This window comes from Nocardiopsis alba DSM 43377, assembly GCF_000341225.1.
GTDB classification, from domain to species: Bacteria; Actinomycetota; Actinomycetes; order Streptosporangiales; family Streptosporangiaceae; genus Nocardiopsis; species Nocardiopsis alba.
Map to the genome: position 1 here is coordinate 396,803 of NZ_ANAC01000012.1, position 56,266 is coordinate 453,068.

60 protein-coding genes and 2 pseudogenes (1 of these 62 only partly in view) are annotated in these 56,266 nt (G+C 69.5%); 33 read left to right on the forward strand and 29 right to left on the reverse strand.

Annotated elements, in window-relative coordinates:
• From helR to D451_RS28640, 4 genes are all read left to right on the forward strand, one after another.
• A protein-coding gene (gene helR / locus D451_RS0114225) for an RNA polymerase recycling motor ATPase HelR (protein WP_017534933.1) crosses the window boundary here: on the forward strand, positions 1-154 show its 3' portion. The gene continues 1,997 nt to the left of window position 1, outside the view; the window shows 154 of its 2,151 coding nt (coding positions 1,998-2,151); its start codon lies off the left edge, out of view; it ends in the stop codon at positions 152-154.
• Between the two features lie 75 nt (positions 155-229).
• On the forward strand, positions 230-1,168 hold the full coding sequence (locus tag D451_RS28825; RefSeq protein ID WP_017534934.1) for a helix-turn-helix domain-containing protein: 939 nt from the start codon (positions 230-232) through the stop codon (positions 1,166-1,168).
• A gap of 74 nt (positions 1,169-1,242) precedes the next feature.
• Positions 1,243-1,905 carry a dioxygenase family protein gene (locus tag D451_RS0114235; protein ID WP_017534935.1) on the forward strand — a complete coding sequence of 221 codons (663 nt, stop codon included), beginning with the start codon at positions 1,243-1,245 and terminating at the stop codon, positions 1,903-1,905.
• Between the two features lie 239 nt (positions 1,906-2,144).
• Positions 2,145-2,444: a hypothetical protein gene (locus tag D451_RS28640; protein ID WP_017534936.1), complete on the forward strand. Its 300-nt coding sequence runs from the start codon at positions 2,145-2,147 to the stop codon at positions 2,442-2,444.
• A 67-nt stretch (positions 2,445-2,511) separates the two neighbouring features.
• On the opposite strand, the gene D451_RS26555 is transcribed toward D451_RS28640, so the two are convergent.
• The 3 genes and pseudogenes from D451_RS26555 to D451_RS28645 form a co-directional block, all read right to left on the reverse strand.
• Positions 2,512-3,150 carry a DUF6596 domain-containing protein gene (locus tag D451_RS26555; RefSeq protein WP_017534937.1) on the reverse strand — a complete coding sequence of 213 codons (639 nt, stop codon included), beginning with the start codon at positions 3,148-3,150 and terminating at the stop codon, positions 2,512-2,514.
• Positions 3,151-3,624: 474 nt separating this feature from the next.
• Positions 3,625-4,479, reverse strand: a complete 855-nt coding sequence (vph, locus tag D451_RS0114255) for a viomycin phosphotransferase (RefSeq protein ID WP_017534939.1) — start codon at positions 4,477-4,479, stop codon at positions 3,625-3,627.
• Positions 4,480-4,762: 283 nt separating this feature from the next.
• Positions 4,763-5,013, reverse strand: a pseudogene (locus D451_RS28645) (IS1380 family transposase); the annotation flags it as partial.
• 215 nt (positions 5,014-5,228) lie between these two features.
• On the opposite strand from D451_RS28645, the gene D451_RS0114260 reads away from it, so the two are divergent.
• From D451_RS0114260 to D451_RS28955, 5 genes and pseudogenes are all read left to right on the forward strand, one after another.
• Positions 5,229-6,230: an alpha/beta hydrolase gene (locus D451_RS0114260; protein ID WP_017534940.1), complete on the forward strand. Its 1,002-nt coding sequence runs from the start codon at positions 5,229-5,231 to the stop codon at positions 6,228-6,230.
• 381 nt (positions 6,231-6,611) lie between these two features.
• A complete protein-coding gene (locus tag D451_RS28440; protein ID WP_017534941.1) occupies positions 6,612-6,821 on the forward strand; it encodes an alpha/beta fold hydrolase in 210 nt (69 codons plus the stop codon).
• Between the two features lie 63 nt (positions 6,822-6,884).
• Entirely contained in the window at positions 6,885-7,016 is a 132-nt protein-coding gene (locus D451_RS28445; protein ID WP_017534942.1) for a hypothetical protein, read from the forward strand.
• A 53-nt stretch (positions 7,017-7,069) separates the two neighbouring features.
• Positions 7,070-7,699, forward strand: coding sequence for a hypothetical protein (locus D451_RS28450; RefSeq protein ID WP_206539081.1), 630 nt, complete (start codon positions 7,070-7,072; stop codon positions 7,697-7,699).
• Between the two features lie 329 nt (positions 7,700-8,028).
• A pseudogene (locus D451_RS28955) lies at positions 8,029-8,288 on the forward strand (hypothetical protein); the annotation flags it as partial.
• A 75-nt stretch (positions 8,289-8,363) separates the two neighbouring features.
• On the opposite strand, the gene D451_RS0114285 reads toward D451_RS28955, so the two are convergent.
• Both D451_RS0114285 and D451_RS0114290 read right to left on the reverse strand, forming a co-directional pair.
• Entirely contained in the window at positions 8,364-9,029 is a 666-nt protein-coding gene (locus tag D451_RS0114285; protein WP_036568165.1) for a response regulator, read from the reverse strand.
• Positions 9,026-10,258, reverse strand: coding sequence for a sensor histidine kinase (locus D451_RS0114290; protein ID WP_241463332.1), 1,233 nt, complete (start codon positions 10,256-10,258; stop codon positions 9,026-9,028). The genes D451_RS0114285 and D451_RS0114290 overlap by 4 nt, the downstream gene beginning before the upstream one ends.
• 111 nt (positions 10,259-10,369) lie before the next feature.
• Between D451_RS0114290 and D451_RS0114295 the strand changes: the two genes are divergently transcribed.
• Both D451_RS0114295 and D451_RS0114300 read left to right on the forward strand, forming a co-directional pair.
• A complete protein-coding gene (locus tag D451_RS0114295; RefSeq protein ID WP_017534947.1) occupies positions 10,370-11,536 on the forward strand; it encodes a DUF418 domain-containing protein in 1,167 nt (388 codons plus the stop codon).
• 296 nt (positions 11,537-11,832) lie between these two features.
• A complete protein-coding gene (locus D451_RS0114300; protein ID WP_017534948.1) occupies positions 11,833-12,024 on the forward strand; it encodes a hypothetical protein in 192 nt (63 codons plus the stop codon).
• Positions 12,025-12,913: 889 nt separating this feature from the next.
• On the opposite strand, the gene D451_RS0114310 is transcribed toward D451_RS0114300, so the two are convergent.
• Entirely contained in the window at positions 12,914-13,600 is a 687-nt protein-coding gene (locus D451_RS0114310; protein WP_017534950.1) for a hypothetical protein, read from the reverse strand.
• 121 nt (positions 13,601-13,721) lie between these two features.
• The gene (locus D451_RS28830) at positions 13,722-14,009 is read right to left on the reverse strand and encodes a helix-turn-helix domain-containing protein (protein WP_017534951.1); all 288 of its coding nucleotides are present in this window, start codon (positions 14,007-14,009) and stop codon (positions 13,722-13,724) included.
• A gap of 84 nt (positions 14,010-14,093) precedes the next feature.
• Between D451_RS28830 and D451_RS0114320 the strand changes: the two genes are divergently transcribed.
• Positions 14,094-14,642, forward strand: coding sequence for a nitroreductase/quinone reductase family protein (locus D451_RS0114320; RefSeq protein ID WP_017534952.1), 549 nt, complete (start codon positions 14,094-14,096; stop codon positions 14,640-14,642).
• Positions 14,643-14,712: 70 nt separating this feature from the next.
• On the opposite strand, the gene D451_RS0114325 is transcribed toward D451_RS0114320, so the two are convergent.
• Together D451_RS0114325 and D451_RS0114330 are read right to left on the reverse strand one after the other, a co-directional pair.
• Positions 14,713-15,198: a MarR family winged helix-turn-helix transcriptional regulator gene (locus tag D451_RS0114325; protein WP_017534953.1), complete on the reverse strand. Its 486-nt coding sequence runs from the start codon at positions 15,196-15,198 to the stop codon at positions 14,713-14,715.
• Positions 15,199-15,321: 123 nt separating this feature from the next.
• Positions 15,322-16,413 carry a winged helix DNA-binding domain-containing protein gene (locus D451_RS0114330; RefSeq protein ID WP_017534954.1) on the reverse strand — a complete coding sequence of 364 codons (1,092 nt, stop codon included), beginning with the start codon at positions 16,411-16,413 and terminating at the stop codon, positions 15,322-15,324.
• A gap of 143 nt (positions 16,414-16,556) precedes the next feature.
• Here D451_RS0114330 and D451_RS0114335 point away from each other — a divergent pair, with 143 nt between their 5' ends.
• The gene (locus D451_RS0114335) at positions 16,557-17,468 is read left to right on the forward strand and encodes a phosphotransferase family protein (protein WP_017534955.1); all 912 of its coding nucleotides are present in this window, start codon (positions 16,557-16,559) and stop codon (positions 17,466-17,468) included.
• 44 nt (positions 17,469-17,512) lie between these two features.
• On the opposite strand, the gene D451_RS0114340 is transcribed toward D451_RS0114335, so the two are convergent.
• Entirely contained in the window at positions 17,513-18,484 is a 972-nt protein-coding gene (locus tag D451_RS0114340; protein ID WP_051067470.1) for a phosphotransferase family protein, read from the reverse strand.
• Between the two features lie 170 nt (positions 18,485-18,654).
• Between D451_RS0114340 and D451_RS0114345 the strand changes: the two genes are divergently transcribed.
• Entirely contained in the window at positions 18,655-19,938 is a 1,284-nt protein-coding gene (locus tag D451_RS0114345) for a purple acid phosphatase family protein (protein ID WP_017534957.1), read from the forward strand.
• A gap of 48 nt (positions 19,939-19,986) precedes the next feature.
• Here D451_RS0114345 and D451_RS0114350 read toward each other — a convergent pair whose 3' ends face one another.
• Entirely contained in the window at positions 19,987-21,399 is a 1,413-nt protein-coding gene (locus D451_RS0114350) for an FUSC family protein (protein WP_394296797.1), read from the reverse strand.
• A 215-nt stretch (positions 21,400-21,614) separates the two neighbouring features.
• On the opposite strand from D451_RS0114350, the gene D451_RS0114355 reads away from it, so the two are divergent.
• Together D451_RS0114355 and D451_RS0114360 are read left to right on the forward strand one after the other, a co-directional pair.
• On the forward strand, positions 21,615-22,130 hold the full coding sequence (locus tag D451_RS0114355; protein ID WP_014912994.1) for a MarR family winged helix-turn-helix transcriptional regulator: 516 nt from the start codon (positions 21,615-21,617) through the stop codon (positions 22,128-22,130).
• Entirely contained in the window at positions 22,127-23,152 is a 1,026-nt protein-coding gene (locus tag D451_RS0114360) for an aminotransferase class V-fold PLP-dependent enzyme (protein WP_017534959.1), read from the forward strand. The genes D451_RS0114355 and D451_RS0114360 overlap by 4 nt, the downstream gene beginning before the upstream one ends.
• 102 nt (positions 23,153-23,254) lie before the next feature.
• Here D451_RS0114360 and D451_RS0114365 read toward each other — a convergent pair whose 3' ends face one another.
• Both D451_RS0114365 and D451_RS0114370 read right to left on the reverse strand, forming a co-directional pair.
• Positions 23,255-23,707: a pyridoxamine 5'-phosphate oxidase family protein gene (locus D451_RS0114365; RefSeq protein WP_193789612.1), complete on the reverse strand. Its 453-nt coding sequence runs from the start codon at positions 23,705-23,707 to the stop codon at positions 23,255-23,257.
• Positions 23,708-24,094: 387 nt separating this feature from the next.
• A complete protein-coding gene (locus tag D451_RS0114370; RefSeq protein WP_017534961.1) occupies positions 24,095-24,421 on the reverse strand; it encodes a thioredoxin family protein in 327 nt (108 codons plus the stop codon).
• Between the two features lie 541 nt (positions 24,422-24,962).
• Between D451_RS0114370 and D451_RS0114375 the strand changes: the two genes are divergently transcribed.
• Both D451_RS0114375 and D451_RS0114380 read left to right on the forward strand, forming a co-directional pair.
• The gene (locus D451_RS0114375) at positions 24,963-25,913 is read left to right on the forward strand and encodes an alpha/beta fold hydrolase (RefSeq protein ID WP_017534962.1); all 951 of its coding nucleotides are present in this window, start codon (positions 24,963-24,965) and stop codon (positions 25,911-25,913) included.
• Between the two features lie 120 nt (positions 25,914-26,033).
• Positions 26,034-27,017 carry an adenosine deaminase gene (locus D451_RS0114380; RefSeq protein ID WP_017534963.1) on the forward strand — a complete coding sequence of 328 codons (984 nt, stop codon included), beginning with the start codon at positions 26,034-26,036 and terminating at the stop codon, positions 27,015-27,017.
• A 76-nt stretch (positions 27,018-27,093) separates the two neighbouring features.
• Here D451_RS0114380 and D451_RS0114385 read toward each other — a convergent pair whose 3' ends face one another.
• On the reverse strand, positions 27,094-28,059 hold the full coding sequence (locus D451_RS0114385; RefSeq protein WP_017534964.1) for a DUF2332 domain-containing protein: 966 nt from the start codon (positions 28,057-28,059) through the stop codon (positions 27,094-27,096).
• A 157-nt stretch (positions 28,060-28,216) separates the two neighbouring features.
• Here D451_RS0114385 and D451_RS0114390 point away from each other — a divergent pair, with 157 nt between their 5' ends.
• Both D451_RS0114390 and soxR read left to right on the forward strand, forming a co-directional pair.
• Entirely contained in the window at positions 28,217-28,849 is a 633-nt protein-coding gene (locus tag D451_RS0114390; RefSeq protein WP_017534965.1) for an ATP-binding cassette domain-containing protein, read from the forward strand.
• Positions 28,850-28,853: 4 nt separating this feature from the next.
• On the forward strand, positions 28,854-29,321 hold the full coding sequence (gene soxR / locus D451_RS0114395; protein ID WP_014912762.1) for a redox-sensitive transcriptional activator SoxR: 468 nt from the start codon (positions 28,854-28,856) through the stop codon (positions 29,319-29,321).
• 67 nt (positions 29,322-29,388) lie between these two features.
• Here soxR and rnhA read toward each other — a convergent pair whose 3' ends face one another.
• From rnhA to D451_RS0114410, 3 genes are all read right to left on the reverse strand, one after another.
• Positions 29,389-29,862 carry a ribonuclease HI gene (gene rnhA, locus D451_RS0114400; RefSeq protein WP_017534966.1) on the reverse strand — a complete coding sequence of 158 codons (474 nt, stop codon included), beginning with the start codon at positions 29,860-29,862 and terminating at the stop codon, positions 29,389-29,391.
• A 226-nt stretch (positions 29,863-30,088) separates the two neighbouring features.
• Positions 30,089-30,751 (reverse strand): peptide deformylase, encoded by a 663-nt coding sequence (gene def / locus D451_RS0114405; RefSeq protein WP_017534967.1) that lies wholly within the window; start codon positions 30,749-30,751, stop codon positions 30,089-30,091.
• An 89-nt stretch (positions 30,752-30,840) separates the two neighbouring features.
• Entirely contained in the window at positions 30,841-31,284 is a 444-nt protein-coding gene (locus D451_RS0114410; protein WP_026125071.1) for an SMI1/KNR4 family protein, read from the reverse strand.
• 281 nt (positions 31,285-31,565) lie between these two features.
• Between D451_RS0114410 and D451_RS0114415 the strand changes: the two genes are divergently transcribed.
• Positions 31,566-32,834: a sensor histidine kinase gene (locus D451_RS0114415; protein ID WP_017534968.1), complete on the forward strand. Its 1,269-nt coding sequence runs from the start codon at positions 31,566-31,568 to the stop codon at positions 32,832-32,834.
• Positions 32,783-33,430, forward strand: a complete 648-nt coding sequence (locus tag D451_RS0114420; protein ID WP_017534969.1) for a LuxR C-terminal-related transcriptional regulator — start codon at positions 32,783-32,785, stop codon at positions 33,428-33,430. Before D451_RS0114415 ends, D451_RS0114420 begins: the two co-directional genes overlap by 52 nt.
• Positions 33,431-33,517: 87 nt before the next feature.
• Here D451_RS0114420 and D451_RS0114425 read toward each other — a convergent pair whose 3' ends face one another.
• From D451_RS0114425 to D451_RS0114445, 5 genes are all read right to left on the reverse strand, one after another.
• The gene (locus tag D451_RS0114425; RefSeq protein WP_017534970.1) at positions 33,518-35,533 is read right to left on the reverse strand and encodes an AMP-binding protein; all 2,016 of its coding nucleotides are present in this window, start codon (positions 35,531-35,533) and stop codon (positions 33,518-33,520) included.
• Positions 35,534-35,673: 140 nt separating this feature from the next.
• On the reverse strand, positions 35,674-36,930 hold the full coding sequence (locus D451_RS0114430) for a multidrug effflux MFS transporter (RefSeq protein ID WP_017534971.1): 1,257 nt from the start codon (positions 36,928-36,930) through the stop codon (positions 35,674-35,676).
• Positions 36,931-37,077: 147 nt separating this feature from the next.
• Positions 37,078-37,512, reverse strand: coding sequence for a DUF3037 domain-containing protein (locus tag D451_RS0114435; protein WP_026125072.1), 435 nt, complete (start codon positions 37,510-37,512; stop codon positions 37,078-37,080).
• Positions 37,509-38,276 (reverse strand): HipA family kinase, encoded by a 768-nt coding sequence (locus tag D451_RS0114440; protein WP_017534973.1) that lies wholly within the window; start codon positions 38,274-38,276, stop codon positions 37,509-37,511. The genes D451_RS0114435 and D451_RS0114440 overlap by 4 nt, the downstream gene beginning before the upstream one ends.
• Positions 38,277-38,721: 445 nt before the next feature.
• Entirely contained in the window at positions 38,722-39,432 is a 711-nt protein-coding gene (locus D451_RS0114445) for a hypothetical protein (protein WP_026125073.1), read from the reverse strand.
• Between the two features lie 151 nt (positions 39,433-39,583).
• On the opposite strand from D451_RS0114445, the gene D451_RS0114450 reads away from it, so the two are divergent.
• From D451_RS0114450 to D451_RS0114470, 5 genes are all read left to right on the forward strand, one after another.
• Positions 39,584-40,648, forward strand: a complete 1,065-nt coding sequence (locus D451_RS0114450; protein WP_014908995.1) for an AAA family ATPase — start codon at positions 39,584-39,586, stop codon at positions 40,646-40,648.
• A 7-nt stretch (positions 40,649-40,655) separates the two neighbouring features.
• Positions 40,656-41,624 (forward strand): DUF58 domain-containing protein, encoded by a 969-nt coding sequence (locus tag D451_RS0114455; protein WP_017534974.1) that lies wholly within the window; start codon positions 40,656-40,658, stop codon positions 41,622-41,624.
• 70 nt (positions 41,625-41,694) lie between these two features.
• Positions 41,695-42,642 (forward strand): VWA domain-containing protein, encoded by a 948-nt coding sequence (locus D451_RS0114460; RefSeq protein WP_017534975.1) that lies wholly within the window; start codon positions 41,695-41,697, stop codon positions 42,640-42,642.
• Between the two features lie 128 nt (positions 42,643-42,770).
• Positions 42,771-43,496: an HAD family hydrolase gene (locus D451_RS0114465; RefSeq protein WP_017534976.1), complete on the forward strand. Its 726-nt coding sequence runs from the start codon at positions 42,771-42,773 to the stop codon at positions 43,494-43,496.
• 14 nt (positions 43,497-43,510) lie between these two features.
• A complete protein-coding gene (locus tag D451_RS0114470; protein WP_014911362.1) occupies positions 43,511-44,266 on the forward strand; it encodes an NUDIX hydrolase in 756 nt (251 codons plus the stop codon).
• Between the two features lie 43 nt (positions 44,267-44,309).
• On the opposite strand, the gene D451_RS0114475 is transcribed toward D451_RS0114470, so the two are convergent.
• Together D451_RS0114475 and D451_RS27365 are read right to left on the reverse strand one after the other, a co-directional pair.
• Positions 44,310-45,572, reverse strand: coding sequence for an APC family permease (locus D451_RS0114475; protein WP_017534978.1), 1,263 nt, complete (start codon positions 45,570-45,572; stop codon positions 44,310-44,312).
• 224 nt (positions 45,573-45,796) lie between these two features.
• A complete protein-coding gene (locus D451_RS27365) occupies positions 45,797-46,288 on the reverse strand; it encodes a dsRBD fold-containing protein (protein WP_081616083.1) in 492 nt (163 codons plus the stop codon).
• Between the two features lie 139 nt (positions 46,289-46,427).
• Between D451_RS27365 and D451_RS0114485 the strand changes: the two genes are divergently transcribed.
• From D451_RS0114485 to D451_RS0114500, 4 genes are all read left to right on the forward strand, one after another.
• Positions 46,428-47,096 carry a class I SAM-dependent methyltransferase gene (locus D451_RS0114485; RefSeq protein WP_017534980.1) on the forward strand — a complete coding sequence of 223 codons (669 nt, stop codon included), beginning with the start codon at positions 46,428-46,430 and terminating at the stop codon, positions 47,094-47,096.
• A 106-nt stretch (positions 47,097-47,202) separates the two neighbouring features.
• Positions 47,203-47,763, forward strand: a complete 561-nt coding sequence (locus D451_RS0114490; RefSeq protein ID WP_187294495.1) for a TrmH family RNA methyltransferase — start codon at positions 47,203-47,205, stop codon at positions 47,761-47,763.
• A gap of 238 nt (positions 47,764-48,001) precedes the next feature.
• Positions 48,002-49,381 carry a hemolysin family protein gene (locus tag D451_RS0114495; RefSeq protein WP_014913572.1) on the forward strand — a complete coding sequence of 460 codons (1,380 nt, stop codon included), beginning with the start codon at positions 48,002-48,004 and terminating at the stop codon, positions 49,379-49,381.
• Positions 49,378-50,388, forward strand: coding sequence for a hemolysin family protein (locus D451_RS0114500; RefSeq protein WP_014909362.1), 1,011 nt, complete (start codon positions 49,378-49,380; stop codon positions 50,386-50,388). Before D451_RS0114495 ends, D451_RS0114500 begins: the two co-directional genes overlap by 4 nt.
• A gap of 73 nt (positions 50,389-50,461) precedes the next feature.
• Here D451_RS0114500 and D451_RS0114505 read toward each other — a convergent pair whose 3' ends face one another.
• Together D451_RS0114505 and D451_RS0114510 are read right to left on the reverse strand one after the other, a co-directional pair.
• A complete protein-coding gene (locus tag D451_RS0114505) occupies positions 50,462-51,100 on the reverse strand; it encodes a class I SAM-dependent methyltransferase (RefSeq protein WP_014909311.1) in 639 nt (212 codons plus the stop codon).
• Positions 51,101-51,171: 71 nt separating this feature from the next.
• Entirely contained in the window at positions 51,172-52,134 is a 963-nt protein-coding gene (locus tag D451_RS0114510) for an NAD(P)/FAD-dependent oxidoreductase (protein WP_017534981.1), read from the reverse strand.
• A 78-nt stretch (positions 52,135-52,212) separates the two neighbouring features.
• Here D451_RS0114510 and D451_RS0114515 point away from each other — a divergent pair, with 78 nt between their 5' ends.
• Positions 52,213-52,824: a helix-turn-helix domain-containing protein gene (locus D451_RS0114515; RefSeq protein ID WP_017534982.1), complete on the forward strand. Its 612-nt coding sequence runs from the start codon at positions 52,213-52,215 to the stop codon at positions 52,822-52,824.
• On the opposite strand, the gene D451_RS0114520 is transcribed toward D451_RS0114515, so the two are convergent.
• Complete coding sequence (locus tag D451_RS0114520; RefSeq protein ID WP_036568110.1) at positions 52,813-54,222, reverse strand: aminotransferase-like domain-containing protein; 1,410 nt, start codon at positions 54,220-54,222, stop codon at positions 52,813-52,815. The two genes, D451_RS0114515 and D451_RS0114520, sit on opposite strands and share 12 nt — an antisense overlap.
• Here D451_RS0114520 and D451_RS0114525 point away from each other — a divergent pair.
• Positions 54,221-55,144, forward strand: a complete 924-nt coding sequence (locus D451_RS0114525) for a DMT family transporter (RefSeq protein WP_081616079.1) — start codon at positions 54,221-54,223, stop codon at positions 55,142-55,144. The two genes, D451_RS0114520 and D451_RS0114525, sit on opposite strands and share 2 nt — an antisense overlap.
• Before the next feature lie 61 nt (positions 55,145-55,205).
• Here D451_RS0114525 and D451_RS0114530 read toward each other — a convergent pair whose 3' ends face one another.
• Positions 55,206-55,631, reverse strand: a complete 426-nt coding sequence (locus D451_RS0114530; RefSeq protein ID WP_014910250.1) for an organic hydroperoxide resistance protein — start codon at positions 55,629-55,631, stop codon at positions 55,206-55,208.
• Positions 55,632-55,641: 10 nt separating this feature from the next.
• Complete coding sequence (locus D451_RS0114535; RefSeq protein ID WP_014910754.1) at positions 55,642-56,139, reverse strand: MarR family winged helix-turn-helix transcriptional regulator; 498 nt, start codon at positions 56,137-56,139, stop codon at positions 55,642-55,644.
• Positions 56,140-56,266 lie beyond the last annotated feature (127 nt).

The following is a 56,266-nucleotide window of genomic DNA, read 5'->3' on the forward strand; positions in this document are numbered from 1 at the left end:
CTCCCTCCCACCCCACCTGGTCAAAGGACTCGAATTCGACCTGGTCGTCCTCATCGACCCGCACCGCTTCGGCGACGACGTCCAAGGCGCCGTCGACCGCTACGTCGCCATGACCCGCGCCACCCGACGCCTGGTCATACTCACCACACCCTGACCCCGCACCACCCCGGCCCCTACTCCGCCCCACCCCGGCGGAGTAGGGCACCACCCCCCGGGTAGGAGAGCGCCCATGCGCACCGCCTCCCCCCTCGAACTGCACCGGCTGGACGTCCCCGCCCCACAGACCCTCCCCTTCTCCATCGGCACCTTCGACACCATCGGCCCCCTCTCCCGCGCCCCCTTCCCCCACCGCCACACCTTCCACGAGATCGTCTACGTCACCGCCGGCACCGGCGAACACGTCATCGACCTGCACAGCCGCCCCATCGACCCGCCCAACCTGGGCATCCTCACCGCCGGCCAGGTCCACCACTGGGACCGCGCCCACGGAGTCGACGGCCGCGTCCTCCTCCTGGAGGACTCCTTCCTCCTGGACCGCCCCGGCGACCGCGACCTCCTACGCCGACTGGCCGAAGAACGCCCCTGGCAGACCCCCACCCCCGACACCGCCGCCCAGATCGGCGACATCCTCGACGAGATGCAGCGCGAATTCCACGCCCGCCGCACCGGCATGGCCTCCATCCTGCGCGCCTACCTGCACATCCTGCTCACCCGCGCCGCCCGCTCCTTCGACCGCGAACCCGCCCCCGCCCCACCCGCCACCGACACCCCCGGCGCCCGCTTCCTACGCCTACTGGACGACCCCGCCACCGCCACCGGCATGACCGTCGCCCAAGCCGCCGCCGAACTCGGCCTCACCCCCGGCCACCTGGCCGAATCCGTACGCAAGAGCACCGGACGCACCCCCGGAGAACTCCTACGCGCCGCCCGCACCCTGGAGGCCAAACGCCTCCTGACCGGCACCGACCTGACCGTCGCCGCCATCGCCCGCGCCGTGGGCTTCAACGACCCCGCCTACTTCTGCCGCTTCTTTCGACGCGAGACCGGCACCAGCCCCGGCGCGTTCCGCCACCACACCCACACCACACCCGCCGAGTCGAAGGAACCCCCCGGAAAACACCACGCCCACCGAGATCCGTCCATCGCCCACCCCACGAACGGAACGTAATCTCGGCCTCACCCACAGGGAGTAACGGCCGGATCCCGCCTCCCCCACTTCTCATCCCGCTACGAGGAGCCCCCATGGCCGAGCGCGACGACCGACCCGACGGCACCGAACACGGGCCCACCCGCAAAAGCCTGCTCAAGGCCGCCTTCGTCGCGGCCCCCGCCGCGGCACTGCTCTCCGGCGCCGGCGCCGCCACCCCCGCCCTGGCCAGAGAACAGGTCCAAGGCGGCCGCTCCCTGGAACCCACCCCCCAGTGCGACGACGGCGACGACCCCACGCCCCCGCAGATGGAAGGCCCCTACTTCAAACCCAACTCCCCGCAACGTACCGACCTGGTCGTGCCCGGCCACCCCGGCACCGCGCTGGTGGTCTCCGGCTACGTCTTCTCCCGCGACTGCCGCCCCGTCTCCGGAGCCCTCGTCGACTTCTGGCAGGCCGACGACGCCGGCAACTACGACAACGTCGGTTACAACTACCGCGGACACCAGTTCACCGGCACCGACGGCGCCTTCCACCTCGACACCATCATCCCGGGCCTCTACCCCGGCCGCACCCGCCACCTGCACGTCAAGGTGCAGGCCCCCAACCGGCCGCTGCTCACCACCCAGCTCTACTTCCCGGGCGAACCCCGCAACGGCACCGACATGCTCTACGACCCCCGCCTGCTCATGAACGTCACCAACGAAGGCGCCGGCCGACGGGCCGAATTCGACTTCGTCCTGAACTTCACCGCCTGACCACCTCGACCTCCCCCGAAAAACGCGGGGCCGGGCTCCCTGTCGGAGGCGCCCGGCCCCGCGCCCTTTCGAAAGCCCCTCTCCCAGGGACATCCACGCCCACCTCGAGAAACCAAGGATTCCCTCCGAAGCCGGACACCGGGTGAAGGATGGACGCCGCAGAGACCACCACCGCCACCCGACCACGGCTCCGGCGGCGGCCACCCGCGCACGATCCACAGGCTCACTCGAGGAGAGCGATGACGGTGAACACCAGGACCAGGGCGATCACGGCGCTCGCGTTGACCGGCGCCCTGCTCGGCGGCGGAGCGTTGACGGCCGCCCCGGCTTCGGCCGCCCCCATTCCCCCCGGATGCACGATCCGGGCCACCTCCACGGCCGGGCACACCAAATGCCTCGATAAGGCCCACCGGGCCGCGGTCAAGTGCACCGGAGACAACTGGCACTTCGGTGACCGGGTCGACCCCGGTTTCACCTCCATCGCGAGCTGCGCCTCCGGAGACGTCGCCTTGGACCACTCCATCGACCTGCACGAGTGACCACCCCACCCGAACACGACCTCGGCCCCGCGCTCCACACGAACGCGGGGCCGCCCCCCTTTCCGCCTCACCGCAGACGATCGGCACGCTCCAACAGATAGCGCCCCTCCTCGATCGCCTCCACATCCCACAACGACCGATCCTGCTCCTCCAACGGCACCAGAACACCATCGGCCCCGGTACGAGCCGCGCGCCGCGACCACAACAGCAGCATCATCGCGAGCAGACCGGCGGCCTCGGCCTCCTCGGGCAGAGCCACCCGCAACATCCGCGCCGACCGGATCGCCTCCGCCACCAGATCCACACGCGAGAGCTCCTCACCCGCCGAAGCGGTGCAACCCTCGTTGAAGACCAGATAGAGGACCCGCATGACCGCGACCGCGCGAGCGGCACGATCCCGATCCCCCACCGGGAGCGTGAACCGGGCACCGGCCTCGGCCAACCGCCGCTCGGCCCGCAACAGATCGACCATCCTGCGATAACCGACCCTGATCGACCAACTCCGCGGATCCTCGGGAACCCCATCGACCGTCCAACTCCGGTAGCCCGCCGAAAGAGCCTCCTGGACCGCGTCCTCGGCCGGATCGAAACGGCCCAGAGCACGCACCAACGCACCCAGCACATGCGGGGCATGGAGACGCAACGACTCCTCGACCGCCCCGGGCCCCTCGACACGCTCCCGGGCGTGAGGAGAACGTTCGTTCACGCCGCGAAGTCCGCACCCATGATCCGCGAGGCGATCTCGACCGCGCGCTCATGGCCCGCGCCTGAGTCCGGGGTGAAGGCGGGGGTGGTGCTCGGGCGCCACCCCCGCCCCATGGCCCCTTTCCGCCCCCGGAGGCCGGAGAGGGGCCGTCTCCACTCCACGCAATATCGTTTTGTTTGTAACGTTACTCAAGAAACGTTATTAGGTTTCCGCGACGAAACGGAACCCGGAAACCACCGGAATCCTGACTACCGATAAGTCAACCTTCTAGGAAGTCAGGCGCTCAGAGGGGTCGACCCGCGCATCCACACCCACACAGGGACCGCCAACGTTATTCAGGGCGCCTCGACGACCTCGCGAAACGCGACGGATACAGCCACCGCTGTACAGACCTCGGGGTGGACGAAAAGACCTCGAAGGGCCCTTCCGTCACCCTCGCCGGCGAGGACCCGCCCTCACCCCTCACCCCCGCCCCTACCGATAGCCGGCCAGACCGTCGGCCAACTCCCCCTCGTCACCGTCATGCCACGCATAGAGAGCCTGCTGAAGAGCGAAGGTGGCGCGGATCGCCGAGATACGCTCGACCACCCCACCCCCGGACAGGCCACTCAACGCGAGCACCCGCCCCAACAGCCCCTCTCCATAACTCGCGCCGATAGCCGCCAGATCCTCGGCCGGATCCCCCAGAGCGACCTCGTCCCAATCGACGACACCGCTCAAACGCGGCACACCCCGCACCCACTCCCACAGGACGTTCTCAGCCCCCAGATCACCGTGGACCACGGCGGTGGTGAGATAGGGCAGGACGTCGAGCGCGCCGAGCTCACGCTCGGCACGTTCTCGACCGGTGGGCGACATCAGTGGGAACAGCTCGGCGCGCACCCGCGCGGCGAACTCCCGCCACCGGTCGGCGGACACCTCCGGCAACACGGCGCGCCCGGCGCCCGCCGCCGCGAGCCCGCTCAGCAGAGCCGCGTACTGCTCGGCCACCGCCTCCAGCACCTCGGGGCGGGTGAGCGTCTCCCCCACCAGCGGAGCTCCGGGGATACGGCTCATCACCAGATAGGACGGCTCGCCCGGACTCGTCCCGGACCCGACCAGGAGCACACGGGGAACCCCGAAGTCGAGATCGATCCCGGCCAGGGCACGCAGCGCCACCGCCGTGGCGGGCAGCCGATCGGCGGCCGCGGCCGTGCGGGCCAGACGCACCACCCGATCCGAGCCGACCACCACATGGTGGAACTGTCCCTCCTGCACGACCAGGTCCCTGACACGATCCCCGGGCAGAAGCCGACCCAGCAGATCACGGTGCGTCTCGACGATCCCCATGAGGAGGTACCTCTTTCTCGAATGTGGCCGGCCCGCCCCCTCTAAGAGCGGGAGCTCAGGTCCGACAGCACATCCTGGACCAGATCGGCGCGTAGAAGAGACCGACCATCACGTCGACGGGCACATCCGAGCGCAACCGCCCCACGGCGAAGGCCGGCGTTTGCGCCCCTCGGCGAAACCGGAGAGCAGCGACTCCCGAGCGAACTCGTGCCCAGGTCCGTCTGCCGCCGCGAGTGAGGCGAGCGGCGGTGTGCCACCGTCGATAGCGCGGTCACTTGGGCTCGGCCCGGCCCCGCAGCACGGCGAGATACGAGATGGTGTCGCCACCATGTCCGTGATCACCCGGCCCGGGTCGTGGCCGCCGGTGCGCTGTCGTCCTCCGGCCGGCGCTTCACCGAAGGCACCGGTCAGCACGGTCGCCTCCGCCGGATCGGCCGGCAGCCGAGCCCCGGCATGCGAGACGACACCTCGCCCGTCGGACGTTACGGACAGCCTCGAACGAGACGTTGTCGAGCTCACGTGAAACCGCTCCAGGCTGTGGCGCTTTGTCCCCGACAAATCGGATCATCACAGCTCAGAGCGTACTTCTGCGTACCGCTATCAAGGTCCGGACCTACTCGGTGAGACTGGTCGAGATCGAGCAGGCCCACGCCTGACCCACGCCGCCGATCCACCCGGCCCTGCCACGCGATCGACAAGGTGTTGAAATCCGGATGGTGCGAAAGGAGCGGCAGCGCTAGCGTGCGCGTATGAATCTCGAACCTGGAAAGACCGTTCCCGCCGTTCCCGTTCCTCTCGATGCCGAACTTCGGATCGCTTATGACGCCTACCTGGCGGAGGAACCGGACCCGGCGCCGATGAGCCTCGAGAAGCTGTCGGTGATCCGCGCGGAGATCGACGCCGAAGTGGCGGCGCTCGAGGACCTCGGCCATGGCGGGCGCTTCACCGTCTTCCAGCCTTCGGTGCCCGGCCTGGACGGCGCCCCCGAGATCCCGCTGTTGGTGTGCACACCCTCCGGCGCGCCCGCATCACGGCCGGCGCTCTACTTCATACACGGCGGCGGCTTCTACTGCGGCGATCACCGCACCGAGCTCGACCAGATACTCGAGACGGCCGAGCGGCTCGGGGCCACGCTGATCTCGGTCGGCTACCGGCTCGCGCCCGAGCACCCCTACCCCGCCCAGATCAACGACGCTCACGCCGGTCTATTGTGGGTCGCCGACCACGCGGACGAACTCGGCATCGACTCGGAGCGCATCGTCGTCACGGGCTTCAGCGCCGGCGGCACCCTCAGCGCCGCGCTGGCTTTGACCGTGCGCGACAAGGGCGGCCCCCACCTGCTCGGCCAGCTGCTGATCGCCCCGCTGCTCGACGACCGCAACGACAGCGCCTCGGCCCTGCAGATGGACGACGTCGAACTCTTCGACCGCAGCCGCAACAGGTTCGCCTGGAGCTCGCTGCTCGGCGACATCCAGGGCGGACCTGACGTGCCGCAGTACGCTGCGCCCGCCCGCGCCACCGACCTGGCCGATCTGCCGCCCACGTTCCTCGACGTCGGCTCCGCCGAATGCCTGCGCGATGAGATCCTCGCCTACGCCGACCGGATCTGGCAGGCCGGTGGCGAAGCCGAGCTGCACGTGTGGCCCGGCGGAATCCACGGCTTCGACCGGAAAGCCCCCGAGGCGCGGATCAGCAAGGCCGCTGTCGCTGCACGCCACAACTGGCTGGAGCACCTTTTCGCCACCCACTGACGGTCTCCTCCGGCGGTAGCCGGTCCCGGGATGGACAACGTGCCGGCCAGGCGTCTCTAGCAACGAGGTCGAGGAACCTCGCGACGGAACTCAGGCGGATAGCCGCGTGACACGGAGCCCTCCAAGGTTGTGGACCGACGAGTGTCCGGCGTCCCGGCTCCGTCGAACCCCGAGGGCATTGGACAGCCTCCAACGAGACGTCGTGGAGGTCACGTGGCAAGTGCTCCCAGCTGTGATGCCTTGATCTTCGGCAAGTCGGATCATCACAGCCCAGGGAGCACTTCTGCGTTCCGACATCGAGATCCGGACCTGCCCGGTGAACGCGTCAGGCCGGTAGTTCCACGGAAGGCACCCGTAGCCGCGGACGACATGCTGTGAGGCATGCGAAACGTGAACATCTGGAGTGAAGAGTTCGGCGCCCAGACGGACACACCGATCCTGTTGATCATGGGCTCGATGTCGCAGGGCATCCTGTGGCCGGACGAGTTCGTCGGCCGCCTGGCCGCCGGAGGCCGCCGGGTGATCCGGTACGACCACCGTGACACCGGCAGGTCGGACACCGTCGACTTCGCGACCGATCCGTACACCTGAGCCGACCTCAAGAACGACGTCTACCGCGTACGGGCGGCCCACGGCCTGGACAGCGCCCACCTGGTGGGCCACTCGGCGGGCGGGCTGCTCAGCCGGCTCATCGCCGTGGAGGCCCCGGAGCGGGTGCGCTCGCTGACCGTCATCACCTCCTCGCCGCTCGGTCGCGGCGAGGGCCGGGGCTCCTGTGGGCCCTGACGGTCCGGCCGCAACCCAGAGGCAGCCTGCCGGAGCGGGAGTTCGTGGAATCCTTGCGCGCACTGATGGCCGCCCCGCCCACTCAGGACCGCCCCACGCTGATCAACAGCATGATCGCCGAGCAACGCGTGCTGCACGGAACCGGGCCGCCCTTCGACGAGGACGCGGCGCGCCGACCACAGGAACACGCCCACAGCCGGGCCCGCGATCGCACCTACCCGGGACAGCGAGCGGGCGATCCGACGGGCGGACAGATGACGATCTTCCCAGTGGTCCTGCTGGTCGCGCTCCTGCCCGGCGTATTCGGCGGTTCGTGGTGGGGGAGCGCCCTCACCGCCGTCCTCCTGGGCGTGACACCCGCGCTCACCGTGCGCCTGCTCCGGCAACGCGGCACTGGCCTGCTGGACGCGATGATCTCCCGCGACACCGCGGCCCTGCGTTCAGCCGCGGGGACGAGAAGCCCGCTCACCCGAACACTGGAAACTCGCTCCCACAATCGGCCCGGGGACTCCACGAGCTGCGTCGGCGAGCTGCCGGCCACCGTGAAGACTCATGGGCCGGCCCCTCCCCGCCGTCGGCTATCGCCGACGTTATCCGCCCCACGACCGACTGCGCTCCACCGAGTCCAGGAGCAGCGCAGCGGGTCGGCGAAGACCCGGTCCCGCCACGCGTGCATCTGGTAGACACCGAGGTGGACGACCCGCACATGGGCGGCAAGGACGAATGATGAGACAGCACACCTCGAAACGCCTGTTCGCCGTTCCCACTTGGCCGCCGCCTCGACCTCGGCCAAGGCCGAGGGCTGTACGCCCCGGCTCCCCCGAGGTGAGGGGTATGCGGGTCGTTTCCTGCACGACGAAGACCACGGACAAGCAGAGCGGCTGGACGCGGGAGGGCAGCGCATCGCCGCCCCGACGCATCCCGTTGCCACGATCACCTGTGTAATAGGCCCAGTTCTCCCGAAGCCACGGCGAGCCACAAAGTAACCCATGAGTAGCTTCGGGCTTCACCTGGGCAGATCGAGCGGGTCGTCGCCTCGGGGGTGCGTCGGTTCGAGGAGGCCTTCACCACCAGCGTGATGACCCGCCTCTGGGCCCGGGCATCTGCGACCGGCTCCAGAGTCGAGTGCTGGGCACCGAAGGCGTGCTGTTGGCCGTGAAGTCCGACCCCGGACCGTTGGGTCTGGAAACCCTGCTCACCGAGATCGACAAGCTCAAGACCGTGCAGGCCCCGGGGCTCCCCGATGAGCCGTTCGGAGGTGTGTCGGAACAGAAAGCCGTTGTGGTCGCCCTCGCCCCCCATCACCGGGTTTTGCGTGCCTGCACCGACCCGGACCGCGTGCGGGTATCAGGGCTCCTCAACGGCGTCGGACCAGGTCACCAGCCCGTACCGGTAGGCGAACACGGCGGCCTGCACCCGACTCGCCACCCCGAGCTTGGTCAGGATGCGGGCCACGTGCACCTTGGCGGTGCCCGGCGTGATTCCCAGCTCATGGCCTATGAGCGCGTTCCCGTGCCCCCGTGCGACCAGGCGCAGCACCTCGCGCTCCCGGTCGGTGAGGTCCTGTGCCCGACGCGGCGGGGTCCGCGGCGAGGTCCGCGCGAACCGGTTGATCAACCGAGGCGTCACACGCGGGTCGATCACCCCCTCGCCGCGCGCCGCCGCCCGCACCGCCGTCACGTACAGCTCCGGTTCGCTCTCCTTCAATAGGAACCCCACCGCCCCCGACTGGAGCGCTCCGAACAGGTACTCGTCCAGATCGAAGGTGGTCAGCATGATCGTGGGCGGCGCCGGGACCAGCCGGGCCAGTTCCCGGGCCGCCGCCACCCCGTCCATGCCAGGCATGCGGATGTCGGTGAGGACCACGTCCGGCCGCAACCGTCGTGTCATGGCGACCAGTTCGACCCCATGGGCGGCGGCGCCCACCACGGTCACGTCCGGAGCCGCCCCGAAGAGTAGTCGCAGCCCCTCCCGCGCGGCGGGTTGGTCGTCGGCGACCAAGAGCCGGATCACGTCCACGCGTCCCTTCCGTTCCCGGCGGGCGCCACGGGGAGCACGGCCCGCACCCGCCAGCCTCCCCCCGACCCGAACCCGGCCTCGACTCGGCCGCCCAACTCCTCAGCGCGTTCGCGTATCCCCCGCAGTCCCAGCCCGGTCGCCGCGATCCCCCGACCGGTGGCGGCCCCGGGCGGAGGGGTACCGTCGTCGACCACGTTCACCAGCAGCCCGGCGGCGCCCTGTCTGGCCAGGCACACGGTCACGCGCCGGGCCGACGAATGCCGCAGCGCGTTGCCCAGGGCCTCCTGCACGATCCGGTAGACGCCCTCCGCCACCTGCGGGTGGACCTGTTCGTCCAGACCCGGCGGCAGCACCAGGTCCACGGCCATGCCGATCCCCTCCACCGCCTCCACCAACCGCGGCAGATCCGCCAACCGCACCTCCGGCGGCGGGGGCTCGTCCCAGCGCTCCTCACGCAGGGGCTCCAGCAGTTCCCGCAACTCGCCCACCGCCCTCCCAGCGGCGTCGGCGATCGCCGACAGTACCCGGTCCGGGTCGGCCTGCGGCCCGCGAAGCGACTCGCGTCCGCCCACGGCCAACAGTCGGATCGCGCTCAGGTGGTGCCCGGCGATGTCGTGCACGTCCCGAGCGATTCGGGCCCGTTCCCGAGCGCGCTCCCGCTGGATTCGGGAGCGTTCGGCGCTGCGCCGCTGCCCCGCCCGCTCGGTGCGCATGCGCAAGAGCAGTCCCACGAGCATCGGCAGGACCCCGGTCAGCGCGATCATCACGATCTGCGGCGGGTTCCCCCACAACAGGCCCGGCTGCTCCGCGCTCAGGGTGAACAGGGCCAGGATCCACGACACCGAGAGCGCGCCGACCAGGACTGCCGGAGCCCGGTACAGGACCGCTGACCCGGCGGCGAAGGCGGCCAGCGCCTCCGGTAACGGGGCCTCCACCCCCAGGACGACTGCCAGCGCGAGCGCCGCGGCGGCGGTGGCGGTGGCCACCGCCACCGGGTACCGGCGCCGCCACACCAGCGGCAGGCAGGCGCAGGCCACCAGCACGGGCAGTCCCCACCACGGTGCCTCTGCGGCGCCCGAGATCCCCGCCCAGACGAGTGGCACCGCCCAGCCCGCGGCGATCAGGGGGTCCCGAGCGGTGTCCGGCAGTCGGAGCCGTCGGCCGTGCGGCCCCTGGGGCACCAAAGTGCCCAGTGCGCCCGTTCGGGTCCAGGTCGTCTTCATCCCCTCATGGTGGATCATGGAACGCCCTCCGTCGTATGCCGAACGGTATAAGGGTGCGCCTCTGCCGTTCGGCGGACGCGCTCCGGGGCCCGTACCGGCAGGCTGCCGGGCATGGACACCGAATCCGGGGCCCCACGGGCCCACGCCGAGGGCCGCCCCGCACCCCCGCCCAGGCTGCTGCTCCTCGACGTGCTGCGGGGAATCGCCATCCTGGGCACCCTCGCCACCAATATCTGGCTCTTCCTGCCCGGCGTCGCCGAGTCGGCGGGTGCCTTCAGAGCGGTGCTGGATCCGCTGCTCAACGGCAAGTCCTACGCGTTGCTCGCGATGATGTTCGGCATCGGTCTGGCCGTGCAGCACCGGTCCGCGGCCGCGCACGGCCGACCCTGGCCCGGCCGTCACGGGTGGCGCCAGCTCCTACTACTGGTCGAGGGCGCGTTGCACACCGTGCTGCTGTTCGCCTGGGACGTCCTGATGGGCTACGCCATCACCGCGCTGTTGGTCGTGTGGCTGCTGAGGCGCTCGGGGAAGGCCAGAACGGTGGTGATGTGGACCGCGCTGGGGACGAACCTCGTTCTCATGAGTGCGTTCACCCTGCTGTTCACCCTGTTCCCGGCCGGTGATCCCGACCCCGCTACGGTCGGGGCGCAGGAACTCCTCTTCATCGAGGGCGCCTACCCCGAGCAAGTGGCCCAACGGTGGGCGGGGTTCTTCGGCACCCGGGCGGAGATCCTCGTGGCCCTCCCCATGTGCCTCTTCCTGTTCCTGCTGGGGGTACGGCTCTACCGGTCGGGCGCTTTCGACGACACCGCGCAAGGACGGCTGGTCCGCGGGCGGCTGCTGGCCTGGGGGCTGGGACTGGGGCTGCCGCTGTGCGTTCTGGGTTCGGTGGTACCCGAACTCGGCACGGCCCACCGGTACGCCCTCTCCAGCCTGTTGATGCTCGGATACGTGGGTCTGACGGGATGGCTGCTGGACCGAGTGCGTGGGAACGGGCAGGTGGTCCGCTCCCTGCGCGCGGTGGGACGCACCGCCCTGACCTGCTACGTCCTACAGAACCTGCTGGGTTCGGTGGTCTTCTACGGCTGGGGGCTGGGCTTGGCGGGGATCCTGGTGGGGGCCGGTCCGACCGTGGTCGCGGCGACGGTCGCGGCCGCTTACTGCACGATCGTTCTGATCCTGGTCACCGCCGCCAGGATGTGGTCGCGCCGGTTCGCCCGGGGGCCTCTGGAATCCGTCAGTGCCCGGGTGCTCGCGCTGCTGCCGGAACGCCGCTGAGGCGTGTCCGGCGAATTCGGGGCGAAGGTCCTGTCAGGTCGTGCACGTAACTGGACCAGGACGGCGGCGGCCCTGACGGGTAGTTCTCCGAGTAGACACCGAGGGATAGACCGTTGGGGGCGCGATCGCACGGTGGGATGCCTTCACCGCCCGGGGGCCCTGGAGGAGCACGGCCGTGAAGCGGGTGGTCGGCGCTACGGGGGCTTCGAGAACCGCACTCCCGAGGCGGTCGCCTCGCGCCCGGTCGGGACGACTACGCGTCGCCGGACCCCTGACAGGAGCCGGACCTGACTCCGTTGCCGACCATCTCCCTGCCGCGCCCGCGCGAGATCCAGCGCCTGCTGCCCCAGACCGCGGCCGCGATCGCGCAGGGGCAGCTGACGCCGGCCGAGATCGACCGGGCGATGCACGGCGTCGAGCAGGTGCGCACAGCCAGGAGCCGGTTCCACGACGGGCTGAGCGAGGGGTCCAGGAACCGGCGTCACTGATGTCGCGCCCAGGCGGGGCTCGGCGGGCGACCGGCAGTACCCGGGGCTCGCCCCCGTGACCCCCGGGTTCCACGTGGGGACTTGGCGCGCACCCCGAGCGCCGGGCCGGAGCCCGTCCGCGCCAGAATCTCGCGCGGGCCGCCTGAACTGGGTAAACGCAGGCCGTTGCCCCTTTCCGGTTTATCTTGTGAGCACCCCAGACGGCGGCACTCGTTCACCACACGCCGGCTCGTGACCAATTCTTCCCACGTGGGAAGACGTCGAAGTTCGACCTTCGAGCGAGCATCGGATCGTAGGTCAGCCAGAATCGCGGGGATCTCGCTCTGGTGCATGATGAAGCCGCCATGGCCCCCGCACGTGGTCATGACGGGGTCCTGGGCGTTGTCGTGCACGGGGTCGAAGAAGTAGGTCTCAGGGAACTTCGACCCGCGCGAGATGCGAACTCGGCCCTGTACCCGGTCAGGACCGCGCCGGTGGTACTCGGCCGCGTAGGGCCCCGTGAGCCAGAAAGCGTAAGGGGGCGGTGTCCGGATTCCTCAGAGGGAGCCACGCTCATCGCTCATGAGCCGATTCCACCACACCAACGTGCCGAGCAGCCTGAGTTCGCGAACCCTGAGCTCGTGTTCTCCCACCGTTAGGACAGACACACGAAGCTACTCACGGGTTACTTTGTGGCTCACCGTAGCTTCGGGAGAACTGGGCCTAATAAGAGGTACCACCGGAACCTGCCTACCACTATCGATGTCGGTGGTGGCTGGAAGGCCGGTCGGATGAACACCGATGACGAACAGCGTGATCACGGCTTGAGCAGGGTCCCGCCGGTCGTCGACGGGGACGGGGGTTTCGAGGGCGAAGAGGACTGAGCGGCCGGGGCAGCCGGAAGGGTCGATCAGCCGCTGACCGTGCGCAGAAAGTGATCGGCGTCTTCCGGCTCGCCGAGTCGGCCCAACTCCAGCCAGGAACCGTCCGCGAACGCGAGCCGGAAGGTGGCGTACCCGCGCGGCTGGCCCGCCTCCCCGTCGATCCGGGCTTGGTCGAGGGTGAACTCCGTGACGGTCCGGAAATCGTCGGCCTTGGTCGGCGACAGCCGACGGCGCGGGGACGCTGCCACGCAGATGCGGTCGCGGGTCAGCATGACCAGGCGCTTAGGGCTGGGCGAGTACCCGTACCAACGCAGCAGCAACCGGCCCGCGGTCAGGTTCCAGTCCCCGTCGAAGACCCCGTTGGTCGGGTCCTGCCCGCGATCCCTCTCACGAGAACGGCCACGGCCGGAACGCTGTGTGTCGGGTGGAGACGGCTGCCCGGTCCGACCGTCACGACTCCGTCCCGACAACCGTTGGTCGAGTCTACGGCCGAGACCGTCCAGCAAGATCATCGGTACGACCACGAAGAAGAACACCACGGCTCCGACGTACCACAACCAGTGGTGGCGCGATTTCAGGCGTCCTTTGCCGGCAGCACGGTGAACGTCCTTGGGCGGTGCGGGGATGGGTTTGTGGATCTCACACCAGACCAAGGCCACGGGTTCCTCGCCCAGGATCTTCCGCGCCCGCCGCCGCACCTTGCCCTTCGCCATGCCAAGATCCTAGCGCCGGCCTTCTACCAGTGGGCGGTGGGCAGGCGGTCGGTGGCTGAAGCCGCTCTCCCTCAGCGAGACCGGCCGACGCCGCCGTCCGGGTTGTCGTTCGCACTCCGGGTCATCGCTGGAGGGCGGCCCAGGCGCTTGCCTGCGGCGTCCAGGCCCTCCTTGGTGCCCTCGACGATGAGTTCGCGGATGAACTCGGCGTCCTTGGTCCGTCCCCCGGGAGGGCCTCCTTGCTCGGGAGGTGGTGGTACAGCGCCATCGCCTTGGCCCCGAGTTCGGCGCCGAGTCCGCGCATGGACAGGGCCGACAACCCCTCCCGACCCACGAGCCGGACCGCGGCCCTGCGGATGGTTCGGGCGTCGAGGCCGGCGTGCTGTCCACGGCTTCGCTCCGCCTCCATGGATCCTCCCTTCCCCTTGACCCGTTGTACGGCGTAAAACCACCATGGACCGAAAGTTGTACGACGTACAACAAGGAAGAGTCCATGACCTGCCACCCGCCACGGGCCAAGACGCACCGAACCCCTCGCCCGACCCTCCTCGCCCGACTCAAACGCGCGCTCTACCGAGGAGAGCAGGCCTCCCCCACCACCCTCATGCGCGCGATCAACCGTCTCGACGCCCTGCTGTACGCCTCGAACCTGCTCTCACCACGCCGGGCCGCGACACTGGAGGTGACCGGCAGGCGCTCGGGACGTCGACTTTCACTGCCCGTCGCCGTCACCCACCTGTCCGGCGAGCGCTATCTGGTGTCGATGCTGGGCGAGAACACGAACTGGGTGCGCAACGTCCGCGCGGCGCACGGCCACGCGATACTGCGCAGCGGAGGAGCCGAACCGGTCACGCTCCACGAGATCCCCGTCGACGAACGCGCACCCGTGATCCGCCGATACCTCGCCATCGCCCCGGGCGCCCGCCCCCACATACCGGTGGACCCACGCGCGCCCTTGGCGGAGTTCGAACGCGTCGCGCACCGTCATCCGGTCTTTCGTATCGCCTCACGCGAAGATCGTCCGCCTTCACCGACCCCGTGAAACATGGGCCATGGCCAGGGGACGTTCGCCGTACCCGCACGGGCACCGAGCCCTCGCGAAGGGTTCTCCGTCAGGGCTCCTGGGCGGGAACGGGAAGCGGGTGGGTGGCGTTCATCGCCTCGACCGCCGCGACCAGAGGGGCCAGCCCGGGGTTCTCGGCGGCCTCCTCCAACGCCTGGGCGAAGGCGGTGTCGTTGGTCGGCCGCGCCTGCTCCAAAAGCTCGAGGCCGGCCTCGGTGACGTCGGTGTAGATACCGCGACGGTCGGTCGGGCACAGGTAGCGCGAGAGCAGACCGCGCTCCTCCAGCCGGGTGACCAGCCGGGTGGTGGCGCTCTGGCTGAGCACCACGGCGTCGGCGACCTGCTTCATCTGAAGGTGGCCGCCCTCGCCGTCGTGCTGGCGGCTGAGCACGTCGAGCAGGGAGTACTCGCGCACGCTCAAATCGTGTTCGGTCTGTAGAGCGCGTTCGATACGCGTCTCGATCCTGCCATGGAGCAGGTAGAGCGCCGCCCATCCGTTGGCGAGGGCGGTCAGCGCGGGATCGGTGGCGGTCATGGGTCCTGTCTCCTTCTGGGTGCCGACACCCCCAGAATAAGCCCTGCCGAAAATACCGGCCAGCACATATAGAACGCGCCCACAAATATTATGTGCGTGGTTCACGAAACCAGACCACACCCGTCAACCGGCCTTAAGGATCCGCACCCGCTCCACACCCTCCTCCAAGAACCCCGCCAACATCCACCCCTCGGCCTCCACCCCCTCACGCTCGGCCCTCGACAACGGCCGAAGCGGCGCCACCTCCAACCACCCCCGACCATAGGTCCAGGTCGCGGCCGCACGCCCATCCACCAACACCGCCCTCTGTCCCGCCACCGACAACCCCAGATGAGCCTCATCGATCACCCGACTCCGATCCCGATAACCCAGGATCGCGTTGTCGAACGCCGGCAGGAACCGCACCGGCGCCGGCGTATCCGGATCCGGACGCGGCGCCTGCTCCAGATCCCACAACCGGCGCCCCCACTCATCCCGGAACGACACCAACTCCGGCTCCAACTCCCGCACCGCCGCCGGCAACCCCGCCAACCCGCACCAGGCCCGCACATCGGCCGTGGTGGCCGGCCCGAACGCCGCCAGATACCGCCGCACCAACTCCCGCCCCACCGGATCGCCCCGCTCGGCCGGCGGATCGACCTCACACCCCAGCCACGTCTGCAACGGCAGATTGCGCACCCCCGCCCTGACCTTCCACAACCCCCGAGGCGGCAGCTGCGCCATCGGCACCAGCGCCGCCACCACCAACTCGCCCAACGCCCGCCGCGACACCGCCGGCCAACGCCCCTCCAAAGCCTCGGCCAACTCACGCATCGTGCGCGCACACCCGTCGGACATCACCTCACGCCCGGCCCGCGCGACCTCCTCCAGATCCAGACCCGCCAACTCACTCCGATAGACGCTCAGAACCTTCTGCCGCAACATCGCCTCATGACGCGAACGCCACGCCAACGCGTCCCGCGCCGCCACCAAATGGACCGTGCGCCGCATCAGATGGGTGCGCACCACCGCCCGACCGGTCAACGCGGCGTCCGACATCCCCACCTCGAAACCGGACAGACGCGACCACAACCCCACGAACGGCTCCTGGGGTTCCTGCGCCTGCACCCCGCACAGACGCGCCACCGCCTCCGGCACCGACCACTTCGAACGCTCCAACAACGACTGCCGCGCCAACATCGCCCGATTCAGCGCACGAACCCCCAGAACCGTCACCGGCCGACCCCCTCCAACACCCGCACACCACCCCGAAGGGCGCTTCTCGCACACCAGGGTCCCCAACGTCCAGGACACCCCCCGTCCTGCACTCGAAAAAACACGATGCGCCCACCCACCCCCATGACCCAGGATCGACCCCCATGGAGCACACCCCACCCGAACCCGTCCTCGCCCTGGCCGAAGACGCCGCCCGACGCCACCACCTGCACCCCGACCGGATCCACCCACTGCCGGTGGGGGAGGCCAACCACGTCCTCGCCCTGGGAGAACACCTGCTCCTGCGTGTGCCCCGTACCCCCGAACACGCCCACGACCTGGCCAAAGAAGCCGAAATCCTCCCCCTGGCCCACGCCGCCGGACTGCCCGTCCCCCACCCGATCGAACACCACACCACACCCCTGCCCCACATGATCCAGACCCTTCTGCCCGGCCACGACCTGCACGGCCACCACCCCACCATCCGACTCCTCACCGAACTGGGCCACCACCTCGCCCACCTGCACCGACTCCCCACCCGCACACTCACCCGCACCCCCCACCAGGACGACACCAGCCGCCCCCACACCCTCATCCGACGCCTGCACCACACCGGACACCTGGACCCCGACACCGCCCACTGGCTTCACACCTGGTACCGGCACCTGGAAACCCACCTGCCCCCACACCCACCCGAAACCGTCCTGATCCACGGCGACCTGACCCCCACCAACCTCCTCACCGGCCACGACGGCACCCTCACCGGCATCGTGGACTGGGGCGACGCCGCCCTGGCCGACCCGGCCGTGGACTTCGCCAAACTCCCACCCCACCGACTCACCCCCGTCCTCAACGGCTACCTGACCACCCTGAGCCTCGAAGACGACACCCTCACCTGGCGGGCCCGTATCCTGCACCACCAGCTCACCTGGGCCCTGGCCCGCCTGAAGGACCCACACCCCCACCCCGACACCCGCCACTGGAGCGCCCCACCCCACAGCCGACTCCTCGGGCTACTACGCCTGTTCGCCACCCACCCCGACCCCACCTGGCGCGCCCTGACCCCACCCGGCTGACCACCGCACCCTCGCCCCCACGGGCGCGGCACCGCGAAAACCCCTCACACGTGGGCGCCGATCCACCCCATCTGCGCCTCCACGATCCCCTCCAACACCCGCCGATCCGCGAAACCCCCCTCCAACAGACGCAACGGCCCCGCCACCAACGACAACCGCTGCGCCCACGCGTACAGACCCAGACGCGCCCCGTCCAACCCCGGCACCTCCAACGACCGGTACAGGTCACCGAACCGCAACCGCACGAACACGTGCTCCCACTCCACGTCGAAGAACATCGTCCCCTCCACATCGATGAGCACCGGCTCCCCACCCGCACCCACCAGCACATGGTCCGGACCCAACTCGCCGTGCACCAACCCGTAACGACGACGAGGCTCCACCCGGGCCGCGGCCTCCACCACCCCGCGCTCCACCCGCCCACGCACCGCCGCCAGATCCGGACGCCGCCGCGCCCCCTCGGCCAGATCGCGCAGAGCCCGCTCCAGAACCAGCCGCTCACAGGCGCCCTCACCCCGGACCGCCCCCGAGACCCGCCCCCACCCGGAACCGCGCAGGGACGCCATCGTCTCCAACACCGGCCCCAGCCGCTCCACCACCCTCATCCCCGCACGCCGATCCCGCGCCAACAACCCCTCCAGGTCGGGGCCGGGCACATCCTCCACCACCGCCATGTCCACCCCCGGCCCCGGATGGTCGCGTTCGACCCACTCCACCGCCGGCACCCGCACCCCCGCCCCCTCCAACACCCGCGCCGCACCCAAGAACAGATCCAACCCATCGGGATCGGCGAAGGGCCCCTCCCGCTCCACCGCCGCCTCGGGCCACCGATGCTCCGCCCGCCCCCACACATAGACGACCACATCACGGCCACCCTCGACCCGCACCCGATAGACGCCCTTACGCGTCCCACCGCGCAGCCGCTCCACCCCCACCACCCGACCCCGCCCACCCAGAGCACGGGCCACCACCGCGACGATCGCCCCCGGATCGGTCCGCCCACCGACAACGCACATCCACAACACCCCACACCGAGAAGAGGCCACACGAAAGCCCGAACCCACCCTTCCCCGCCCCAGGCGAGTTCACCCCACCGCAACGATCGGCCCCGGAGCGTTCACTCCCCGTTACACCCCACCGACTAGCGTCGACCCGTCCCACACCCGAACACCGAAAGCGAACCCCCATGACCGCGCTCCCCCGCTCCACGGTCCACCTCGCCCTCGCCCTGATCGGCGGCGCCGCCCTGACCCTGACCCCCACCGCCGCCCACGCCCAACCCGCCCCCACCGTCCAAGGCCCGACCGAACGCATCACCCTGTCCCCCACCGCCGACCCCACCACCTCCCAGACCATCACCTGGCGAGGCGACCACGGCGACACCGCCCTGGTCCGCTACGCACCCGCGGACGACCCCGAACAGACCCGCGACGTCCAAGCCCACATCAGCACCGAGGCCGCCGGCACCTACTACACCGCCACCCTCACAGGCCTGACCCCTGCAACCGCCTACGACTACCGGGTCGGCGACGGCGACACCACCCTCAGCGACCCCCACACCTTCACCACCGCCGCCCCGGACGACACACCCTTCGACTTCCTCTACTTCGGCGACACCCAGAACGACATCACCGAAGAGGCCGCCCCCGTCGTCCGCGCCGCCCTCCAGGCCCAACCCGACGCCGCCCTGGCCCTACACGCCGGCGACCTCATCAACACCTCCACCAACGACGCCCAATGGGCCGAGTGGTACGACGCCTACGGGCCCGCCGCCGTCAAGATGAACCAGCTCGCCGCCCCCGGCAACCACGAATACTCAGGCACCACCCTCAGCCCCCAATGGACCGGCCAGTTCCCCGGCTCCGGCAACGGCCCCACCAACGGCGCCGACCTCCCCGAAACCGCCTACTACACCGACTACCAGGGCGTCCGCTTCATCGTCCTCAACTCCAACTACCGCAACGCCGCACCCATCAGCCGCAACGCCTGGCTCCAGGAACAGGCCCGGTGGCTCGACCAGGCCCTGACCGACAACCCCGGCCGCTGGTCCGTGGTCACCTTCCACCACCCCGTCTTCTCCAACACCCCCGGCCGCGACAACCCCGAACTGCGCAACGCCTGGATGCCCGTCTTCGAGGACAACGACATCGACCTCGTCCTCCAAGGCCACGACCACTCCTACAGCCGCGGCAACCTCACCACCAACGACACCGACGACCCCACCGTCCAGACCGGCCCCGTCTACACCGTCGCCGTCACCGGCCCCAAGATGTACGACGCCCACGAAGGCAACTGGACCGACAACGGCGCCCGCGTCCGCGCCCACGCCACCGACACCCAGACCTACCAGTCCATCGAGGTCGACGGCACCACCCTGGAATACCAGGCCCGCACCATCGACGGCCAGATCATCGACGCCTTCACCATCGTCAAGGACGACCAGGGCAAGACGGTCACCGACCGTCTCTAACCCCCCGCACGTCGGGTGCCCGGGCGAAGCGCCCGGACACCCGACCCCTCACACCGGCTCCGGCTCCCGATCCAACAACGCCCGCGCCCGCCCACGCACCCGCTCCACCCGCTCACCCGGCACCGAAACCGCGGGTTCGCCCACGGCCACGGCCACAGCGGCCTCCACATCGCCCAACGCCTCCACCAGACGGTGCCGACACCCCGCCCCACCACAAGCCGACACCCGCGCACAGGCCCGCTCGCACTCGACCAACGCCCCCTCCAACCGGGCCCGCGCACCACGATCGGCCACCACCACACAGACCACCAACCCCACCACAGCGCCCAACACCGTGGACGCCGTACGCTCCACCACCAGATCGAACGTGCCCTCACCCGGCCGGGCCAACGCCGACAACGCCAACGTCAACGGCGTCACGCACACGATCGCGTACGCGTAGTTGGTCATCACCACCAACTCCGCCCCCACCTGGCAGGCCACCACCAAAGCGATCACCACCCACACCGACGAGATGTCCACCAGCGCGAACACCCCCACCGCCACCACCGCGCCCACCACGGTCCCCACCCCGCGCTGCACCGTCCGATGCCAGGTCGCCGACACACCGGCGACCTGCAACACCGACGCCGCCGACACCGTCGCCCAATACCCATGGCCCAGCCCCCACAGCCACGCCACACGCACCACCCAGGCACCCGAAGCCCGCCCCCACGACCAGACCCGGACGGGCCGCGCACCGGCCCGCACCCGATCGGCATAGGCGCTCAACCGGACACGCTCACCCTCCTCCACCAGCGGATCCACCACACGACGCCGCCGCACCCGACGCGCCACCTCACGCAACTCCGCCGCCCGACGCGCCCGCTCCACCACCGAACCACCACGGATCGCCCCCTGGGCGCGGGCCGCCAACACCTCCAACCCACGCGTGCCCTCACCGCGCTCTCGCGCGTGCAACACCCGCCAGGCCGCCCGCACCGCGTCCTCGGCCCGATGAACCCCTCGCCCGGAAGGGTCCTCCAGATGGTCGGCGACCGCGTGCAGGGCCCGCGCCAGAGCCAAACGCTCCGGAGCACGAGGATGCGCCAGAGCTCCCACCACGGCCGCCGCCCAGCACAACCCGGCCGCCGCGGCGGTCACCCCCGCGCTCACCCCCACCTCCGGCCACGTCCGCGGCGCATACCCCGCCACCCCCGCGGCGAACACGAACATCAACCCCGCCGGAGCGCCCAACGCCACCACCTCCGACAGGTACCTGGCGCCGGACGCCACCGCCGCCACCACCAGGATCGGCGCCCACACGCCCACCCCCAGCGCCGAGGCGGACGCGCCGGCGGCCACCGCCACCGTCAACCCGACGCCCACCACCGCCAACAGCCACACCCGACGCGCGTAGGTCTCATCGCGCGCGTACAGGGAGGTGAAACACCCCATCGCCGCATAGGGCGCCAGATCCATCCGACCGGTGAGCCGCAAGGACACCAACACCAGCGCCAGACACCCTCCGGCGCGCACCGCCGTCACCAGCACGTTGCCGCGCACCCGCCGAGGAACCAGGGCGCCACGAACGTCGAAGAGGTCGGCACGCCGACCCCATAAAGAAGAAAAGTAGTTCACAAGTAAATTATTATAGGGTGTGTCCGCCCCGGCACCACCCACCGAAAGAACCACCCATGACCGACGCCGTACAACGCTTCCGCGACAGCTGGGCCCACCTCCACCCCCACCTGGACCTGACCGGCATGGAGACCATGGGACGCGTCCTACGCCTGGCCGCACTCATGAACAACATCACCGAAGACGCCCTCACCGACAGCGACGTCTCCCGCCCCGAATTCGAAATCCTCGCCGCCCTACGACGCACACCCCAAGGCCTACGCCCACGCCACCTCACCCGCGAAACCCTCTCCTCCGGCGCCGCCACCACCAAACGCCTCACCCGCCTCGAACAGATCGGACTCCTCACCCGCACCCGCATCGAACGCGACCGCCGCGAAACCCTCGTCCGCCTCACCCCCCAAGGCGAACAACTCATCGACACCCTCTTCACCCACCAACTCGAACGCGAAACCACCCTCCTGGCCCCCCTCACCCCCCAAGAACGCACCCACCTGGCCACACTCCTGACCCGCGTCCTGACCCCCATCGACCCACAACCACCCCACACACCCGAGGCACCCCACCCATGAACACCCACCTGTGGAACCCCACCACCACCTGGCTCAACACCGCCCAACACGGCCTCCCACCCACCACCGCCCACACCGCCCTCACCCAAGCCCTCCACCAATGGCACACCGGCACCACCCCCATCCACCACTGGAACCAGACCACCGAACACACCCGCACCCTCTTCGCCCAACTCATCAACGCCCCCACCACCGACATCACCCTGGGCGCCACCACCTCCCAGATCATCGGCACCATCGCCGCCTCCCTACCCGACCACACCAACGTCCTCCTCCCCCAAGAGGAATTCACCTCCACCACCTTCCCCTTCCACACCCACCACGACCGCGGCATCACCATCACCACCGCACCCCTGCACTCACTCGCCGACCACATCGGCCCCCACACCCACCTGGTCGCCTACAGCCCCGTCCAATCCGCCACCGGCACCCTCGCCCCCACCGAACAGATCCTCACCGCCGCCCGCGAACACGACACCCTCGTCATCGCCGACGCCACCCAGGCAGCCGGCTGGCACCCCCTGAACGCCACCCACTTCGACGCCCTCGTCTGCTCCGCCTACAAATGGCTCATGGCACCCCGCGGCCTCGCCCTGGCCTACATCGCCCCCACCCTCCGCGAACGCCTACGCCCCATCAACGCCGGCCCCAGCGCCGACCGCCACCCCGCCCACGCCTTCTACGCACCCCACCCCGACACCAGCCCCCACGCCCGCGGCCTCGACCTGTCCCCCAACTGGTTCGCCACCCTGGCCGCCGCCCCCGCCCTCCAAACCCTCCTCGACACCGGCATCGACAAGATCCACACCCACAACACCCACCTGGCCGACCGCTTCCGCGCCCACCTGGACCAACCACCCGCCCACTCGGCCATCACCACCGTCACCACCCCCGGCGCCCTCCAGACCCTGCGCGAAGCCGGCATCATCGCCACCGAACGCGGCGGCCACACCCGCCTGGCCTTCCACCTCTACAACACCGAAGCCGACGCCGACCTGGCCGCCCACACCCTCACCCGCTGACCCCCGACCGGGGACCGCGCCCTCCCCAGGACACGAAAAAGGAGGGGGCGGGCCCCAAGACCCCGCCCCCTCCACGTGTTCGAACCCCTTCGAACACCCCGCTCAGGGCACCAACCCCGCACGCTCGGGCCGCACCGTACCCAACACCCGCTCCACCGCGATCTCGATCACCACCCGCTCCGGATTCTCCCGCGGCCGCCGATACCGCTCCTCATACCGACGCTCGGCCTCGGCCACCGCCCCACGATCACGCACCACCCGCGCACGACCCTCCAACGTCGACCACCGCGCACCCTCCACCTGCGACACCGACACCCGCGCCCCCGGACGCGCCGCCAGATTCCGCGCCTTATAACTGGCCCCCGAACAGATCACCCGCGCCAGATGCCGCTCCGGGTCATAGGTCACCCCCACCGGCACCTGATGGATACTCCCGTCCGGACGCGGCGACGCCAACATGCACAACCGGTACTCGCCCCAGAACACCAGGAAGGGATCCTCCACACCGGACCCTTCCACCTCCGACACCACCTCGGACACACGACCTCCCACCATCGAAACCATGGGGAACACCCCCACCACCAGCATCCCAGCGCCCCCGCACCACCCTCACCGACCCCCGCCCACCCACATGTTCGAACCCCTTCGAACACCCCCGAGAGCGCACACCGCCCCGTGGCCCCCCTACGGCGGACCCCCGCCCTCCTCCCACGACCGAAGACGCGAACGCCACCCGCGGGCCACCACCGGGACACCGCACACCCGTGGGCTCGACGGCGGCCGGGGAACGCACACCGAAGGCCGCCCCCCGGATACGGGCGACGAGGAAAAGAGAGCGGCGGACCACCCCGCGCACGACAAGGGACGCCCACCGGAACCACCCGTCCCGACAGACGCCCCCTCTTCACCCCGGTCATCTCTCCAGACCGGGGCGCGCACCCCTCACAGGTGCGGCGTGACCAGATCGACCACGTTGCCCTTGCTCGCCGGGCCGATACGCGTGGCCACGATGCTCCCGCCCTTGAACACATACAGCGTGGGAATCGCCGTCACGTCGTACTTGGGCGGCGTCTCGGGGCTACGGTCGATGTCTAACCGCGCGACCGTCAACCGACCGTCGTACTCCTTGGCGACCTCGACCAACACCGGATCCAACGCCCGGCACACCGCACTCCACTCCGCGCGAAAGACCGCGAGCACCGGCCCCGCGACCCGGACGACCTTCGCCTCGAAATCAGCGTCGGTGACATCGACGACGGTACCGCTCATCAGGGGTGACTCCTTTTCTCCAGAGGGAACGGCGACACCAGGGCCACCGCGCATTCGAACAACCATCGAACAGACCCGGACGAGCGCTCCTCGACGAACACGAGAACGACCACGCCCGACGAAACCGGCACCACCACGGAACCGGACCGGCGCCCTACACCCCGACGGAGGACGCACCCCGGAAAGGTCTTCGACCAGGACACCGGTAAAGACCACCCCGACAGCCAGGGGACGAACCGAACAACGGGGCACTTTCCTTCACACGGGCCGGGGGAGAGGACGACGCCACCAACGCGAACGACCCCCAGGGTCCGAGAACCCCGAACGCCATCACGAAACGCGACGAACCGATCACACGATGATGCCGGCCGGCCACCCCTCACCGAAAGACCCCAGGTCAAACACCCCACTAACACACCAACATCCCGGAAACCACCCAAACGCCCGAAACACCCCACTACCTCCCCCGCCTAGAAAAAACCCGCCCCACCCCCACCACACCCGCTACCATCACCGGTCCCCACAACGAAAAGAGACCCGAATGCACCCCATCACCACACCCCACACCACCGGCACCCTCACCCGCCCCCACGGCCAACACCTGCACTGGCAAGAACTCGGCAACCCCCACGGAACCCCCCTCCTGGGCATCCACGGCGGCCCCGGCGCCCACTCCAACCCCCGCTGGTCCCAACTCGCCGACCCCCACCACTACCGACTCATCCTCATCGACCAACGCGGCACCGGCGCCAGCACCCCCAACGCCGCACACCCCCACACCGACCTCACCCACAACACCACCGGCCACCTCATCGCCGACTTCGAAGCCCTACGCACCCACCTGAACATCGACCGATGGCACCTCCTCGGCGCCTCCTGGGGCACCTGCCTGGCCCTGGCCTACGCACAAACCCACCCCCACCACATCCACTCCCTCACCCTCCTGGCCGTCAACACCGGCACCCGACGCGAAATCGAATGGATCACCCACGACATGCGCCGCGTCTTCCCCCACCAATGGGAAGAATTCCGCGCCGCCGCCGGACCCGACGCCGACCCCCGCAGGCTCCCCGCCGCCTACAGCCGACTCCTCGCCCACCCCGACCCCACCATCCGCCACGACGCAGCCCTGGCCTGGTGCCGCTGGGAGGACACCCACGTCGCCACCACCCCCGGCCACACCCCCAACCCCCGCTTCGACGACCCCGCCTTCCGCGCCACCTTCGCCCGCCTGGTCACCCACTACTGGGCCAACGACTGCTTCCTCGAACCCGACCAACTCACCCGCGACCTCCACCGCATCACCCACCTACCCGCCACCCTCATCAACGGCCGCCTCGACATCAGCGGCCCCAGCGACATCGCCCACGACCTCGCCGCCTCCTGGCCAGGCGCCCACCTCGTCATCGTCGACAACGCCGGCCACACCTCCGACCACCACGGCGTGGGCCAAGCCGCCAAAGACTCCCTCGACCGCATGCGCACCCTCTGAACACGAAAAAGAGGGCCGCCCCACACCCGACGACCCCCCACCACACGCACAACCCACCCACCCCATCAGCCACAATGACCAACAACCACCACACAACCCCGAAAGGCCCCACACACCACCATGCCCATCCCCAAAGCCGAACTCCACCTGCACATCGAAGGCACCCTCGAACCCGAACTCGCCTTCCAACTCGCCCACCGCAACAACATCACCCTGCCCTACCCCGACGTCCAAACCCTGCGCGACGCCTACTCCTTCACCGACCTCCAATCCTTCCTCGACCTCTACTACCGGCTCATGGACGTCCTACGCACCGAAGCCGACTTCCACGACCTGGCCACCGCCTACCTCACCCGCGCCGCCGCCCAAGGCGTCCGCCACGCAGAGATCTTCTTCGACCCCCAAGCCCACACCCAACGCGGCATCCCCCTCGAAACCGTCATCAACGGCCTCACCTCCGCCCTCGACACCAGCCTCCAAGACCACGGCATCTCCACCCACCTCATCCTGTGCTTCCTACGCGACCAGAGCGCCCAGGACGCCATGGACACCCTCGACGCCGCCCGCCCCCACCTGCACCACATCACCGCCGTAGGCCTGGACTCCGCCGAAGTCGGCAACCCACCCGAAAAATTCACCGAGGTCTTCCAAACCGCCGCCGACCTGGGCCTACGCCGCGTCGCCCACGCCGGAGAAGAAGGCCCCGCCACCTACATCTGGAACGCCCTGAACCACCTGGGCGCCGAACGCATCGACCACGGCATCCGCTGCATGGACGACCCCGAACTCATCACCCACCTGGCCACCACCCAGACCCCCCTCACCGTCTGCCCCTTCTCCAACGTCCGCCTACGCGCCGTCCCCACCCTGGACCAACACCCCCTGCCCGCCATGATGGACGCCGGCCTCCTGGTCACCGTCAACTCCGACGACCCCGCCTACTTCGGCGGCTACGTCCACGACAACTACCTCGGCCTCCAACACCACCTCGGCCTGACCGACGAACAACTCCGCACCCTGGCCCGCAACTCCTTCACCGCCTCCTTCCTGACACCCGAACGCCGCGACGCCCTCATCGCCCAGGTCGACGCCCACACCTTCTGACCCCACACCGACAAAGAGCAGGAGGGGGACCACCGCACACGGTGGCCCCCCTCCTCCATGTCCGCCCCCGGCCCGCTCACCGCCAGGCCAACGACCCCCCATGCTCACCCGCGTACGCCACCACCCGACCGTCCACCGCCACCGCGAAATCCGTATCCACACCACCGAAGGCCCCCTCCCACTCCGGGAAGACCGCCCCACTCTCATTCGACACCCACGTCACGTCCAACCCCCGCACCAACCCCTCGAACCGCACCCGATCCACCCGCGACAGATACGCCAACACCGCACTGTGCAACACCACCGGCCGCACCCCCGCCGGCACCCGCTCCACCACCCCGGGCAACTCCTCCAACAGATCCCCCGCCACCATCCACGCCGGCTCCCGCGCCGCCACCGACGCCGCCGCCCGCAACCGAGCCACCCTCTCCAACTCACCCTCACCCGGCCACACCAACGCCGCCAACCAGTCCACATCACCCCCATCGGCCGGATCCAACGGATTCATGTCGATCCCCGCCCGCCACACCACCTCCGGCACCCTCTCGGGTATCGGAACACCCCCCGACGTCGCACACTCCAACACCACCGGACTCTCCACCGGCCCCACCACACCACCACCATCGAACCGATACCGATACCGGTCCGGATACAGACACAACCCCGCCGATGCCCCCACCTCGATCAACGCCAACGGCCCCTCCAAACCCGCCAACACCGGCAACAACGTCGCACACCGACGTGCCTCGTTGGTCTGCGTCGAACGCGACAGCACCACCTCCACCACCGCCTCCGAACGCTCGAGCACCCACCCCCGAAACGCCTCGAACGAGTCCACCGGCCCACCCAGAAACCGCACCGCCCCCAACCACAGGTTCGGCTGACGCTTATTACCCTCCGGAACCGACATCACCAACTCCAGCAACACCCGATCCCGCGCCAGGCCCCGCGCGATCCGCGCGTAGGCCGGCGAACCACCCCGCTCGAAATGGACCGCCATCCGCTCGAACCTCTCGGCCACCCGACCCGCGCCCTCCACCACGACACACCCCTTCGCAACAGACGAAAACGTGCGCCGACCCTACACACCCGCCCCCACACCGCCACGACCCGCCCCCGTGCGAAAAACCCGCCAGAACCCTCACCCGCCCACGACAGTCCCACCCGCCGAAGAACCCACCCACACGAACGGACCACCCGTGAGACTCATCGACCGCGGCCACCTGCACCACACCACCACCGCACCCACCCCACCCCCACCACCCCTGCTCCGGATACGCGACCTCACCCACACCCACCTGCACCACCTCGACCTGACCCTGCGCCCCTCAGAACACGTCGCCCTGGTCGGCCTGACCACCCCCGCCCGCACCACCCTCACCCGACTCCTCCACGGCCACCTCCACCCCACCCACGGCGACCTGCACACCACCACCGCCCTACACCACACACGACCCCACCCCGACGACCCCCACCTACACCACGCACTGACCGCGACCGGCCTCCACCACCACCCCCACACCACACCCCTGAAACACCTCCAACCCCACCTGGCCTCACACCTGCACCACGCCCGCACCCTCTACGCCCACCACACCCACGCCCACCTCCTCCTCATCGAACAACCCCCCCCCCCCACACCCCCGCCCACACCCACCACCGCACACCTGACCCTCACCGACCACCCCACCCTGGCCCGCAGCGCCGACCGCATCCTCCACCTCCACCACGGACACGTCACCGAAACCGGAACCCACCACCAACTCCTCATCCGCGGCGGCGCCTACGCACGCCTGTACGCCCTCCAAAGCACCCGCACCCACCTACACTGAGCCCGTGGCACCCGTAACCAAGGAACTCACCGTCGGCCAGGTCTCCCAACGCTCCGGAGTGGCCGTCTCCGCCCTGCACTTCTACGAACGCCAAGGCCTCATCCACAGCCGACGCACCTCAGGCAACCAACGCCGCTACCACCGCGACACCCTGCGCCGCGTCGCCTTCATCCGCATCTCCCAACGCGTGGGCATCCCCCTGGCCCGCATCCGCCAGGCCCTCGAACGCCTCCCCGAGAACCGCACCCCCACCCGCGCCGACTGGGCATCGGTCTCGGCCCAATGGCGCACCGAACTCGACGCCCGCATCACCCAACTCATCCGCCTCCGCGACGACCTGACCGGATGCATCGGCTGCGGCTGCCTGTCCCTGAGCTCGTGCACCCTGTCCAACCCCGACGACGAACTCGCCGCCACCGGCCCCGGCGCCCGCCGCCTCATGGTCGACCCCTTCAAGGACGAGACCACCTGAGACGACGAAAGCGGCCCCGCCCCCCACCAGGGAACGGGACCGCCCGCACACCACCGCGCCGGCCGCCTCAGGCGGCCGCGGCCTCATCCCGACCACGCCGCGCCAACTCGTCGGCGTGCTCGTTGCCCTCATCACCGCTGTGGCCGCGCACCCACTTCCACTCCACCTCGTGCTCGGCGGCCAACGCCTCCAGCCGCTGCCACAGATCCACGTTCTTGACCGGCTTCTTGTCCGCCGTCCTCCACCCGCGCCTCTTCCACCCGTGCACCCACGAGGTGATGCCGTTGCGCACGTAGGAGGAATCGGTGTGCAACACCACCGGCACCCGCCGCGTCAGGCTCTCCAACGCCTTGATGGCCGCCATCAGCTCCATCCGGTTGTTGGTGGTCTGCGCCTCGCCTCCGTACAGTTCCCGCTCATGCTCGCCATAGCGCAGCCACACACCCCACCCGCCCGGGCCGGGGTTGCCGCTGCACGCCCCGTCGGTGTAGATGACCACACGTCGCGTCGACCCCTGGTCGACCTCGTCCCCGTTGTGCATGCCGGGCAATCTACCGCCCCCACAGGTCACAAAAAGGCCACAACCCCCGAACAAAGTGCCACTTTCAGAGCCAATCGTGACCAATGGAGCCCCCAAAACGGCCATTTCAAACCACCTGAACAACCAAAGGCACCCCCACACCCCACCACCACCGACCACCCGACACAAAAAACGAGGGCGCCCCGGCCACACCGGAACACCCCCGCCACAGGCAGAACCGACCACCTCAGGCCGGCTCCACCCCCAACTCACGCGCCCGCTCCACACGACGAGCGAACACACTGTCCGACATCTCGTTCATCTTCTTCAACACCCGCTTACGCTCACGCTTGGACAACCGATCCACGTACAAACGCCCGAACGTGTGATCGGTCTCGTGCTGAAGACAACGCGCGAAATACCCGCTCCCGCTCACCACCACCGCGTTGCCGTCCTTGTCCACCCCACGCACCGTCGCGTGCTCGGCCCGCCCCAACTCCGCGTGCGGACCCGGAACCGACAGACAACCCTCGTTCTCCACCACCACCGCGTCGGACACATCACGCTCGTCCAACACCGGATTGATCACATGCCCCACATGCCGCACACCATCATCATCGGGGCAGTCATAGACGAACAACCGCAGATCCACACCCACCTGGTTGCCCGCCAACCCCACACCCTCGGCCGCGTACATCGTCAAGAACATGTCATCGACCAGACGCGACAACTCCGCGCCGCCCAACATCTCCTCGGGCACATCGGCGTTCACCCGGTGCAGGACCTCCTCACCCGTCACCGTCACCCGCAGCACACGACCACGAGCCGCTTCCGGCGCCATATCCGGATAGTCCGACACCTCCCGCCCCTGAACGAAGACGGCGGGCACGGGCGTGGACTGCTCCGACATGGTCCTTCTCTCCGGGGAAACGGCCACCGACGGCGACACACCGCCACGGCCGATGAAAACGAACACCGACCGACGGCCCACCCCGGCCCCTAACGGAACCAGGCGTTGCCCTGAATGAAACACCGCGCCAGATAGTCGCGCAACGACACCACCACCAGGCGCCGCCGGTCACTCTCATGATCCCACACCACGATCCCCGGCCCGTAGTCCGTGTGCACATACGCGAACTGCGGACCCATGTCCGAATCACCGAAGAAGATCATCTCGTCGAAGGGCGCGTACAACTCCTCGTAATCCGGCTCACACCGCATCGCCAGATTGTCCTCCACCAACCGGCGCGCACCCCACACCACCGCGTCCCCGTACTCGTTGGTCACCCCATCGGTCTCACGCAACAACGACGCCAACTCGAACGGCAAAGGCAGCATCAAGTGCTTCTCCACCTCGGCCAGCATCACCTCATCGGCCGGATCACTCAGATCGGCCTCCGGATACATCTCCAGGATCAGTTCACGCCACACACCACCGATCATCACAGGTCATGGCAAGACACGGGAAATCGTGGTCGGCGAGTTGCGCCGAAAATCCACCCCACCACCCACCCGGATCACCATGAACACCCCAAACCACCACAAAACCCCCAGCCCCGGAGGCCACCCCACCCACCAAAACCAACACCCGAAACCACCAACCCACTACAAAAAGTCACCAACCACCCCACACCCCACCCACACCCCCGACCCACACACCACCCCCACCACCACAACGCACAATAGAACAACACCACCCACACCCACCCCTGGAAGAGACCACCATGGCCACCACCCGACCACCACGAACCCCCCACCACACCACCACGGCCTACCTCTTCCTCCTCATCTCCCACAACACCGCAGCACTCACCCTCACCCCCCTCGTCATCGCCTCAGGCCTCCTCACCCTCCTCTGGATCGGCCTCCCCTTCATCATCCTCACCGCACTCACCCTCCGCACCATCGCCAACGCCCAACGCACCACCCTCACCCACCTCCTCCACAAACCCCTCCCACCCCCCTACCGACCCCTCCCACCCACCGGCATCATCCCCCGCGTCCGCATCATCCTCACCGACCCCGCCACCTGGCGAGACCTCCTCTGGCTCACCACCTCACCCCTCCTCATCACCCTCGCCCTCATCCCCACCCTCCTCCTCGCCCACGCCACCTACCAAACCCTCTACGCCCTCCTCCTCTGGCACACCCACCCCCTCTACGACACCTTCACCGCCACCACCCAAACCCAAGCCCTCACCACCCTCATCCCCGCCACCCTCCTCACCATCACCGCCACCCTCCTCACACCCCACACCACCCACGCCTACACACACCTATCCCAACTCATCCTCGCCCCCTCCGAAAAAGCCCGACTCACCGCACGCGTCGCCCACCTCGCCACCAGCCGCGCCGACACCATCGACACCCAAGCCGCCGAAATCCGCCGCATCGAACGCGACCTCCACGACGGAGCCCAAGCCCGCCTCGTCGCCCTCGGCATGCACCTCGCCATGACCGAACAGATCATCGAAACCGACCCCACCACCGCCCGCACCATGCTCACCGAAGCCCGCGAAACCACCCGCCACGCCCTCACCGAACTCCGCGACCTCGTCCGCGGCATCCACCCACCCGTCCTCCTCGAACGCGGACTCGACGGAGCCGTCCAAGCCCTCGCCCTCACCCACCCCCTCCCCATCACCGTCACCACCCACCTCCCCGGCCGCCCCGCCGACCCCGTCGAATCCGCCACCTACTTCGCCATCGCCGAACTCCTCACCAACACCGCCAAACACTCAGGCGCCACCCACGCCCGAATCCACATCAACCACGGCCGCCAACGCCTCATCACCACCGTCACCGACAACGGCCACGGCGGAGCCCACCCCACCCCCGAAAGCGGCCTCAACGGCATCGCCCGCCGCCTCGACGCCTTCGATGGCACCATGAACATCACCAGCCCACCCGGCGGACCCACCATCATCACCCTGGAGATCCCATGCGCGTTGTCATCGCCGAAGACCTCGCCCTCCTCCGCGACGGCCTCATAAGACTCCTCCAAGCCCACGACTTCACCGTCGTCGCCGCCGTCGACAACGGCCCCGACCTCCACACCGCCCTCACCCAACACAAACCCGACGTCGCCGTCGTCGACGTCCGCCTACCCCCCACCTTCACCGACGAAGGCCTCCAAGCCGCCATAGACGCCCGCACCCACCTCCCCGGCCTGCCCATCCTCGTCCTCTCACAACACGTCGAACAGCTCTACGCCCGCGAACTCCTCTCCGACCACACCGGCGGCGTCGGCTACCTCCTCAAAGACCGCGTCTTCGACATCGGCCAATTCATCGAAGCCGTCCGCCGCGTCGCCGCCGGCGGCACCGCCATGGACCCCGCCGTCATCTCCCAACTCCTCGCCCGCCAGGACAACCAAGGCCCCCTCGCCCAACTCACCCCCCGCGAACGCCAGGTCCTCGCCGAAATGGCCGAAGGACGCTCCAACTCCGCCATCGCAGGACGCCTCTACATCACCGAAAAAGCCATCAGCAAACACATCAACAACATCTTCACCAAACTCGACCTACCCCCCTCCTCCGACGACAGCCGCCGCGTCCTCGCCGTCCTCGCCTACCTCAACGGCCGCTAGAGCACCCACCACGAACAACAACGACCCACCCCCCGCACACAAAACGGCCGTGGCCCCCAAGGACCACGGCCGCACGCACACCCCCACCTACTCCCGACGCACCCGATACAGACCATCGATCTCCTCGGAGAACGCCCTCAACACAGCCTCACGCCGCAACTCACCCGAAGGCCGCACCAACCCCGACTGCACCGTGAACTCCTCCGCCAACACATGGAACGACCGCACCGCCAAATGCCGCGGCACACTCCGATTGGCCTCGTACACCAACCCCTGCACCTCACGAAGCAGATCACGATCCCCCGCGACCTCCTCCGGCGCCATCGACAACGGCCGACCATTCACCAAACGCCAATACTCCAACTGATCACGCACCAACGTCACCAGAGCACTCGCGAACGGCCGCCCCTCCACGATCACCAACACCTGACTGATCAACGGATGAGCCCGCAACCGAGCCTCGAACCCCGCCACCAACTCGGCGTCCTCACCCGAAACACCGGAAGAACCCTCCTCCTCCGGCTCCTCCACACCCGACTCCACGACCCCGGACCCGGCACCCTCACCCTCGGCAACCGCCCCCAGAACCGCCAACGCACGACGAGCCTCCTCGGCCCCCCGCCCCTCGACCGGACCCCCCGAAGACCCCTCAGAACCCTCCACCTCAACGACCCCAGAAACCCCCGAAGACGCCACAAAACGCCCAGGAACCTCCAACGCCGACGCCTGAGGCCTCACACGCCCCGACACCCGAACAAAACCCTCATCATCCACCTCGGCCGCCACACCCGTGGCCAACCACCCATCACGAAACGCCGCCCGCGTCCCCTCCACATCCGCCCAATAACCCAAGAACACCGCACCACCACGCAAGAACAACTCACCCTCACGCGACACCCACGGCTCCCGGCCCTCCACCACACGACCCACAGAACCCGCCACACGATCACCCACAGCGTTCGCGGCCACCACACCACCCGCCTCGGCGACCCCGTACACCTGCATCAACGGAACACCCAAACCGTTGAAATACGAATCCAGACGCTCCGACAACCCCCCACCCCAACACACCGCCACATGCACACGACCACCCAACGCCTCCCGCACCTTCGCGAAAGACCAATCGTGCATCGACCGCGACAACCGGGCCCAAGCACCCTTCTTCTTGTTCTGATCGAACTGCACCGCCGCGTCCACCGCCGCGTTGAACGCCCCCACCGAATTCCAGTCCGTCGCATGCGCGGTCGACCGCTCCGCACCATGCACACGCTCGAAGAACCCCGACGTCCCCACCAACACCGTCGGCCGGAACCTCAACAACTCACGACGCAACCCACCAGGCCGAGCCACACCCGCCCGCACCCGACCGGCCACACACGCCACCAACATCGCCAGACCCGAGAACTCCGACAGCGGCATATCCACCACCGCACTCGCCTTACCCTCGGGCAACTCCGACAACCGCGGCCACAACCGATCCACCACATCCGCCGCCGACGACAACAACGCACCATGCGAGAGCACCACACCCCGCATCGTCCGCGACACCGTACTCATCGGATACAGCACCACCGCCGGATCCTCCGCCACCACCGCATCACGACGGAACCGCACAGCCGAAGCGTCCATATACGCCCCCAGGCTCGCCACCTCCGGCAAACCCTCCGAAAAACGCCAGACCCTCCCCAGATCTGACATCTCCCGCTGCAACCCCACCACCACACGATGAGCACGCTCACCCGACACCACAGCAGCCGCCGGACGCGTATGCCGCACCACATACGCCAACCGCTCCGACGACGCCACCACCGGAACCGGCACCAACACAGCACGCACCGACCACACCGCGTACGCCAAACGCACCCAGTCATGCCCCTGTGGCAACACCGACAAGACCCGGTCGCCCTCACCCACACCCGCCGCGACCAAACCCTTGGCCAACGACGTCACCTCGGTCGCGAACTCCCCCGCCGTCAACCGCTCCCAACGCTCCTCCCGGAACACCGAGAACACCTGCGCATGCGCGTCAGAGGTCGCCACGTCATAGATCTGGTCACTCAGCCCGGACTGCTCCCGAGCCACCGAACCGGGGGTCTCGCCCATATCCCACTCATCCTCTGCCACATCAGAAGACGGGCCACACGAAACCAACCCGCCTCAATCGGGGAATTAGAGCCCTACTGTGCCCACTTCACCACCGAACGGCAACCTCAGAACCCCAGCACAACCCACAACGACCACACTCACACCACCCTCACCCGAGAACCCCACACGAACGCCCCCAACGACAACACCGCCACCGACGCCATCACCACCGCCATACTCACCAACGACGCCTCACCCGACGGAGTCAACCCCGCCAAAGCCGCCACCGAACCACCCAACGCGAACTGCAACGACCCCATCAACGCCGAAGCCGTACCCGCCACCGACGCCGGCTGACCGTCCAACGCCGTCACCGTCGCGTTCGGCATGATGAAACCGACACTGAACATCATCAACGCCAACAACGCCGACACCGACCACAACTGCGCCACCCCGGCCAACGCCACCACCAACAACGCCACCACCGAGAACAACGCCACCGACAAACCGGCCGCCAACCGCCGCCGCGTATCCACACGACCCACCAACAGACCATTGCCCTGCGTCCCCAACATCGACGCCAGAGCGTTCACCGCGAACAACCACCCGTACGTCTGCGGCGACACCCCGAACTCGTTCTGCGAAACGAACGAGAACGCCGACACATACGTGAACAACATCCCGAAACTCAACCCCAGCGACAACACCGGCCCCATGAACCGCCGATCCCGCACCAGAGAACCCACCGTCGCCAACAACACCCGCGGCCCCTGCGCCCGCCGAGCCTCCACCGGCAACGACTCCGGCAACCACAACGCCACCAACACCAGGCTCAACGCCGACATCGCCGCCAACACCCAGAAACTCAACTGCCAGGGACCCACCAACAACAACTGGGCACCCACCAGCGGAGCCAACAACGGCGCCAACATCATCACCAACGCCAGACGCGAGAAGAACCGCACCGCGTCATCACCCTGGAACATGTCCCGCACCACGGCCCGCGCGATCACCGCACCCGCGGCACCCGCCACACCCTGAACGAACCGCAACACGATGAACGCCGTCACGTCCGGCACGAACACGCACAACACCGACGTCACCGTGAACAACGAGACGCCCACCAACAACGGACGCCGACGACCCCACGCGTCGCTCATCGGCCCGATCACCAACTGGCCCACCGCCAGCCCCAACATGATCGCCGTCAGCGTCAACCCGATCTGCGCCTCAGAGGCCCCCAACTCCTCGGTGATCTGAGGGAAGGCCGGCAGATACATATCGGTCGCCAACGGACCGGTCGCCGTCAACACACCCAGGACCAGCACCAACAACGCGATCGCACCACGCGAACGTGGCGGCCTGAGAACCGCCGCCCCTTCGGGAACGGCGGTGGGGGAGGACGAGGAAGACACAGGGACTCCAGTTCATCGAACGAGGACGAGGTAGGGGAAAGCACACCCGAAGGCGCACAACACTCCATACCAACACCAGGCCGACGAGAATCGCTCCCCGCCCCCGCGAACCGAAACCTGTGACCTCCCTTACGTCCACCCCCCGGATCAACGCACCAGACGATCCAACAACCGCTCCACCTCGGCCTCCGGATCCTCCGTCAACCCCCCGTGGATCTCGCCCGCACGCACGATCGTGCTCCGCGGAGCCGTCAACCACCGGAACCGCTGCCCCGGCCGCTCACGACCGGCCGCACCCGCCTCATCACCACCGCGGCACATCATCTCCACCGCCTCCAGGGCCCGACGCACCCCCACCAGGTCCACACCCTCGTCCAACGCCAACAGACGACCCTCGTCCAACGCCGAACGAGCCGCCAGGAACGCCCTCTCCTGGCAGTAGACGATCACCCCCGCGTTGACACACTCACCACGCTCCACACACGGCACCACACGCAACAGGGCGTACTCGAACACGGCACGATCGCGTTCCACACCCACACGCCCGGTGGTCACCGTCCCACTGGGGTAACGCTCACTCACGAGGACACCTCCGGAAGCCAGGAACGATCGGCCATACGAGCCGACAGATGACGCACGTAGGCCTCACGGACCTCCTCGGCCGAGTCGAACCCCGGCTCGTCCACCAGCCACACCTCGGGCACCGCGGCCACCACACGACGCAACAGGACCTCGTCCACCACCGGGGCCAGCACGGCGTCCGCCGCGGCCACATCCGGCCGCACCCCCGACAACACGTGATCGGAGGCGTCATAGGGACGGGAGACGAACCGGTCGGCGTTGGCCCACGAGTGATGGAAGATCAACGAGGCGCCATGGTCGATCAGGTAGGGCGCACCGTGCCACATCAACATGTTCGGGTTGCGCCAGGAACGGTCCACGTTCCCGATCAGGGCGTCGAACCACAGCACCCGCCCCGCCAGGTCCCGATCGACCTCGAAGACCAGCGGATCGAAGCCCAACGACCCCGGCAGGAAGTCCATCCCCAGGTTCAACCCGTCACTGGCCTTGAGCAGCTCCTGGACCTCCGGGTCGGGCTCACCGCGACCGATGACCGCGTCGAACTCCACCAGCGCAAGCTCGGGCACCGGCAATCCCAGGGCTCGACCCAGCTCACCGGCGACGACCTCCGCGATCAGGGTCTTACGCCCCTGTCCGGCCCCGATGAACTTGACCACGTACATTCCCAGGTCGTCGGCCTCGACCAACCCCGGGAGCGAACCTCCTTCGCGCAACGGCACCACGTACCGCGTCGCGATCACTTTCTTCAGCACGCCGGCCAGCATAGACACCGATGACCCAAGGCGGGACCGACCGCGATGTCGCGCACCCCACGGCGCTTCGAACCCGCACCGCCGAGTGCGCTTTCGAGTCCGGGAGGAGACGAGGCGTTCAGTCCTTCTCTACGCGATCGGTCGCACGCACCCACGCCGTCACCGGAGAGCACCCCTCCAGAGGTCTCCAACACACCCCTGAACACGTTCTAGATATGGCCCCGAAGGGCCGCGACACGCCGAGGGTCCTTCAGGGAGGGGTTTATAGGGGTGCGGCGTAGCCGCGCGATCTTCTTTTTCTGGAGTGCTTTTCATAGAAAAGCCGCACCACCTTGACGACGTAGATTTATATGCTGGAACGCGTTCCATGGCAGGGTCCTTCGAAGATCTTCACCGTCTTCCCGCCGATCTCCCCCGGGAAAGAGGGCGTCTCCTCCGCCCGACCGGGCCCGCTCCCCTAGACGTTGTCCTCCGGGAGCTCCTCCCAGCCCTCCTCCCCCTGCGGATCCTCTCCCGGACCCGGCAGGGACGGCACCGGGGTGGGCTCCCCCTCCTCGTCCCCCGGCGACGGCTCCTCCTGCGCCGGTTCGGACCGCTCCTCCCCCGGTTGCTCCTCGGGGGTGCTCTCAGGCTGGGGGAACTGCAACATCCACAGGTACAGAAGGAACATCGACACCAGCAGCAGGGCCAGCAGCGCGCCCAGGGCGCCGATCAACCACCAGTTGGCCTCGCCCCGGGCCACCTTGCTGTCACGTCCGTCACCGCGCACGCTCCATCGCACGGCGGAGGCGCCCCGCTCCCCCGCCCAGTGCGGCATCACCACGGGACCGCTGCGCACCGCCGGACCGCCGCCTCCGGCCCTCTCCAACAGCACCCCGGCGTCGGGGCCGTCCTCGGTGTGGGGCCGCGCCACCCACAGAGCCGAACGGCCGCTGATGCGCGCGGCCACCACGTCGTCGTCCTCCTCCACCACCCGGGCGAACCGCTCACGGGTGGGCTCGTCGATCGCGGCGGCGTCGTTGAGCATCGCCACGCTCACGAGCTCTCCCGAACCGTCCCGACCCAGGTAGACCACGCCCAGGCGCGACTCGCGCAGTCTCCCCAACAGCCGGTACTCCCCCAGCTGCCGCGGATCCCCCTCACGCAGCCCCATCGTGGGCACCGACATCCGTCTCCCCCTTCGCCGCGAACGCCCTGACCCACCACCCGTGCCGGAAACCGGAACAACGGGGCCGGAACAGGTAGTGTCGCCACAGGTGATCCACAACCTACTCCTACCGGTGCCCGAGGACGGAGCACCCAGTCTGGGAAGGCGGGCCATGGCAGAAACCTCACCCGGGAACGGTTCCCCCACTCCGAGCCCCGAGAGTGCCCCGGGGGAACCGACCCGTCTGCTGCGCGCGGCGCTGCACGAGGTCTCCACCGTCATCGTCGGCCAGGAGCGCATGGTAGAGCGCTCCCTGATCGCCCTGGTGGCCCGAGGACACTGTCTCATCGAGGGGGTCCCCGGCATCGCCAAGACACTGGCCGTGTCCACACTGGCCAAGGTCACCGGTGGTTCCTTCACCCGGATCCAGTTCACCCCCGATCTGGTCCCCTCCGACATCGTGGGCACGCGCATCTATCACCCCTCCACGGAGCGGTTCGACGTCGAGCTCGGTCCCGTGTTCGCCAACTTCGTCCTGGCCGACGAGATCAACCGGGCCCCGGCCAAGGTGCAGTCGGCGCTGTTGGAGGTCATGGCCGAACGGCAGGTCTCCATCGGCGGCACCACCCACCCCCTGCCCGCCCCCTTCATCGTCATCGCCACGCAGAACCCGGTGGAGTCCGAGGGCGTCTACCCCCTTCCCGAGGCCCAGCGCGACCGTTTCCTGATGAAGGTCGACGTGAACCACCCCAAGGCGCACGAGGAGATGGAGATCCTGCGGCGGATGAGCACGGAGCCGCCCACCGCCCACCAGGTGCTGGATCCGGTGACCCTGGGCGAGCTCCAGGCCGACGCCGAGCGGGTGCACGTCCACCAGCTCATCGCCGACTACGTGGTCCGGCTGGTCATGGCCACCCGCGAGCCCGAGAACCACCAGATGCCCGATCTGCGCCAGGCCTTGGAGGTGGGGGCCAGCCCTCGCGCCACGCTGGGGCTGGTCGCCTCGGCCCGCGCCCTGGCGCTGCTGCGCGGGCGCGACTACGTCCTGCCCGACGACGTGCGCGTGCTCGCCCACGACGTCATCGCCCACCGTCTGGTCCTGACCTTCGACGCGCTGGCCGACGGGATCACCCCGGGGCAGGTGGTCGATCGGATCCTGTCCACCGTTCCGGCGCCCAGGGTGATCTGGGACGAGCCGCCCAGCGGAGAGACCGCCTCCTTCGCCGCGCGGAGGTGACCGGTCCATGAACACTCCCGCCATCGGCACCGACCCTCGGTTGCGTGCCGCGCTGCGCCGTCTGGACCTGCGTATCGTGCACCGGCTGGACGGGCTGTTGCACGGTGAGCATCTGGGGTTGCGGTTGGGGCCCGGTTCGGAGGCGGCCGAGGCGCGTCTGTACCAGCCGGGCGAGGACGACGTACGGCACATGGACTGGGCCGTGACGGCGCGCACCGACACCCCGCACGTGCGCGATCTGGTCGCCGACCGGGAGTTGGAGAGCTGGACCCTGTTGGACCTGTCCCCTCGAATGGACTTCGGTACCGGCCTGTACTCCAAGCGCGACGTGGCGGTGGGGGCCCTGGTGGCGGCGAACCTGCTGACGCAGCGGGTGGGCGACCGTTTCGGCGCGCACTTCCTGCATCAGGGGCGGGTGCGCCGGTGGCCGGCCCGGTCCGGCAAGGAGGCCCTGCTGGGGTTGTTGGCGACGGTAGCGGCCGCGCCCACGGGTGACGAGAACGTCCCGTCGGCGGACGGGGCGACGTTGGCCGACGCGATCGACGATCTGGTGCGTACGCGTCGTCGGCGTGGTCTGCGCGTGGTCGTCTCGGACTTTCTGGACACTCCGGCCTTCGGGGGCACGGTCCCCTGGGAGCGGCCGTTGCGCATGTTGGCCGCGCGCCACCAGGTGTTGGTGGTGGAGGTGGTGGATCCGCGTGAGTTGGACGTGCCCGAGGTGGGCGACGTGGCTCTGCGGGATCCCTCCAGTGGGCGGGTGCGCGACGTACGGCTGACCCGTGCGGTGCGGGAGCGTTATCGTCGGGCGGCGGCGGAGCAGCGGGCGACGATCCGTTCGGCTCTGCGTCGTTGCGGCGTCCAGCATCTGGTGTTGCGGACCGACCGTGACTGGGTACTGGACATCGCGCGGTTCGTGGTCGATCAGCGTCGGACCGCGCATCACATGGCCCGTCACACTCCGGGGGCGCCCCGGTGAGACGGAGTCGTCAGGACCAGGCGTGGGAGGGCCCCGCGCATTCGACGCCCATGGGGGAGGCGAGGCCGTCATGACCTTCCTGGAACCGCAGCGGCTGTGGTGGCTGCTGCTCATCGTGCTCCTGGTGGTCGCCTACGTCCTCGCCCAGCGGCAGCGTCGTGAGTACACGGTGCGGTTCACCAACCTGGAGTTGTTGGACCAGGTGGCGCCGAAGCGTCCGGACGTGCGTCGTCACGTCCCGGCGGTGCTGTTCGCGGGGACGACGGCGGTGTTGATCGCCGCGATGGCGGTGCCGGCGATGCCGGTGGAGGCCCCTCGTGAGCGGGCGACCATCATCGTGGCGGTGGACGTGTCGTTGTCGATGGCGGCCACCGACATCGAGCCGGACCGGTTGCGGGCGGCCAAGGAGTCGGCGCGCGGGTTCGTGGAGACGTTGCCGGAGCGGTTCAACGTGGGTTTGGTGTCCTTCTCCTCGACCGCTACGGTGGTGGCGCCTCCGACCCAGGACCACGAGGCGGTCATGGGGTCGATCGAGAACCTTCGGTTGGGGCCGGGTACGGCCATCGGCGAGGGTGTCTTCGCCTCGTTGGAGTCCATTCGCGGTTTCGACGAGGACGCGGAGGAGGATCCGCCTCCCGCGGCGATCGTGCTGCTCTCCGATGGTGAGAACACCAGCGGCCGGGACATCGCGCAGGCGTCGTCGGTGGCGGCCGAGGACGAGGTTCCGGTGTCGACGATCGCGTTCGGCAGTGGGGCCGCGATGATCGAGATCGACGGCTACCAGGTGCCGGCCGACATCGACAAGGAGGCGTTGCGCGCGTTGGCCCAGGACACCGGTGGCCACTTCTACGAGGCCGAGAGCGAGAGCGAGCTGGACGAGGTCTATGAGGACATCGGCTCCTCGTTGGGGACCGAGTACGTGCACGAGGAGATCGTCACGCGTTTCGTTCTGGTCGCGATCGTGCTGTCCATGGCCACCGCGTTGACCTCGCTGCTGTGGTTCCAGCGACTTCCCTGATCAGAGCCACCCCCACCACCCCCGAAGTGATGTTGACCACATCCTTTTAGGTGGGGTTTACACCAATTGACCCGGTGATACCGGTTAGCGTTGGCATGTTTTGTCATGCCCACTTACATCGAGGAACGATGTCGAACACACCCGCTTCTCCGACTGCGATCCTTTTCGATCTGGACGACACCCTCATCGACGACGCGGCCTCCTCCTCCGCGGGGCTGCGCGCGGTCATGGAGCGCATCGGCCACCCTGACTTCGGCGCCGCCCGCGCCCTGTGGGACATCCAGACCGAGCTCTCCTTCGGCGCCTACCTTCGCGGACACCTGTCCCTGGACGAGCAGCGCCGCGAACGCATCCGCGCCCTGGCCGTCCAGGCCGGGCACAACGAGCTCGCCGACCAGCACTGCGACGAGCTCTACCGCCTCTACCTGGAGGTCCAGCGCACCGCCTGGCAGGTCTTCCCCGACACCCACTCGACCCTGGCCGCGCTGGGGCAGGCCGGGTACCGGCTGGCGATCGTCACCAACGGCATCGAGGCGCTCCAGCACGCCAAGCTCCAGGCCCTGGAACTGACGGGCTACTTCCACACCGTGGTCTGCGCCGACACCGCCGGCGCCGGCAAGCCCGACGCGCGCATCTTCCAGTTCGCCGCCCAGCGTCTGGGCGTGGACCCCACCGCCTGCTGGCACGTGGGCGACCAGCTCCAGTCCGACGGGGTGGGGGCCACCGCCGCGAGCATGCATCCGGTCATCATCGACCGCGCCGGCCGAAGCCCCATCGAGGGCGTTACGGCCATTCCGGACCTGGAGGGCCTCCTGCGCCTTCTGGGTCTCCCCTCGGCCGTGGGGGCCCTGTGACCACTGCCGACTGGATGGCCCGTCGGGTCACCGTCCACCTGATCACCGACGGACCTCGGGGGCCGGTCCTGTCGGGCGCCCGGGTGCTCTTCGGTCAGGATCCCGAGGCGATCGCCCGCGAACTGGGCGGGATGTCCCCGGAGGAGCCGCTGGCGACCGTGGACGTGCTCACCGAGACCGTGAGCCTGTCCCACAGCCGCGCCCTGCACGTGGACCGCGTCGTCTACTCCCGACCCCATCTGCTGGCCTCCTGGCCGAACGTGGTCCCCACCGAGGGACTCACCCCGACCGCGTCGCGGCTCGTGGACGAAGAGCCCGAGCCGGACGCCGACGCCCCGCCGAGAAGGCGCCGTTTCGCCTCCTACGGCATCGTCACCGACCCCTCCGGGCGGATCCTGTTGAGCAGGATCGCCGAGGGCTATCCCGCCGCCGGCACCTGGCATCTGCCCGGAGGGGGCGTGGACGCCGGTGAGGACGTGCGGGCCGCGCTACGGCGCGAGGTGCTGGAGGAGACCGGCCAGTTCGGCGTGGTCGGAGACCTCATCAAGGTGACCAGTCACCGTCGTACCCCGGAGGGCGGCACCGACGTCTACGCGGTCTGGGTGTTCTCCCATGTACACGTGGGTCGGCCCACCGAGCCGCGGGTGAACGAGCCGGACGGCTCCACCGCCGACTGCGCGTGGTTCACCCCCGAGGAGCTGGCGGAACTGAACCTGTCCACCACCGCGCGTCGCGGGTTGGGCTTCCTCGTCGAGCATCGCGGCCGCTGAGGGCCGTCCCGGGGTCGAGCATCACCCTCGGCCCGGCCCCGGCTCAGGCCAGAGCGCGGTGGCGCAGCCACCACAGCCCCGCGCCGGCCCCCAGGACCAGAACACCGAGCATGACCACCGGCAGGGGCAGGCTGCACGCCAGCACCACGCACCCCACCAGGCCCCCGACCGGGGCGATGAGGGGCGGCCGGTTCTCCTCGGGCCCCAGACGCAGCGCCGAGGCGTTGGCGATGGCGTAGTAGACCAGCACGCCGAAGGCGGAGAAGGCGATCACACCGCCCAGGTCGCCGACCAGCACCAGGGCGATCACCACTACGGCCACCGCCACCTCGGCGCGGTGGGGCACCCCGAAACGTTCGTGGGTGCGGGCCAGGTGGCGGGGCAGGTGCCCGTCGGCGGCCATCGCGGCGACCGTGCGCGAGACGCCCAGCAGCAGGGCCAGCAGCGCGCCCACACAGGCCAGGACCGCGCCGGCGATCACGAACGGGACCAGGAAGGGGACCCCGGCCACGCGTACCGCGTCCACCAGGGGGGCGTCGCTGGTGGTCAGCCTCTCGCGTCCCAGCACGATCAGCAGGCTCGTGCCGATCGCCAGGTAGAGGGCGAGCACCACGCCCAGGGCCAGGGTGATGGCGCGGGGGATGGTGGTCCTGGGGTCGCGTACCTCGCCGCCCAGGGTCGCGATCCTGGCGTAGCCGGCGAAGGCGAAGAAGATCATCCCCGCCGCTCCGAGGACACCGAAGGATCCCGGCCAGGGGCCCATGCCGTCGACCTCGGCCACCGCGGACAGGCGGCCGCTGAACACCATCGCGGCCAGGACGGCGAGCAGGACGGCCAGGACCGCCACCAGCAGGATCTTGATGACGAGGGTGGATCTGCGCACCCCTCGGTAGTTCAGGGCGGCCAGCACCAGGACCAGGGCCACCGCCACGGGTCTCTCCCAGCCGGGGAGGAGGTAGGCGGCGAAGGTCAATGCCATGGCGGCGCAGGAGGCGATCTTTCCCACGACGAACGCCCAACCGGCGAGGTAGCCCCACAGGTCGCCCAGGCGTTCGCGTCCGTAGACGTAGGTGCCGCCGCTCTCGGGGTGGCGGGCGGCCAGTCGCGCGGAGCAGATCGCGTTGCAATAGGCGACCAGGCCCGCGATGGCGATGGCGACGGGAAGCCAGGCGCCGGCGCCCAGTGCCGCCGGTGCGAAGACCGAGAACACCCCGGCGCCGAGCATCGCGGCGGCGCCGATGGCGGCCGCGTCGACGGTACCCAGCACCCGGGCAGGTTCGGCCTGCGGTCCGGAAGAGGTGGCCAACAAGGTCTCCTTGATCGATGATCCGACTTTTCGAGTGTGCCCGATCCGATCGGCCCGCGGGGGCCGCCTCCCGTGGTCGCGGTGTCCGGACCCGGTCTCGCGGCGGCCGCGAACCCCGGCCCCGTCGGCACAGCGAGAGGCCCTCGGACCTCTCCGAGGGCCTGCTCACATCGCGTCGACCCGGCGGTCGGCGCCCCTGGTCGCCCCGCCCGTCGCGTTCACGTTCAGATCGGACGCCACGGGGTGCCGGTGTTGTCGTTGATGTCCTCGGCCGCCACCTGACGCAGTTGTCGGGACAGGTCGGACAGGGCGCGGGAGACCGCGAGCTCCTCTCCGATCTCCGGTACGTCCAGATCGGTGGGGTGCTTACGGGCCATTCCGTGTCCCCGGAGCGCGGTGCCGTCGTCGGCCATCAGCCCGACTTCGGCCCAGGTCCGGGCGGCGTCGCCCTCGCTCTCCTCCGCGACGACCACGTCGACGTTCCAGCGCTTCATCGTCTGCATGGACTCGGCTCCCCTCGCGTGCGGTATGTGTTCGATGTGCGCGTCGGGTCCCGGGTAGATCAGGTCCCGGTGTTCGACGCCGCCATCGGTCCAGCGCACCTGGTAGGGCGGTGCCCCCTCGGGCCCCCTGACCTCGGTGACCACCGCGGTCCGGCGGTGGGTGTCGGCGTTCGGGCTTTCGACGACCAGGTGGTCGCCTACCTTTGCTCGCATCGGTTCCCCCACAAACCTCGCCTATCCTCATCATTCCGCCCGAAACGGTGATCACACCAACGGTTGGCCCTTTCGTTCCCCGTGGTATGAGAGGTTTTTACCGGCTCGTCGCGGGCCCCGACCCTGGTAGCGTCACGGCGTGGCCCAGCACTACTTCGACTCCTCTCCGAGCTCCGCCAGTCGGCCTTCCACCGCCGACCTGGTGCTGCCCGATCTCCACCTGCGCCTGCGCACCGACCGCGGGGTGTTCTCCCCCGACAAGGTCGATCTGGGCACCCGCGTCCTGTTGGAGAGCGTTCCGCCCCCGCCGCCCGAGGGCACCCTGCTCGACGTGGGCTGCGGCTACGGACCCATCGCCCTGACCCTGGCCTCGCGCGCGCCGGGAGCCCGCGTGCTGGGGGTCGACGTCAACGCCCGCGCCGTCGCGCTGGCCCGCCGCAACGCCGCCGAGCACGGCCTGGACGGGGCCCGCTTCGCCGTGATCACCCCCGAGGGCGATCCGGCCCCCGAACAGGGCGAGGTCGAGGGCGCGGCCCCCACCTCCGAAGACCTTCTCGGCCCCTTCGACGTGCTGTGGTCCAACCCGCCCATCCGGGTGGGCAAGGAGGTCCTGCACTCCCTGCTGCTCACCTGGTTGGGTCGCCTGTCCCCCACGGGGGTCGCCCACCTGGTGGTCCAGCGTCACCTGGGTTCGGACTCCCTCCAGAAATGGTTGGAGTCGCGGGGGCACGCCACCGAACGTCTGGCCTCGCGCGCCGGTTTCCGGGTGTTGACCGTGCACCCCGCGACCCCCGACGAAAGGGCCTGAGGTCCCGAACGCGCCGGGTCGGGCGTGCACACCCGACGGGGTGCCGGTAGTGTGTACCGACCAGGGCCGGACCGTCCGGCCCAGACCCACGAGGAACACACCGCAGTTGAGCACGCAGTTGCGTCCCACGGACGTCAAACGTCTGAACCGCCAGTGGCGCAGGCGGACCGAGGGACGTCTTTCCCTGTTGGTCGAGTCGGTCACCCAGCCCTACAACCTGGGTTCCATCCTGCGCACCTGCGCCACCTTCGGTGTGGACCGTCTCTGGCTCACCGGCAACAGCGCCGACCCCGACGACCCCAAGGTCGGTAAGACCGCGCTGGGCACCGCCGCCAAGATCGCGCACGAGCGCGTCTCGACCACCGCGCAGGCCCTCGAGGCCGCCCGTGCCGACGGCTACAAGGTCGTGGCCGTCGAACTCGCCAAGGGCGCCGTCCCCCTGCACGCCGCCCCGCTGGAGCCCGACGTGTGCCTGGCCGTGGGCGCCGAGGACCACGGCTGCTCCCCCGCGCTGCTGGCCGGCGCCGACGCGATCACCTACATTCCGCAGATCGGCCGGGTCGGCTCCCTCAACGTGGCCGTGGCCACCGCCATCGCCCTGGCCGAGGCCCGGCGCCGCGAGTGGACCACCTTCGACGGCGAGGCAGAGGCCCCCGTCGGGATGTGACCGGGCCGAGGGGAATCTTTTCTCCGTCCCGTACGTCACCCTTTTGACCATTACCGCGTATTCCGCACATCAGTCCCAAGCGCCACGGCGCAGAGAGAGGAACAGTGGACCCGTCCCGAAGTACCGGCAGCATCCCTCGTGGATGCTGTGACCCCGACTCCGACGAGCCCCCTTCTTGGAAGGGCGCGCACCTGGCTAGAAACCCGATCCACGGGCGAGAACAGGCGGTGCGTGCCCGATGAGCACCGTCCTCAGTATCGCCTTCGGAGCGTTGGTGGTCTTCTTGATCACCATGGCGACCGGCTATTTCGTCGCCCAGGAATTCGGCTACATGGCCGTGGACCGCTCCAGACTCAAGGCACGGGCCGCCGCCGGTGACACCGGCGCCCAGCGGGCCCTGTCCATCACGAACCGCACCTCGTTCATGCTCTCCGGTGCCCAGTTGGGCATCACCGTCACCACGCTCCTGGTCGGCTACATCGCCGAACCGATGATCGGTGACGGTGTCGGCGAGCTCCTGGGGGGCGCGGGCGTCCCCCTCGGCACCGGCCTCGCGATCGGAACGGTCCTGGCCCTGCTGTTCTCCACCGTCGTCCAGATGGTGTTCGGCGAGTTGTTCGCCAAGAACCTGGCCATCGCCCGTCCCGAGCCGGTGGCCCGCCGGTTGGCCCTGTCCACCGGCATCTACCTGAAGGTGTTCGGCCCGGTCATCTGGCTGTTCGACCAGGCGGCCATCGGACTGCTCAAGCTCGTCCGGATCACCCCGGTCGAGGACGTCCAGCACGCGGCCACCCCGCGCGACCTGGAGAGCATCATCGCCGAGTCCCGTGAGAGCGGCGACCTTCCGGCCGAGGTGTCGACCCTGTTGGATCGCACCCTGGACTTCCACGAGCGCACCGCCGGTCACGCGATGATCCCGCGTCCGGAGGTCACCACCGTGGAGGAGGGCGATCCGGTCAGCCGGGTCGTGGAGCTGATGGCCTCCGACCACTCCCGTTTCCCCGTGCTGGGGGACGGCGTCGACGACATCGTCGGCGTGATCTGCCTGCGCGACGTGCTCGCCCTGGGCGATCGGGACCTGTCCGAGATACTCGTACGCGACGTGGCCCGGCCCACCGTGATGGTGCCGGCCTCGCTTCCGCTGCCCGGGGTCCTGGACCAGCTCCGCGACGCCTCGGAGGAGTTCGCGTGCGTCGTCGACGAGTACGGCGGCCTGGCCGGCGTCATCACCACCGAGGATCTGGCCGAGGAGCTGGTCGGTGAGATCGCCGACGAGCACACCCCCGAGGAGGAGGCTCCGGCCCCGCTCGGCGGTGACGACGGCTATCTGGTCCCCGGCGCCCTGCACATCGACGAGGTCGAGCGGCTCATCGGCCACGACCTGCCTCAGGGCGACTACGAGACCATAGGCGGTCTGGTCATCCACGCGCTGCACCGGCTGCCCCGTGTGGGCGACCGGGTCGACCTGCCTCTGCCCCGGCCGGCCGGCGCCCATGACGAGGACCCGGACATGACGTTGGCCCTGACGGTCAACGCGGTCCAGCGGCACGTGCCGCACACGGTCGAGGTCAGGTTGCACGAGGTCGCCGGAGAGGGCGCGCGGGAGGTGCGGGCATGAGTGACATGAACATCTGGTTGGCGATGGCGCTGACCGTCCTGTTCATCGCGTTGAGCGGGTTCTTCGTGGCGATCGAGTTCGCCCTGGTGGCGGCGCGCCGCTACCGGTTGGAGGAGGCCGCCCACACCAGCGCCTCGGCCCGGGCCGCTCTCAAGAGCGCCCGCGACCTGTCGCTGTTGCTGGCCGGTTCCCAGTTGGGGATCACCCTGGCCACCCTGGCCCTGGGCGCGATCTCCAAGCCCGCCTTCCACCACATGTTGGAGCCGCTGTTCGGCGGTCTTCCCGACACGGTGGGCTACGTGCTCTCGTTCACCTTCTCCCTGATCATCGTGACCTTCCTGCACCTGGTCGTGGGAGAGATGGCGCCCAAGTCGTGGGCGATCTCGCATCCGGAGAAGTCGGCGACCATGCTGGCGATCCCGATGCGGGCGTTCATGTGGCTGACCCGCCCGGTGATCGTGATGCTCAACAACATGGCCAACGGGGTCCTGCACCTGTTCGGGGTGCAGGCCGTGGACGAGCTGGTGAGCGGCCACAACCCGGAGGACGTGCGGGAGCTGGTCGAGCACTCGGCCAAGGCCGGTGCGTTGGACTCCGAGCGTCGTGACCAGTTGGCCACCGCCCTGGAGGTCAACTCCCAACCGTTGAGCTCGCACATCACCCCACGCGAGGAGATCGCCTGGGTGGGCCCGGACGCGGACGTGGAGGAGATCAAGCGGGTCTCGCGCGAATCCACGCACCTGCGTCTAGTGGTCATGGAGCAGGAGCGGCCGGTGGGCGTGCTCCACGTGCGCGAGGCGCTCATCGGGCCGGCGGGCACCACCGCCGCCGACCTGATGCGTCCGGTGCTGACGCTGGCCCCGGCCACGCCGATGTACGCGGCCATGGGGATCATGCGGGAGAGCCGCAGTCACCTGGCCCTGGTGGAGGACGGTGAGGAGCTGGTGGGTCTGGTGACCCTCCAGGACATCCTGGACCGCCTCCTGCTGTTGGACACCGCCGCCTGATCCTCGCGGTGGACGTGACGACGGGCCCTCCCGCTCTGGTGCGGGAGGGCCCGTTCGTCGTCCGGGGCCGGGTTCAGCGGTGTCGGCGGGCGCGGACGACGGCGTCGCGCATGCTCTTGTGCCCGCCGTCGGGGAGGGTGACGACGCGTTCGCGGCTGTCGGCCTCCAGCACGTCCCATTCCGCGGGGTCCAGGACCGCCGCGACCCGAGGCGCCGACATGTGGGCGTGGGCCGGTCGGTCGTGCGGGGCGGCGTGGGTGTGGGCCTCGGAGGTGTCGTGGCCCACGATGAGCAGGGTGCCGCCCGGAACGACCTTGGCGGCCAGGCGTTCCACCAGTCTCTCGAAGCGGCCGGTGGGGTGGGCGTAGTGGCTGCTGACCAGGGTGAAACCGGGCTCGCTCGGAGCCCATTCGGTCAGGTCGGCGCGCACCCAGGTGATCCGTGCGGCCGCCTCGGGGTCCAGGTCCCGAGCGCTCTGGGCGGCCTGGTCGAGGGCGGCCTCGGAGATGTCGACCGCCGTGACCCGCCAGCCGCGTCGCGCCAGCCAGATACCGTCCTCGCCTCTGCCGGCGCCGGCCTCCAGGGCGGTGCCGGGGTCGAGCTCCCCCGCGGTCTCGACCAGCGTCGGGTTGGGTCCCCGGTGCGTGCCGTGGCCGTGCTCGTGACCCTCGTAGCGCCGCTCCCAATAGTCCCGGCCGAAGGTGTCGGACATGTGCTTCCCCCTGTGGTGTGTCGATCCCGGTTCCGGCACGTCACCGGCCCGGCGTTGCCTCGTGCCCCGGTTCAGGCCGAGGACCTGCTCTCCCCGTTCAGGGCCCGGTCGACGTCGGCCTCGATCAGGTCGGCGTTGATCCGGGCGGCCGCCAGGGTTCCGGCGGCGGCCGAGGCCCCGACCTGCGCGGAGGGGTCGGTGGCGTTACCCGCCACCCAGACCCCGGCCGCCTCGGTGCGTCCGGTGGCGTCGGCGGGCAGGTGGTCGCCCATCCCCGAGGGGTGGTCGACCGGCTTCAGGCCCAGCGGTGCCAGGAAGTCCACGCGTGCCTCCATCCTCGCGGCCACGGCCAACGCCCGGCGTTCGACGAGTTCCCCCGTGTCCAGTCGTACCCCCGCCAGGGCGTCGTCGACCGTCTCGATCGCGGTGACCGGCTCGGACACGACCCTGATGCCCTGGGCGTTCAGGCGGCGGGCCTGCTCGGGGGCGATCTCTCCGCCGTCGGCGAAGTAGATCACGTCCGGGCTCCACTGGCCGAACATCGAGGCCTGGTGGGTGGACATCGGGCTCGTGGCCAGGACGCCGATGGGCAGGTCACGTACCTCCCAGCCGTGGCAGTAGGGGCAGTGGAGCACGTCCCGGCCCCAGCGTTCGGCCAGTCCGGGCACGTCGGGGAGCCGGTCGGTGAGCCCGGTGGCCACCAGGATCCGGCGCGCGCGGACCACGCGTCCGTCGGCCAGGGCGGCCCGGAAGCCGTTCTCGGCGTCGCCCTCGACGCTTCGGACCCGGCCCGAGATGATCTCGCCTCCGTAGGAGCGCACCTCGGCACGGCCGCGTTCCAGGAGTTCGGTCGGGGGGATCCCCTCCAGTCCCAGCAGGCCGTGCACCCCACTCGCGGGGGCGTTGCGAGGTTCACCGCCGTCCACCACCAGGACCGAGCGTCGGGCCCGGGCCAGGGTGAGCGCCCCGCTCAGGCCGGCGGCTCCCCCGCCGACCACCAGTACCTCGTGGACGTCCTCGTTCTTCGTGTTCATATGACCACCTCCACCGAACACGGTGCGCCCTCCCCGGCGTAATGACAACTTTCCTTGCCGGTATGGCAACATGGACGCATGGATCACGACCTGGATCAGGCGCTGGACGCGGTCGGCCCCCGTCTGCGGGCGCTGCGGCTGCAACGTGGCACCACCCTGGCCGACCTGTCCGAGAGCACCGGGATCTCGGTGAGCACCCTCTCCCGGCTGGAGACCGGCGATCGGCGCCCCGCCCTGGAACTCCTGCTCCCCCTGGCCCGGGCCTACGGGGTCACCCTCGACGAACTCGTGGACGCCCCTCCCACCGGCGATCCCCGCGTGCACCTGCGCCCCATGAACCGGCACGGCATGACCGTCATCCCGCTCACCCGCCGCGCGGGCGGTATCCAGGCCTTCAAGATGGTGCTGTCCCCCGGGGGCGGGCGCGAGGTGCCCGATCCGCAGAGCCACGAGGGCTACGACTGGCTCTACGTCCTGGACGGGCGGCTGCGGCTGGTCCTGGGCGAGCACGATCTGGTGCTCGCCCCCGGCGAGGCCGCCGAGTTCGACACCCGCACCCCGCACTGGTTCGGCACCGCCGACGACCGTCCGGTGGAGATCCTCAGCCTCTTCGGCACCCAGGGAGAACGCGCCCATCTGCGGGCCCGCCCGCGGCGTGGTCAGGGCCGGGACGAGGGGTCATCCGCCTAGCCCCTCCACCACGCGGCCGATAACGCGAGCCCCCTCGACGAAGTCGCCCGGGCGCGGACCGGAGTAGTTGAGCCGCAGGTAGGGGCCGGTGGGTTCGGTGGGGAACCATTCGTCCCCCGGCGCCACGACGACCCCCGCCCGCGCGCACTCCTCGGCCGCCCGGAGCGGCGAGACCCCCTCGGGCAGGCGCGCCCACAGGTTCAGCCCTCCCCGGGGCGGGGTCTCCACCCGCAGGGCGGGGGCGTGTTCGGCCAGGGCCGAGGTCAGCAGGTCGCGCCGTTCGGCCAGGCGATGGCGCAGTCCCTGGCGGTGGGTACGCCAGGCCGGTCGGGTGACCACGTCCAACGCCACCTCCTGGAGGGCTCCGCTGACGTACATCGACTCGCTCTGAGCGCTGACCAGGACGCGTTCGCGCACCGGGCCCCGGGCGATCACCGCGGCCACCCGCACCGCCGGGGACACGCTCTTGGTGAGCGAGCGCAGGTGGATCACGTGCCCGTCGTCGTCACGGGCGGCCATCGGCACGGGGTCGTCCTCGATCCCGAAGTCGTGGGCCCAATCGTCCTCGATGAGGAAGACACCGTGGCGGCGTACCACCTCCAGGATCCGTTCGGCCGTCTCGACCGACCAACAGGTGCCGGTCGGGTTGGCGAAGAGCGGTTGGGCGTAGAAGGCGCGCGCCCCGCTGCGGGCCAGCGCCCGGTCGACCTCGTCGGGGTCGGGTCCGTGTTCGCCCCCGGCCACGGGGACGACGCGCACCCCCGCCCAGGCGGCCGCCCTGATCGCGCCCCAGTAGGTGGGCGAGTCCATCACCAGTGCCCCTCCGGGGCCGGCCAGGGCACGGAAGAGGGTGCTGATCCCGCTCTGGCTGCCGGGGACGACGACCACGTCCTCCGAGGTCGGCGGGTCGATCCCGTGGAGCGCGGATCCGGCCAGGGAGGCGGCGAACCAGGCCCGTAGTTCGGCGTCACCGGCCGCCGTGGGGCGCTCCAGCGCGGCGCCGCCCCGGGCCGCGCGGGCGAAGGCGGCGCGTACCAGCCGTTCGGGGAGCAGTTCCCGGTCGGGGTAGCCCGAGTGCAGTGCGATGGCCCCCTCGGGGGCGGGGCGCAGCGCGGTGGAGGGCTCCGGCACGCGGGGCGCGGCACCCAGGGCGGAGGTCTGCCATCGGTGATCGTGGACGCGGGTCGCGCGGCGGGCCCGGACGAAGCTGCCCACCCCGGGACGGCTCTCCACCAGCCCTTGGGCGACGAGGGCGCGCAGGGCCTTTTGCACGGTGACCGGGCTCGCCTCGTGGCGGGCGACCAGTTCCCGGGTGGAGGGCAGGCGCGCGCCCGGTTCGGCCCGAGAGATCCAGTCGCTCAATTCCGCCACGATACGGCCACTGCTATCGTTGGACATGAGAGTCAACGATAGCGCTACTCACACGACCGCACCACCGCTACCCTCTTTCGGGAGCGGTCTCCGCTGGGGTCTACTCGGGGTGGCGGCCTTCTCCCTGACCGTTCCGCTCACGCGGCTGGCCGTGGCCGACGAGGGACTGACCCCTCTGTTCGCCGGCGCCGGCCGCGCGGTCGTGGCGGCCCTGCTCGCCGCCGCCGCGCTGGCCCTGACCCGGCAGGCCCTCCCCCGGGGTCGACAGTGGCTCCGCGTGGCCGTGGTATCGGCGGGTGTGGTCATCGGTTTTCCGGTACTGACCTCTCTGGCGCTGACCACCACCAGCGCCTCCCACAGCGCCGTGGTGATCGCGCTACTGCCCGCCGCGACGGCCACGGCGGTCGTCCTGCGCACCCGGGAGCGGCCCGGGCCGCTCTTCTGGGGGACGGTCGCGCTGGGCGCGGTGGCCGCGCTCGGCTTCTCCATCCTGTCCGGAGGCGGCGCGCTCGGCGCCCTCGCCTTCGACCCGCTCCTGTTCGGCGCGGTCCTGGCCGCCGCCGCGGGCTACGCCGAAGGCGGTCTGCTCTCCCGTGAGCTGGGTGCCTGGCAGACCATCTCCTGGGCTCTGGTGCTCGCCTCGCCGGTGATGGTCGCGCTGACCGCGTGGACCGCGGTCCACGAGCCGCCCACCGCCTCCCCCACCCAGTGGGCGGCCTTCGCCTACCTGGCCGTGGTCAGCATGTACCTGGGCTTCTTCGCCTGGTACCGGGGGCTGGCCATCGGGCCGCCCGCCCGGGTCGCCCAGATCCAGCTCACCCAGCCGGTGATGACCGTGGGCTGGGCGGCGCTGCTGCTGGGCGAGGCCCTGACCCCCAGGGTGGTGCTGGGAGGGGCCGCCGTCCTGTTGTGCGCGACACTGGCCGTACGCACCCGCTCGCGTTCCTGAACACGACGATGGGGGCGGCGCGCATCGTGCGCGCCGCCCCCATCGGGGATCGGATCCCGACTCAGGCGGTCTTGACGGTGAGGCCGACCTCGATGTTGCCGCGGGTGGCGCGGGAGTAGGGGCACATCTGGTGGGCGGACTCGACCAGCTTCTCGGCCTGGTCCTGCTCCAGGCCGGGCAGGGTGACGGTCAGGTGGACGACCAGGTCCATGCCCTCGTCCTTGCCCAGGGTGACCTCGGCGTCGATGCTGGAACCGGCCACGTCGACCTTGTTCAGGCCGGCGACCTTCTTCAGCGCGCCGTGGAAGCAGGCGCCGTAGCCGACGGCGAAGAGCTGCTCGGGGTTGGTGCCGGGGCCGTCGTCGCCGCCCAGGCCCTTGGGGACGGACAGGTCGACCGACAGACGGCCGTCGTCGGTCTTGCCGCTGCCCTTGCGGCCTTCACCGGTGACGGTGGCGTTGGCGGTGTAGAGCTTCTGGAAAGCCATGGTTGCCTCTCTATGGGTCCCGGCGGTCGGCCGGGTCCCGGGTGAGTGGGGTGGGGTCGTCGGTGTCCCCGGTCACCGAACGGGTGACCTGATCCAGGAGGGAGCGCAGGTCCTCGACCCGGTCTCGGGGAAGACCGGTGGCGCACAGGACCCGATGGGGAATGTCCCGCGCGCGCTCGCGCAGACGCGCGCCCTCGTCGGTGAGGGCGACGTGCACGACACGTTCGTCCTCGGAGCCGCGACTGCGCGTCAACAGACCGGCGCCCTCCATACGGCGCAGGAGGGGGGAGAGTGTGCCGGTGTCCAGGCTCAGCGCCCGTCCCAGCTCCTTGACCGGCAGGGGATCGTGTTCCCACAGCACCAGCATCACCAGGTACTGCGGGTAGGTGAGCCCCAGGTCGGTCAGGATCTCCCGATAGAGCCCGGTCAGGGCCCGGGAGGCGGTGTAGAGGGCGAAGCAGAGCTGCTGGTCCAGGTGGAGGGGATCTCCCTCGTCGGTACCGGCCATGGGCCCTCCCCCGTATGCGCCGCGGTGGTCGGAGCCACCGTAACAGAGAAAAGGTTGTGCATAACAGTGTTGGGCACGACTTTTCTAGGCGCACCGCGGCCACGAGGGCCCGCGCCCCGGGGCGCGG

What these genes read in the sequence shown, in the direction of transcription:
- D451_RS28825 (WP_017534934.1), top strand. Translation starts at nt 230, where the DNA reads ATGCGCACCGCCTCCCCCCTCGAACTGCACCGGCTGGACGTCCCCGCC.
- D451_RS0114235 (WP_017534935.1), top strand. Translation starts at nt 1,243, where the DNA reads ATGGCCGAGCGCGACGACCGACCCGACGGCACCGAACACGGGCCCACC.
- D451_RS28640 (WP_017534936.1), top strand. Translation starts at nt 2,145, where the DNA reads ATGACGGTGAACACCAGGACCAGGGCGATCACGGCGCTCGCGTTGACC.
- vph (WP_017534939.1), bottom strand. Translation starts at nt 4,479, where the DNA reads ATGGGGATCGTCGAGACGCACCGTGATCTGCTGGGTCGGCTTCTGCCC.
- D451_RS0114260 (WP_017534940.1), top strand. Translation starts at nt 5,229, where the DNA reads ATGAATCTCGAACCTGGAAAGACCGTTCCCGCCGTTCCCGTTCCTCTC.
- D451_RS28440 (WP_017534941.1), top strand. Translation starts at nt 6,612, where the DNA reads ATGCGAAACGTGAACATCTGGAGTGAAGAGTTCGGCGCCCAGACGGAC.
- D451_RS0114290 (WP_241463332.1), bottom strand. Translation starts at nt 10,258, where the DNA reads ATGAAGACGACCTGGACCCGAACGGGCGCACTGGGCACTTTGGTGCCC.
- D451_RS0114295 (WP_017534947.1), top strand. Translation starts at nt 10,370, where the DNA reads ATGGACACCGAATCCGGGGCCCCACGGGCCCACGCCGAGGGCCGCCCC.
- D451_RS0114310 (WP_017534950.1), bottom strand. Translation starts at nt 13,600, where the DNA reads ATGGCGAAGGGCAAGGTGCGGCGGCGGGCGCGGAAGATCCTGGGCGAG.
- D451_RS28830 (WP_017534951.1), bottom strand. Translation starts at nt 14,009, where the DNA reads ATGGAGGCGGAGCGAAGCCGTGGACAGCACGCCGGCCTCGACGCCCGA.
- D451_RS0114320 (WP_017534952.1), top strand. Translation starts at nt 14,094, where the DNA reads ATGACCTGCCACCCGCCACGGGCCAAGACGCACCGAACCCCTCGCCCG.
- D451_RS0114325 (WP_017534953.1), bottom strand. Translation starts at nt 15,198, where the DNA reads ATGACCGCCACCGATCCCGCGCTGACCGCCCTCGCCAACGGATGGGCG.
- D451_RS0114335 (WP_017534955.1), top strand. Translation starts at nt 16,557, where the DNA reads ATGGAGCACACCCCACCCGAACCCGTCCTCGCCCTGGCCGAAGACGCC.
- D451_RS0114340 (WP_051067470.1), bottom strand. Translation starts at nt 18,484, where the DNA reads ATGTGCGTTGTCGGTGGGCGGACCGATCCGGGGGCGATCGTCGCGGTG.
- D451_RS0114345 (WP_017534957.1), top strand. Translation starts at nt 18,655, where the DNA reads ATGACCGCGCTCCCCCGCTCCACGGTCCACCTCGCCCTCGCCCTGATC.
- D451_RS0114350 (WP_394296797.1), bottom strand. Translation starts at nt 21,399, where the DNA reads ATGGATCTGGCGCCCTATGCGGCGATGGGGTGTTTCACCTCCCTGTAC.
- D451_RS0114355 (WP_014912994.1), top strand. Translation starts at nt 21,615, where the DNA reads ATGACCGACGCCGTACAACGCTTCCGCGACAGCTGGGCCCACCTCCAC.
- D451_RS0114360 (WP_017534959.1), top strand. Translation starts at nt 22,127, where the DNA reads ATGAACACCCACCTGTGGAACCCCACCACCACCTGGCTCAACACCGCC.
- D451_RS0114365 (WP_193789612.1), bottom strand. Translation starts at nt 23,707, where the DNA reads ATGGTGGGAGGTCGTGTGTCCGAGGTGGTGTCGGAGGTGGAAGGGTCC.
- D451_RS0114370 (WP_017534961.1), bottom strand. Translation starts at nt 24,421, where the DNA reads ATGAGCGGTACCGTCGTCGATGTCACCGACGCTGATTTCGAGGCGAAG.
- D451_RS0114375 (WP_017534962.1), top strand. Translation starts at nt 24,963, where the DNA reads ATGCACCCCATCACCACACCCCACACCACCGGCACCCTCACCCGCCCC.
- D451_RS0114380 (WP_017534963.1), top strand. Translation starts at nt 26,034, where the DNA reads ATGCCCATCCCCAAAGCCGAACTCCACCTGCACATCGAAGGCACCCTC.
- rnhA (WP_017534966.1), bottom strand. Translation starts at nt 29,862, where the DNA reads ATGCACAACGGGGACGAGGTCGACCAGGGGTCGACGCGACGTGTGGTC.
- def (WP_017534967.1), bottom strand. Translation starts at nt 30,751, where the DNA reads ATGTCGGAGCAGTCCACGCCCGTGCCCGCCGTCTTCGTTCAGGGGCGG.
- D451_RS0114410 (WP_026125071.1), bottom strand. Translation starts at nt 31,284, where the DNA reads ATGATCGGTGGTGTGTGGCGTGAACTGATCCTGGAGATGTATCCGGAG.
- D451_RS0114415 (WP_017534968.1), top strand. Translation starts at nt 31,566, where the DNA reads ATGGCCACCACCCGACCACCACGAACCCCCCACCACACCACCACGGCC.
- D451_RS0114420 (WP_017534969.1), top strand. Translation starts at nt 32,783, where the DNA reads ATGCGCGTTGTCATCGCCGAAGACCTCGCCCTCCTCCGCGACGGCCTC.
- D451_RS0114425 (WP_017534970.1), bottom strand. Translation starts at nt 35,533, where the DNA reads ATGGGCGAGACCCCCGGTTCGGTGGCTCGGGAGCAGTCCGGGCTGAGT.
- D451_RS0114440 (WP_017534973.1), bottom strand. Translation starts at nt 38,276, where the DNA reads ATGCTGGCCGGCGTGCTGAAGAAAGTGATCGCGACGCGGTACGTGGTG.
- D451_RS0114445 (WP_026125073.1), bottom strand. Translation starts at nt 39,432, where the DNA reads ATGTCGGTGCCCACGATGGGGCTGCGTGAGGGGGATCCGCGGCAGCTG.
- D451_RS0114450 (WP_014908995.1), top strand. Translation starts at nt 39,584, where the DNA reads ATGGCAGAAACCTCACCCGGGAACGGTTCCCCCACTCCGAGCCCCGAG.
- D451_RS0114455 (WP_017534974.1), top strand. Translation starts at nt 40,656, where the DNA reads ATGAACACTCCCGCCATCGGCACCGACCCTCGGTTGCGTGCCGCGCTG.
- D451_RS0114460 (WP_017534975.1), top strand. Translation starts at nt 41,695, where the DNA reads ATGACCTTCCTGGAACCGCAGCGGCTGTGGTGGCTGCTGCTCATCGTG.
- D451_RS0114465 (WP_017534976.1), top strand. Translation starts at nt 42,771, where the DNA reads ATGTCGAACACACCCGCTTCTCCGACTGCGATCCTTTTCGATCTGGAC.
- D451_RS0114470 (WP_014911362.1), top strand. Translation starts at nt 43,511, where the DNA reads ATGGCCCGTCGGGTCACCGTCCACCTGATCACCGACGGACCTCGGGGG.
- D451_RS27365 (WP_081616083.1), bottom strand. Translation starts at nt 46,288, where the DNA reads ATGCGAGCAAAGGTAGGCGACCACCTGGTCGTCGAAAGCCCGAACGCC.
- D451_RS0114495 (WP_014913572.1), top strand. Translation starts at nt 48,002, where the DNA reads ATGAGCACCGTCCTCAGTATCGCCTTCGGAGCGTTGGTGGTCTTCTTG.
- D451_RS0114500 (WP_014909362.1), top strand. Translation starts at nt 49,378, where the DNA reads ATGAGTGACATGAACATCTGGTTGGCGATGGCGCTGACCGTCCTGTTC.
- D451_RS0114505 (WP_014909311.1), bottom strand. Translation starts at nt 51,100, where the DNA reads ATGTCCGACACCTTCGGCCGGGACTATTGGGAGCGGCGCTACGAGGGT.
- D451_RS0114510 (WP_017534981.1), bottom strand. Translation starts at nt 52,134, where the DNA reads ATGAACACGAAGAACGAGGACGTCCACGAGGTACTGGTGGTCGGCGGG.
- D451_RS0114515 (WP_017534982.1), top strand. Translation starts at nt 52,213, where the DNA reads ATGGATCACGACCTGGATCAGGCGCTGGACGCGGTCGGCCCCCGTCTG.
- D451_RS0114525 (WP_081616079.1), top strand. Translation starts at nt 54,221, where the DNA reads ATGAGAGTCAACGATAGCGCTACTCACACGACCGCACCACCGCTACCC.
- D451_RS0114520 (WP_036568110.1), bottom strand. Translation starts at nt 54,222, where the DNA reads ATGTCCAACGATAGCAGTGGCCGTATCGTGGCGGAATTGAGCGACTGG.
- D451_RS0114530 (WP_014910250.1), bottom strand. Translation starts at nt 55,631, where the DNA reads ATGGCTTTCCAGAAGCTCTACACCGCCAACGCCACCGTCACCGGTGAA.
- D451_RS0114535 (WP_014910754.1), bottom strand. Translation starts at nt 56,139, where the DNA reads ATGGCCGGTACCGACGAGGGAGATCCCCTCCACCTGGACCAGCAGCTC.